At 72.4% G+C, this 47,596-nt stretch carries 43 protein-coding genes and 2 pseudogenes; 22 read left to right on the top strand and 23 right to left on the bottom strand.

Annotated elements, in window-relative coordinates:
* Nucleotides 1-210: 210 nt before the first annotated feature.
* Nucleotides 211-786: a hypothetical protein gene (locus J7F03_RS28190; protein ID WP_214954329.1), complete on the bottom strand. Its 576-nt coding sequence runs from the start codon at nt 784-786 to the stop codon at nt 211-213.
* A gap of 291 nt (nt 787-1,077) precedes the next feature.
* Between J7F03_RS28190 and J7F03_RS28185 the strand changes: the two genes are divergently transcribed.
* Entirely contained in the window at nt 1,078-1,638 is a 561-nt protein-coding gene (locus J7F03_RS28185; RefSeq protein ID WP_214954326.1) for a DUF4232 domain-containing protein, read from the top strand.
* A gap of 37 nt (nt 1,639-1,675) precedes the next feature.
* Here the strand turns inward: J7F03_RS28185 and J7F03_RS28180 are convergent, their stop codons facing one another.
* The 5 genes and pseudogenes from J7F03_RS28180 to J7F03_RS28160 all read right to left on the bottom strand — a co-directional run bounded on the left by J7F03_RS28180 (nt 1,676) and on the right by J7F03_RS28160 (nt 7,516).
* Complete coding sequence (locus tag J7F03_RS28180; RefSeq protein WP_214954324.1) at nt 1,676-2,029, bottom strand: UBP-type zinc finger domain-containing protein; 354 nt, start codon at nt 2,027-2,029, stop codon at nt 1,676-1,678.
* The gene (locus J7F03_RS28175) at nt 2,026-3,519 is read right to left on the bottom strand and encodes an ATP-binding protein (RefSeq protein ID WP_214954322.1); all 1,494 of its coding nucleotides are present in this window, start codon (nt 3,517-3,519) and stop codon (nt 2,026-2,028) included. Before J7F03_RS28175 ends, J7F03_RS28180 begins: the two co-directional genes overlap by 4 nt.
* A pseudogene (locus J7F03_RS28170) lies at nt 3,516-4,812 on the bottom strand (FAD-dependent oxidoreductase). Before J7F03_RS28170 ends, J7F03_RS28175 begins: the two are co-directional and overlap by 4 nt.
* Nucleotides 4,813-4,970: 158 nt before the next feature.
* The gene (locus tag J7F03_RS28165) at nt 4,971-6,191 is read right to left on the bottom strand and encodes an anhydro-N-acetylmuramic acid kinase (protein ID WP_214954358.1); all 1,221 of its coding nucleotides are present in this window, start codon (nt 6,189-6,191) and stop codon (nt 4,971-4,973) included.
* A gap of 5 nt (nt 6,192-6,196) precedes the next feature.
* Nucleotides 6,197-7,516 carry an MFS transporter gene (locus J7F03_RS28160; RefSeq protein ID WP_214954320.1) on the bottom strand — a complete coding sequence of 440 codons (1,320 nt, stop codon included), beginning with the start codon at nt 7,514-7,516 and terminating at the stop codon, nt 6,197-6,199.
* A gap of 205 nt (nt 7,517-7,721) precedes the next feature.
* Here J7F03_RS28160 and J7F03_RS28155 point away from each other — a divergent pair, with 205 nt between their 5' ends.
* The 5 genes from J7F03_RS28155 to J7F03_RS28135 all read left to right on the top strand — a co-directional run bounded on the left by J7F03_RS28155 (nt 7,722) and on the right by J7F03_RS28135 (nt 12,994).
* Nucleotides 7,722-8,339: a TOPRIM nucleotidyl transferase/hydrolase domain-containing protein gene (locus J7F03_RS28155; protein ID WP_214954317.1), complete on the top strand. Its 618-nt coding sequence runs from the start codon at nt 7,722-7,724 to the stop codon at nt 8,337-8,339.
* A gap of 170 nt (nt 8,340-8,509) precedes the next feature.
* On the top strand, nt 8,510-9,046 hold the full coding sequence (locus J7F03_RS28150) for an NUDIX hydrolase family protein (RefSeq protein WP_214954314.1): 537 nt from the start codon (nt 8,510-8,512) through the stop codon (nt 9,044-9,046).
* Between the two features lie 953 nt (nt 9,047-9,999).
* A complete protein-coding gene (locus J7F03_RS28145; RefSeq protein WP_214954312.1) occupies nt 10,000-11,067 on the top strand; it encodes an AraC family transcriptional regulator ligand-binding domain-containing protein in 1,068 nt (355 codons plus the stop codon).
* A gap of 321 nt (nt 11,068-11,388) precedes the next feature.
* A complete protein-coding gene (locus J7F03_RS28140) occupies nt 11,389-11,925 on the top strand; it encodes a hypothetical protein (RefSeq protein ID WP_214954310.1) in 537 nt (178 codons plus the stop codon).
* A 79-nt stretch (nt 11,926-12,004) separates the two neighbouring features.
* The gene (locus tag J7F03_RS28135; RefSeq protein WP_214954308.1) at nt 12,005-12,994 is read left to right on the top strand and encodes an LD-carboxypeptidase; all 990 of its coding nucleotides are present in this window, start codon (nt 12,005-12,007) and stop codon (nt 12,992-12,994) included.
* Between the two features lie 19 nt (nt 12,995-13,013).
* On the opposite strand, the gene J7F03_RS28130 is transcribed toward J7F03_RS28135, so the two are convergent.
* The 3 genes from J7F03_RS28130 to J7F03_RS28120 form a co-directional block, all read right to left on the bottom strand.
* Complete coding sequence (locus J7F03_RS28130; protein WP_214954306.1) at nt 13,014-14,918, bottom strand: DUF2264 domain-containing protein; 1,905 nt, start codon at nt 14,916-14,918, stop codon at nt 13,014-13,016.
* Nucleotides 14,919-14,989: 71 nt separating this feature from the next.
* Complete coding sequence (locus tag J7F03_RS41405; protein WP_308380000.1) at nt 14,990-15,256, bottom strand: hypothetical protein; 267 nt, start codon at nt 15,254-15,256, stop codon at nt 14,990-14,992.
* Nucleotides 15,257-15,298: 42 nt separating this feature from the next.
* On the bottom strand, nt 15,299-15,580 hold the full coding sequence (locus J7F03_RS28120; RefSeq protein WP_214954304.1) for a hypothetical protein: 282 nt from the start codon (nt 15,578-15,580) through the stop codon (nt 15,299-15,301).
* Nucleotides 15,581-15,717: 137 nt separating this feature from the next.
* Between J7F03_RS28120 and J7F03_RS28115 the strand changes: the two genes are divergently transcribed.
* From J7F03_RS28115 to J7F03_RS28090, 6 genes are all read left to right on the top strand, one after another.
* Nucleotides 15,718-16,509: an aminotransferase class IV gene (locus tag J7F03_RS28115; protein ID WP_214954302.1), complete on the top strand. Its 792-nt coding sequence runs from the start codon at nt 15,718-15,720 to the stop codon at nt 16,507-16,509.
* A gap of 319 nt (nt 16,510-16,828) precedes the next feature.
* Nucleotides 16,829-18,811: a calcium-binding protein gene (locus tag J7F03_RS28110; RefSeq protein WP_308379999.1), complete on the top strand. Its 1,983-nt coding sequence runs from the start codon at nt 16,829-16,831 to the stop codon at nt 18,809-18,811.
* Between the two features lie 455 nt (nt 18,812-19,266).
* Nucleotides 19,267-20,064, top strand: a complete 798-nt coding sequence (locus tag J7F03_RS28105) for a thymidylate synthase (RefSeq protein ID WP_214954297.1) — start codon at nt 19,267-19,269, stop codon at nt 20,062-20,064.
* Nucleotides 20,061-20,570 carry a dihydrofolate reductase gene (locus tag J7F03_RS28100; RefSeq protein ID WP_214954295.1) on the top strand — a complete coding sequence of 170 codons (510 nt, stop codon included), beginning with the start codon at nt 20,061-20,063 and terminating at the stop codon, nt 20,568-20,570. The genes J7F03_RS28105 and J7F03_RS28100 overlap by 4 nt, the downstream gene beginning before the upstream one ends.
* A gap of 412 nt (nt 20,571-20,982) precedes the next feature.
* On the top strand, nt 20,983-22,716 hold the full coding sequence (locus tag J7F03_RS28095; RefSeq protein ID WP_214954293.1) for a glycosyltransferase family 2 protein: 1,734 nt from the start codon (nt 20,983-20,985) through the stop codon (nt 22,714-22,716).
* A 14-nt stretch (nt 22,717-22,730) separates the two neighbouring features.
* Nucleotides 22,731-25,748, top strand: a complete 3,018-nt coding sequence (locus tag J7F03_RS28090; RefSeq protein WP_214954291.1) for an SGNH hydrolase domain-containing protein — start codon at nt 22,731-22,733, stop codon at nt 25,746-25,748.
* A 60-nt stretch (nt 25,749-25,808) separates the two neighbouring features.
* Here J7F03_RS28090 and J7F03_RS28085 read toward each other — a convergent pair whose 3' ends face one another.
* Nucleotides 25,809-26,783, bottom strand: coding sequence for a hypothetical protein (locus tag J7F03_RS28085; RefSeq protein ID WP_214954289.1), 975 nt, complete (start codon nt 26,781-26,783; stop codon nt 25,809-25,811).
* A 161-nt stretch (nt 26,784-26,944) separates the two neighbouring features.
* On the opposite strand from J7F03_RS28085, the gene J7F03_RS28080 reads away from it, so the two are divergent.
* Nucleotides 26,945-27,673 (top strand): SOS response-associated peptidase, encoded by a 729-nt coding sequence (locus J7F03_RS28080; RefSeq protein ID WP_214954287.1) that lies wholly within the window; start codon nt 26,945-26,947, stop codon nt 27,671-27,673.
* Nucleotides 27,674-28,045: 372 nt separating this feature from the next.
* Nucleotides 28,046-29,878: an IPT/TIG domain-containing protein gene (locus J7F03_RS42105; protein WP_214954285.1), complete on the top strand. Its 1,833-nt coding sequence runs from the start codon at nt 28,046-28,048 to the stop codon at nt 29,876-29,878.
* Nucleotides 29,879-29,972: 94 nt separating this feature from the next.
* Here the strand turns inward: J7F03_RS42105 and J7F03_RS28070 are convergent, their stop codons facing one another.
* Nucleotides 29,973-31,346 carry an MFS transporter gene (locus J7F03_RS28070; protein ID WP_214954283.1) on the bottom strand — a complete coding sequence of 458 codons (1,374 nt, stop codon included), beginning with the start codon at nt 31,344-31,346 and terminating at the stop codon, nt 29,973-29,975.
* Nucleotides 31,343-31,987, bottom strand: a complete 645-nt coding sequence (locus tag J7F03_RS28065; protein ID WP_214954281.1) for a helix-turn-helix transcriptional regulator — start codon at nt 31,985-31,987, stop codon at nt 31,343-31,345. Before J7F03_RS28065 ends, J7F03_RS28070 begins: the two co-directional genes overlap by 4 nt.
* A gap of 559 nt (nt 31,988-32,546) precedes the next feature.
* On the opposite strand from J7F03_RS28065, the gene J7F03_RS42100 reads away from it, so the two are divergent.
* From J7F03_RS42100 to J7F03_RS28045, 4 genes and pseudogenes are all read left to right on the top strand, one after another.
* Nucleotides 32,547-32,951 (top strand): STAS domain-containing protein, encoded by a 405-nt coding sequence (locus J7F03_RS42100; RefSeq protein WP_308379998.1) that lies wholly within the window; start codon nt 32,547-32,549, stop codon nt 32,949-32,951.
* A 635-nt stretch (nt 32,952-33,586) separates the two neighbouring features.
* Nucleotides 33,587-33,994: a DUF5133 domain-containing protein gene (locus J7F03_RS28055; protein WP_214954277.1), complete on the top strand. Its 408-nt coding sequence runs from the start codon at nt 33,587-33,589 to the stop codon at nt 33,992-33,994.
* 51 nt (nt 33,995-34,045) lie between these two features.
* A pseudogene (locus tag J7F03_RS42765) lies at nt 34,046-34,153 on the top strand (Hsp70 family protein); the annotation flags it as partial.
* 197 nt (nt 34,154-34,350) lie between these two features.
* Nucleotides 34,351-35,304: an NmrA/HSCARG family protein gene (locus J7F03_RS28045; protein ID WP_214954275.1), complete on the top strand. Its 954-nt coding sequence runs from the start codon at nt 34,351-34,353 to the stop codon at nt 35,302-35,304.
* 38 nt (nt 35,305-35,342) lie between these two features.
* On the opposite strand, the gene J7F03_RS28040 is transcribed toward J7F03_RS28045, so the two are convergent.
* From J7F03_RS28040 to J7F03_RS28030, 3 genes are all read right to left on the bottom strand, one after another.
* Nucleotides 35,343-35,591: a DUF6213 family protein gene (locus J7F03_RS28040; RefSeq protein WP_214954273.1), complete on the bottom strand. Its 249-nt coding sequence runs from the start codon at nt 35,589-35,591 to the stop codon at nt 35,343-35,345.
* Nucleotides 35,592-35,629: 38 nt separating this feature from the next.
* A complete protein-coding gene (locus J7F03_RS28035) occupies nt 35,630-36,052 on the bottom strand; it encodes a CBS domain-containing protein (protein ID WP_214954271.1) in 423 nt (140 codons plus the stop codon).
* An 82-nt stretch (nt 36,053-36,134) separates the two neighbouring features.
* Entirely contained in the window at nt 36,135-36,983 is an 849-nt protein-coding gene (locus J7F03_RS28030; RefSeq protein ID WP_214954269.1) for an HAD family phosphatase, read from the bottom strand.
* 251 nt (nt 36,984-37,234) lie between these two features.
* On the opposite strand from J7F03_RS28030, the gene J7F03_RS28025 reads away from it, so the two are divergent.
* Nucleotides 37,235-37,558, top strand: a complete 324-nt coding sequence (locus J7F03_RS28025; RefSeq protein ID WP_214954267.1) for a hypothetical protein — start codon at nt 37,235-37,237, stop codon at nt 37,556-37,558.
* Between the two features lie 64 nt (nt 37,559-37,622).
* Here the strand turns inward: J7F03_RS28025 and J7F03_RS28020 are convergent, their stop codons facing one another.
* The 4 genes from J7F03_RS28020 to J7F03_RS28005 form a co-directional block, all read right to left on the bottom strand.
* Complete coding sequence (locus J7F03_RS28020) at nt 37,623-38,264, bottom strand: endonuclease (RefSeq protein ID WP_214954265.1); 642 nt, start codon at nt 38,262-38,264, stop codon at nt 37,623-37,625.
* Nucleotides 38,265-38,318: 54 nt separating this feature from the next.
* Nucleotides 38,319-38,972, bottom strand: a complete 654-nt coding sequence (locus tag J7F03_RS28015; RefSeq protein WP_214954263.1) for a phosphoribosyltransferase — start codon at nt 38,970-38,972, stop codon at nt 38,319-38,321.
* A 369-nt stretch (nt 38,973-39,341) separates the two neighbouring features.
* Nucleotides 39,342-40,340: a type I glyceraldehyde-3-phosphate dehydrogenase gene (gap, locus tag J7F03_RS28010; protein ID WP_214954261.1), complete on the bottom strand. Its 999-nt coding sequence runs from the start codon at nt 40,338-40,340 to the stop codon at nt 39,342-39,344.
* 142 nt (nt 40,341-40,482) lie between these two features.
* Entirely contained in the window at nt 40,483-41,439 is a 957-nt protein-coding gene (locus tag J7F03_RS28005) for a GlxA family transcriptional regulator (protein WP_214954259.1), read from the bottom strand.
* Between the two features lie 89 nt (nt 41,440-41,528).
* Between J7F03_RS28005 and J7F03_RS28000 the strand changes: the two genes are divergently transcribed.
* The gene (locus J7F03_RS28000; RefSeq protein WP_251072578.1) at nt 41,529-41,858 is read left to right on the top strand and encodes a DHCW motif cupin fold protein; all 330 of its coding nucleotides are present in this window, start codon (nt 41,529-41,531) and stop codon (nt 41,856-41,858) included.
* Nucleotides 41,859-41,873: 15 nt separating this feature from the next.
* Here the strand turns inward: J7F03_RS28000 and J7F03_RS27995 are convergent, their stop codons facing one another.
* Nucleotides 41,874-42,797, bottom strand: a complete 924-nt coding sequence (locus J7F03_RS27995; protein ID WP_214954257.1) for an RNA polymerase sigma-70 factor — start codon at nt 42,795-42,797, stop codon at nt 41,874-41,876.
* A gap of 155 nt (nt 42,798-42,952) precedes the next feature.
* Nucleotides 42,953-43,426, bottom strand: coding sequence for a carboxymuconolactone decarboxylase family protein (locus J7F03_RS27990; RefSeq protein ID WP_214954255.1), 474 nt, complete (start codon nt 43,424-43,426; stop codon nt 42,953-42,955).
* A 311-nt stretch (nt 43,427-43,737) separates the two neighbouring features.
* On the opposite strand from J7F03_RS27990, the gene J7F03_RS27985 reads away from it, so the two are divergent.
* Both J7F03_RS27985 and J7F03_RS27980 read left to right on the top strand, forming a co-directional pair.
* Nucleotides 43,738-44,808: an aromatic acid exporter family protein gene (locus tag J7F03_RS27985; protein WP_214954253.1), complete on the top strand. Its 1,071-nt coding sequence runs from the start codon at nt 43,738-43,740 to the stop codon at nt 44,806-44,808.
* 236 nt (nt 44,809-45,044) lie between these two features.
* Entirely contained in the window at nt 45,045-45,746 is a 702-nt protein-coding gene (locus J7F03_RS27980; RefSeq protein ID WP_214954352.1) for an aspartate/glutamate racemase family protein, read from the top strand.
* Between the two features lie 66 nt (nt 45,747-45,812).
* Here the strand turns inward: J7F03_RS27980 and J7F03_RS27975 are convergent, their stop codons facing one another.
* Both J7F03_RS27975 and J7F03_RS27970 read right to left on the bottom strand, forming a co-directional pair.
* Nucleotides 45,813-46,706 carry a patatin-like phospholipase family protein gene (locus J7F03_RS27975; protein ID WP_308379997.1) on the bottom strand — a complete coding sequence of 298 codons (894 nt, stop codon included), beginning with the start codon at nt 46,704-46,706 and terminating at the stop codon, nt 45,813-45,815.
* Nucleotides 46,707-46,791: 85 nt separating this feature from the next.
* Nucleotides 46,792-47,538, bottom strand: coding sequence for a TioE family transcriptional regulator (locus tag J7F03_RS27970; RefSeq protein ID WP_214954252.1), 747 nt, complete (start codon nt 47,536-47,538; stop codon nt 46,792-46,794).
* Nucleotides 47,539-47,596: the final 58 nt, after the last annotated feature.

The following is a 47,596-nucleotide window of genomic DNA, read 5'->3' as shown; positions in this document are numbered from 1 at the left end:
AGGTGGGGTGCTCCGACGCTTGCGCGGCACACGCCGTACCGGTGACGAAGGCCAGGGAGACCGCCGCCAGGATGAGCGGACGCTGCCAGGAAGTCGTGAACATGGGATTTCTCCGTTGCCGTGATCAAGGGGGGTGGGGGGATGAGAAGGGGGTGGGAGGTGGGGGTGGAGGCCCTGAAGGCCTCCACCCCGTCGAGCCGGATCCGGCGCTTAGAAGGGGAACTTGAACCCGAGGCCGAGGCCTCCGGGCCCGCCGTCACCACCGGCGCCGCCGATCTTGCCGTTGCCGCCGTCACCGGCCGCGCCGCCGGCGCCACCGTCGTTCAGGCTGTCGCCGCCACGGCCGCCGTTGCCGCCGTTGCCGCCCTTGTCCCTGCCGTCACCGCCGCCACCGCCGGCTCCGGCGTCGCCGCCCTGCTCGAAGACGCCGATGCCGCCGTTGCCGCCGCCGCCGCCGTTGCCGCCGACCTTGCCCTCGCCGCCGCCACCGCCGCCGCCACCGCCGCCACCGGTCCTCCAACCGAAGCCGCCGTCGCCGCCGACGCCGCCGTCGCCGCCCTTGCCCTTGACGCTGGCCCCACCGGCACCGCCGGAGCCGCCGCCGCCGCCGACCTCGCCGGCGCCGCCCTTACCGCCTGCGCCGCCCTTGCCTCCGTCGGTCGGGAGGGCCGTGGCCACGTGGCCGGGCATCGGAGCCGCCGTCGCCACGGAGGCCGGAAGGACGATCCCTCCACCGATCACAGCAATGGAAGCGGCCAGCGTCGCGAAACGAATCTTGCGGTTCATGATGGTCTCCTAGGTGATGAACAATTGAGGTGCCCCGGGGATTCGGGACGGTGCGGTGATATCGGGGAGAGGAGGAAGCCTCCGGGAGGAGGTCTTCCGTCTCTGCCCTGTTGCCTCGTTCCGTTTCCGGTGAAGCCTTTCCGCTCCATAAGTAAGCCCCGGCGGGCACACCCCGGTCACGTTCCGGACATTCGGGACTTGACGCACCCCAAGGCGCCGGGTAAAAGGGCCCGCGCGTCGGGGATGCGCGGCCGGAGTGAGCGGGATTCCCGCGAACCGTGAGGAGACTCCATGACGGGCGCAACGCGAGGCGGCGCGGCCTGGGCCCCGGCTCTTCGGCTCGTGGTGGGTGCCGTGACCTTCGGCCTGCTGTCGGCCGTGGGTACGGCCGCGGCGGCGCAGGAGACGGCCGGGGAGCGGGCGGGCGCCGTGCCCTCCTGTACGAGCGAGCAGCTCATCGCGGACAGCGCTCAGCGGATCGGGACCGGCCAGGTCCGGATCTCCCTGATCAACGACGGTCCGAAGGCGTGCGTCCTGAAGGGATACCCCACCGTGGCCCTCGCCGGTCAGGGCTCGCCGGACCGCCACAAGCCCCTGAACGTGGTCCGTCAGGGCCAGGCGCGCGCCGTGCATCTGCCGGTCGGCGGCCGGGCCTGGACTCAGCTCACCTTCGCCCCGGTGCTGGGCGAGGCAGGCGGGTACTGCTCCTCCGGCGCCGAGCCGACCGTGGCGCCCTCGATGGTGCTGGGCGTGGGACGGGGCGGGCTCCAGCTGGCGCCCGACGACGGCGGGAACTTCGCACTGTGCGGCACCAGCGTGCGGGCCACGGCCTTCCGCGGCAGCACTTCCTGACCTGGTCGGCTCCGGGGCTGCCCTCGGCTGGGCCCGGTCAGCCGTGCAGCAGCCGCGCCCAGTCCTGCGGGACCCGGCCGGACGGTCCCGGCGCCGGCTGGTCGGCCGGGTGGCCGGCCGGCGGTGTCAGCTCGGGTCCGGACTCGTACAGCTCGTTGCCGGCGTAGTCCCAGAACCAGTCCTCGCCCGGTTCGGGGCTCTGCACCAGGGGATGGCCGGTGGAGTTCCAGTGGGCGGTGGCGTGCTGGGCGGGCGAGGAGTCGCAGCAGCCGATGTGGCCGCACTGGGCGCAGCGCCGCAGGTGGAACCACCAGCCGCCCGCCGCGTCGCACTCGACGCAGCCGGTGCCGGTGGGCGGGGCGCTCGGGTCGACTCCGTCGATGCCGGTCATACGGACTCCTCGGTGCTCTCGTTTCCGGGCTCGGTATCCGTATCGGTATCGGTATCGGTATCCGGGGCGGTCAGCGGCAGCAGTACCTGGAAACGGGTGTCGCCCGGTGCGGACTCGACCTGGAGGCTCCCGTGGTGCTTGCTGACGACGATCCTCCAGGAGATGTCCAGGCCGAGACCGGTGCCCTCGCCGACCGGCTTGGTGGTGAAGAAGGGATCGAAGATGCGGCTGCGGATGTCCGCCGGGATACCGGGCCCGGTGCCCCGGAACTCGACCAGCAGCCGGTCTCCCTCCCGTGCGGTGCGGACCGTCAGCGTGCCGTCGCGGCCCGTGCTCCCGATGGCGGAGACGGCGTTGTCGATGAGGTTGGTCCACACCTGGTTGAGTTCCGCCGGGTACGCGGGCACGTCCGGCACGGAGCGGTCGTACTCCTTGACCACCTGGATCCTGGGGCCGATCTTGCCCGAGAGCATGAGCAGGGTGCTGTCGAGGAGCTCGTGGACGTCGACGACCCGGTGCGGGGCCCGGTCGAGCTGCGAGTACTGCTTGGCGGCGTCCACGAGGTGGGAGATACGGGTGGTGGAGTCGTCGATCTCGTCCATCAGCAGTTCGGTCTCGACCGTGTAGTTGAGCCAGCCGATGGCCCCCGGCAGGAGGTCCTCGGCCACGGTCGCGGCGACGTGCTCCAGCCAGTCCGTGTCCAGGCCGGCCTGGACGAAGGTCGGTGCGATCCGCCAGCCTTCGGCGATGCCGTGGTCCTCGAGCCAGTCGGCGAGCTCGTCCTCCCGGTCGGACGCCTCCAGAGGGCTCAACACCGGTGCCTTGGCGACGCGTTCGGCGGTGCGTTCCTGGATCTCGATGAGGTCGGCGAGTGCCTCGCGCGAGTAGTTGCCCTGGGCGATGTGGGCCAGCTTGTGCCGCATCTTGCCCACGCGTTCGCGCAGCGCCGCGGTGGCCCGGACCGCCGCCGCGGCCGGGTTGTTGAGTTCGTGGGTGAGCCCGGCGGACAACGAGCCGAGGGCCAGCAGCCGCTCACGCTGTCCGATGGCCTGCTGGGTGCTCCTCGATCCGAAGAAGAGCCCCTCCAGCAGGTGCGCGGCCATCGGGAACCATTCCCGCATGACGTCCGCGAAGGACTGCGCGGGCAGCACGAAGAACCGTGTCGGCTCGGTGACCCGCATCGAGTTGTTGTACGTCTGCGGCACGCGGTCGCCCAGGTAGGCCTGCATGGCCCCCGCGTACACCCCGCGCTGCGAGGTCCGGCCCACCTCCACGTCGTCGCCGCCGACCCGGCGGGACAGTACGACGGTGCCCTCGATCATCACGTAGAAGCAGGTCGCCGGGTCTCCCTCGGTGTACACGGGACCGGCTTCGAAACGCTCCGTCCGCCCCTCGGCGCACAGCCGCCCGAGCTGCTCCGGGGAGAGCTTCTCGAACAGGAACAGCGAAGCGATCTCCTGCGGGCTGCAGGGCATGACCTGCCCGGTCACGACTGCTCCAGATACCGGTGGACGAGCATCACTGCCATGGCTCCCTCTCCGACGGCGGACGCGACGCGCTTCGCCGACCGGGCGCGCGCGTCGCCCGCCACGAACACGCCGGGAATGTTGGTCTCCAGGTGGTAGGGCGGGCGGTCCAGCTCCCATTCGGCGGGCGGCCGTCCGTCCGGGGTGAGGTCGGGCCCTGCCAGGATGAAGCCGTGCTCGTCGCGCAGCACCGTACCGTCCAGCCAGTCGGTCAGCGGGGCCGCGCCGATGAAGACGAACATCCACTGGGTGTCGACGAGTTCGGTCGCACCGCTCCGCACGTCCCGCAGCGTGAGCTGCTCCAGGTGCCCGTCGCCGTGCGCCGCCTCGACGACGGTCCGGGGCCGCACCGTGATGTTCGGCGCCGCCTCGATCTGCTGGATCAGGTAGTACGACATCGACGCGGTCAGGGACTCCCCGCGCACCAGCAGGGTCACCGACTTCGCGCCCCGCGCCAGATACATCGCCGCCTGTCCGGCGGAGTTGGCGCCGCCGACGATGTACACGTCCTGCTCCAGGCAGGCGGACGCCTCGGTGAGCGAGGAGCCGTAGTACACCCCGCAGCCGGTCAGGTCGTCGCAGCCCGGCGCCCGGAGCTGCCGGTAGGACACTCCGGTGGCCAGGATGACGCTGTGCGCGGCGATCGCCGAGCCGTCGGAGAAGCCGGTGTCCGTCGGCCCCGGCCGCCTCCAGCAGTCGCTGTCCCTCCGGCTCGTCGCAGGAGTACCAGCGGTACGGCACCTGGTTGCGGGCCAGGAACTCCCGCACGCTCGATGAACGCGCCGACCAGCGGTGCCCGACCACCTTGGTGGCGGGTACCGGCCGGTAGTCGCTGGAGCGCCAGGCCGCCAGCAGGTCGTCCAGGACCGGGTAGAGCTTCTCCTCCGGCGGGTCCCACGGCTTGAGCAGGTAGTGGTCGAGGTCGACGACGTTGATCGCGTCGATCGCCGCGTTGGTGTCGGCATACGCGGTCAGCAGCACGCGCCGCGCGCCCGGGTACACGTGCAGGGCCTGTTCGAGGAACTCGATGCCGTTCATCTGCGGCATGCGGTAGTCGGCGAGGATCACGGCCACCAGGTCGCCCCGCAGCTTCAGCTCGCGCAGCGCCTGAAGCGCGGACTCGCCGGACTCGGCGCGCACGATCCGGTACCCGGAGCCGTAGCGGCGCCGCAGGTCACGGGCGATGGCACGGGACACTCCCGGGTCGTCGTCCACGGTCAGGATGACGGTCCGCGCTGTGTCGGCGACCTCTGCCATACGCCTCCCCGCCCCGAGCGGCCTGGGCTGGCGGCGCGGGGAGCCGCCCGCACCCGGTTCCGCCCATCGTATGTTCGATCGTCCGGGTCCGCTTCGGGACACCCGTGGCCCGCGCACCGCGCGTACACGGCCGGACGCGGCCCGATCTCGCGCCCTCCTCACATCGGGGCGGGCGTGACGCGAACGGTCAGGCGCGTGGGCGCCGTCGGCAGCGGCTCCGGCAGGCGCAGGCCCGCTCCGCCGGGCGTGACCGAGCCGAGGACGCTCGCGCGCCCGGCACCGGTACAGGAAGGGACCGTGCCGGGCAGACCGTGCGCGGTGAGCCAGCCCAGGACGGCGAAGGCGTACGCCTCCTTCGTGCCCGACGGCAGTCCCAGCTCGTCCGACGTCCGCAGTGGTACGCCTCCGTCGGATCCGGCGAGCTCCTCCCGCAGCCACCGCATCAGTACCGGGTTGCGGGTCCCGCCGCCCGACGCGATCACTTCCGTCGCCCCGAAGGGCCGTACGGCGTCGGCGACGGTCCGCGCCGTGAGCCGGGTCAGGGTGGCGACGACGTCCTCGGCGGACAGCGGCCCGCACACGCCCAGCGCCGCACGCAGATAGGGCAGGTGGAACAGTTCCTTGCCCGTCGTCTTCGGCGCCGGCATGCCGTAGTACGGCTCGTCCAACAGCTGTCGCAGCAGCCGCGGATGCACGCTTCCCCGTGCGGCGAGCGCGCCGTCCACGTCCATGGAGTACGCCCCGCCCAAGGCGTCGCGCCCTGCCAGCTCCCGTACCGCCGCGTCGATCAGCGCATTGGCGGGCCCGGTATCGAAGGCGAGCGGTTCGCCACCACCCACCCCGTCCGGAACCACCGTCACGTTCCCGATTCCGCCCAGGTTGAGCGCCACGGGCACCCCCGGCCGCCCCCGCAGCCACATGACGTCGACGACGCTCACCAGGGGCGCGCCCTGACCCCCGGCGGCCACATCCCGCGTACGGAAGCCGGAGACGACGGGGCGGCCGGTCGCCTCGGCGATCCAGGCCGGCTCGCCGATCTGGAGCGTGCCGTGCACCCGGCCGGCCTCGGCCCAGTGGTAGACGGTCTGCCCGTGCGAGGCCATCAAGTCGGCGCGTCCGTCGCACAGTTCGAGGTCGGCCCGGACCGCCGCCTCGGCGAATGCCTGTCCGATGCGCGTGTCGAGCCGGCACACCGTGGCCAGATCCGTCCCGGCGGGCGGCAGTGCCCCGGCCAGCTCCGCCCGCAGATCGTCGCCGTACACCGTGCTGATCATGCCCAGCGGCGTGAGCACCAGCGTGTCCCCGTCCAGAGCCAGGTCGGCGGCAGCCGCGTCGATGGCGTCGTACGACGTGCCGGACATCAGCCCGACCACCCGCAGGGCGCTCACCGCAGCGCCCGCTCGTGGTCGTCGCCACGCAGCGTCAGCAGCGCGACGGCGCTGACCGCGCAGGCGGCCGCGGCGTAGTACGCGGGAACGTCGACGTCCCCGGTCCACTCGACGACCTCGGTGATGATCAGCCCCGCACAGCCGGAGAACACGGCGTTGGACAGCGCGTACGCCAGCCCGAGCCCCGTGTAGCGCACCGTGGTCGGGAACATCTCGGCCAGCATCGCGGGCCCGGGCCCCGCCATCAGCCCGACGGCGGCCCCCGCCGCGAAGAGCGCCGCCCCCTTCGCGTACACCGGCGCACCGGTGTCCTGCACCAGGTGCAGGAGCGGCAGCGCGAGCACGGCGACCAGCAGCGCTCCGGCCAGCATCACCGGCCGCCGCCCGATCCGGTCGCTCACCGTGCCGGCCGGCAGGATCGACGCCGCGAACCCGAGGTTCGCCAGGACGGTCGCGACCAGCGCCTGCTGGAACGTCGCGTTCAGCGTGCTCTGGAGGTACGAGGGCAGCACCACCAGGAAGGTGTAGCCGGCCGCCGACCACCCCATGAGCCGCCCGGCGCCCAGCGCGACCGCCCTGACCGTCTCTCCGGCGGGCGGCCGGCGCACGGGTTCGCCGCTCTCGCCGACGGCCGACGCGAAGGCGGGTGTTTCGTCCAGGCGCAACCGCAGCCACAGCGCGACGAATCCGAGCGGCAGCGTCAGCAGGAAGGGCACCCGCCAGCCCCACCCGTTCAGCTGCGAGGTGGTCAGTACGGTCGCCAGGAGCGCCGCCATGCCGGCGCCCGCGAGCAGGCCGAGCGACACCGTGAACGACTGCCACGCCCCGTACCGCCCGCGGCGGCCGGGGGGCGCGCACTCCGTCATGAGCGACACCGCTCCCCCGAACTCCCCGCCCGCCGACAGCCCTTGCAGGATCCGCAGCAGCGTCAGCAGCCACGGTGCGGCAGCACCGATGGACTCGTACGTCGGCAGCGCGCCGATGAGCGTCGTGGCGCCGGTCATCAGGCAGATGACCAGGACGAGCGTCGGCCGTCGGCCGATCCGGTCACCGAGGCGCCCGAACACGGCCGCCCCGACGGGCCGGAAGAAGAACGCGAGGGCGAACGACGCGTACGTCTTGACGAGCGCCTCCACGTCGCTGCCGCCCTCGGGGGTGAAGAAGTGCGCCGCGATGACGGTGGCGAAGTAGCCGTAGACGCCGAACTCGTACCACTCGATGAAGTTGCCGACGGACCCCGCCACCAGTGCCCGACGGGAGCCGGCCGGCCGGGCTGTCACAGGAGAGCGGATCGGATCGGGGGCGGCTGAGAGCATGGGGCAAGCGTGCTGACGGGGAGGCGGCTCCACAAGTTCCGTCCGCCATCTGCCGTACGTCCGACCTCTTGGAACGGCGGGGGCGGACTGCACCTTGCGGCAGCTTCCTCCTTGCTCCGGACCGCCGGGCCCGATGCCCACCGCCGATCGACGCGCCGGGGAATATTCCTTACCGTGGCAGCCGGAAAAGGCGGAGACTCCTCTCATGGCCGACATGGGGGCGTTCCGGGAGACGGTGACCGCCTGGGCCGCCGGTGGCCCCGGCGGGCCCGCGCACGAGCTGGCCGCACGGCTGCCCGTCCGGGCCGTCGTCCTGCTCGAAGGGCCGAGCGACGCCGCGGCGGTCGACGCGCTGGCCGCGAGCCGCGGCCGGAACCTGGCGGCCGAAGGAGTCTGCGTCCTGCCGATGGGCGGCGCGATGAGCGTCGGACGTTTCGCCGGCCTCCTCGGGCCACCCGGCCTGGGTCTGCGCCTCACGGGACTGTGCGATGAGGCGGAGCGCGGCTACTACGACCGCGGCTTGGAACGGGCCGGTGCGGCACAGCACGGGTTCTTCGTCTGCGCGGCCGATCTGGAAGAAGAGCTCATCCGCGCGCTGGGCGTGACACGGGTGGAGGAGCTCGTCCGGGCGGAGGGCGACATACGCGCCCTCCAGACCTTCATGCGCCAGCCCGCACAGCAGGGCCGCACCGCACAGCAGCAGCTGCGGCGCTTCCTCGGCACGAAGAAGGGGCGCAAGATCCGCTACGGCCGCGTCCTCGTCGAGGCCCTCGACCCCGACCGCGTACCGGCGCCACTCGACGACCTGCTCACGAGCCTCTGACCCTTGACCCGTGGGCGATGTCCGTCTCGGCCGCCGCGCCCGCATGCCCACCGCTCTGTGGTCCGGCCAGGCAGTTCGGCCACTCCGTGGGGCACCACTGGACGCATGCGCGTATCGGATTCGGCCCGTGGATCCTGGCGGCCGCCACACCCGGAAAGTATGATCAAGCAATGTCTGACACGACCGAGACCACGCCCGGCTGGCTGACCACGGATGAGCTGGAACTGGCCAGGGCACGGATGCCGATCCTGTACGTGGAGGCCGTGCCCGTGCGCGTGGACCACAGCGGCGAAGTCACCAGCATCGGGCTACTGCTGCGCATCGGTCCGGACGGAACGGTCAGCCGAACCCTGGTGTCCGGCCGCGTCCTGCACCACGAGCGGGTCCGTGACGCGCTGCTGCGCAACCTGGAGAAGGACCTCGGCCCGGTGGCCCTGCCCCGCGTCCCCGCCTCCCTGCAGCCCTTCACGGTCGCCGAGTACTTCCCCACGGCGGGCATCACCTCGTACCACGACCCGCGCCAGCACGCGGTGTCCCTCGCCTACATCGTGCCGGTGTCCGGCGACTGCCGGCCCCGGCAGGACGCGCTGGACCTGGTCTGGTTCAGCCCGGAGGAAGCAGCCTCCCAAGCCGTGCAGAGCGAGATGCCGGGCGGACAGGGCGTACTGCTGAAGCAGGCGCTCGCACATGCGGGACATGCCTACTGAGTCGTTCTCCCAGCGCCGCCGGGGCCTCACGACCGACCGCGGCGGCTCCGGTGCACCTGCGTCACCTCCGGGAGGGACCCGGCCTGCCCGGATCGTGTGCCGGGTCGTCTTCGGGCGCCAGGCCGAGTATGTCCAGCAGCAGCGCCAGATCTCCGGGGTCGGCGGCGCGTGAAGCGACAGCGCGGCGCGCCGCCGCCCGGTCCGTGGTCCCGGAGCACGCCAGGAGAGCCAGCTCGTCACAGCCAAAGGGATCCTTCACCTCGCCGATCCCACCATGGCGGCGCGCCATGTGCAGCCGGACTGCTCCACCTGCCCCGCGGGCCGCCCCGGGGCGGCCCGGCCGCCCGTACGCATTCGGGTGGCCGGTTCCCGTACAGGTGAATGCCGCCGCGGCTGAGCCTGCCGTCCCCGCGTCGACGTGCCCTCGCTCATGACGTGGCACGCCCAGCGGCAGATCGGCTCGTGCCAGGAGGCAGGGGCGCGACGGATGGCGGCGATGGTGGGGACCGGGTTCCGGGTGAGGAAGTCGAGGTGCCGAACCGGACTGGTCAGCTGAGAAGCGCAGGCCATGCCTTCGGCGCCCCAGCTCCACTCCGGCCGCAACCTCCCGCGCGGAGCACAGGAGGTGACCCCGTTTCACAGGATCCTGAGGCCCCCCACCCCCGTGGGGGGGCTGCGATCCGGTCGGGACCTCCCGTGCTCCGCGCCGGAGATGACCCCGTTCCACGGGGTCACGACTGACACGACCGACACGGCCTTCACCGCATCCCGCCGTCCGCACCGTGCGCGATGATCACCACGCTATGGCCGAGAAGATCGCCCGGCCCCTGACAGCACGCGCCAGCAAGGGGACCGACCACGCCACAGGCGGACCTTCCACGCCATGATGGGGACACCAGGCGCCAAACCCCGACGATGACCTGGTAATTCGTGCTGGTCTATGCTCTGCCCCTGTGGTCTCGCATGCACATCAGGGGACAACCTCCTCCGCCCTCACCCGTCTGAGCGTCAACGTCGCGCGGCTGCTCGGCATACCCCCGCACGGATACGCGCACCTGCTGGGGCTGGCTCCCGAGCACCTCAACGACGACCTGTGCCGCACCCCCGCGGCCACGAGCATCCGCATCGCGGAACTCACGACAGTCCACGCGCCCTGGACCGAGATGTCCGTGCTGCTGGCACAGCAGTCGAGCATCGGCAGCCTCGGGGTCTGGGACTACCTGATCACCTCCGCGCCCACACCGCTCGAAGGGATCCGGGACGCCTCGGCCTACTTCGCCACCGTCGCCGACATCGGTACGGACAACCTCCGGATCACCGAGGACGGCGAACACGTCACCATCAGCCATGTCAACGAGGCCGATCTGACCTACGAGGCCGCGTGCGCCATCCGCGCCTACGCGCTCGGCCTGTACCAGCGCCGGCTCAGCGAAGCCGCGCGACAGCGCCTCATTCCCCTCCGCGTCTCCCTGGCCGCCAAGGCGCCCCGCCGGCACCACGCCCTGACCGAGCTGTACGGCACCCGCGGCATCGAGTTCGAAGCGCCGGCCAGCTCGATCACCTTCCTCGCCTCCGACCTGAACACCCCGACACCACACGCCCAACCCGGCCTGTCGACCGTTCTCAGAAGACACGCCGACCAGACCCTCGCCACGGCGATCCCGCTGCACAACTGGCTGGACCTCTTCCGTACCGCCCTGGCCTCCGCCCACGACGAGACCACGCCCACGCTGTCCGCGGTGGCGGGGCGCATGACCGTCAGCCCGCGAACCCTCCAGCGCCGCCTGGACGAACACGGCACGACGTGGAGCCACGAGGTCGAAACCGTACGTCGAGACCACGTCACGCGGCTGCTGCACGGCACGGACCTCAGCGTCGAATCGGTAGCCACCCGGAGCGGTTACGCCGATGCCCGTGCCCTGCGCCGGGCGGTCCAGCGCTGGTACGGGACCACACCCGCCACCCTGCGCCGCACCGGCCGCCCGGACAGTGGCGCGACAGGCCTCCCGAACATCGGGTAGGGCGCTCGCGGCTCCACCGCCGGCGCTGTCAGCCGCGTCTCGCCGGCCCGCCAACGGGCCCTCGTTGGTCTCGCGTTGGTCGCCGGTTGGCCGTCTCCGACAGCCTCAAGGCGTACCGGAACACCGGTCCATGAGAGACGGAGACCAAGTCATGAACTTCAAGCGATCGCTCGTCGCCCTCGGCATGGCGGCAGGAGTGGCCCTCGGCGCGGCGGCCGTCGCGCCGGCCGCGAGCGCCGCCCCTTCCAGGGCGTCACCTACTACTCCGAGCCGCAGCGCGCGGCCCCGCACACGGCGGAGGAGGGCCTCGTCACCGCCTGCATGGAGCGACGGGGCTTCACCTACCACCCCCAGCCGCCGGCCACCGGAAACCGCGTCGCCGACATCAATCCGTACGGGCTGCTCACCGTCGCGCAGGCGGTCGACGACGGGTACGGGATCACCAGCACCGCGCTGGCCGTGAAACCGCCGGCGGACGCCAACGCCGGCGAGAGCGCGAACGACAGCTGGAAGGACGCTCTGCTGGGCACCCCGGCCCACCGCGTGGATCTGCGGATGCCGATGGAGCGGCAGTTCTACTACCACTCGGACTCCTGCGTCAGCGACGCCAAGTCCCGGCTCTTCGGGCCGGAGCACTACAAGCTCTACAACACCTTCCAGGTCCTGGGCGACGCCGTGGTCGACAAGGCCCGGGCCGACCCTCGTTACCTCGCGGCGCAGGACTCCTGGCGCACCTGCATGAAGGACGCGGGAACGGAGGCGGGCACGCTCGGCGAGCCACGGACCTCGGTGGACCAGCGGCTCGGGCGGGCCGGTCAGGACCCGGCCGAGATCCACGCCGTCGCCGGTGTCGAGTGACCCGTCGGTTGATCGAGGAGGCGGAATAGCGGCGATGCCGGCGCGGTTGTCCGCCGTTGTCGATCAACCAGGAGGTTTTATGTCTACGGTCCTTCGTCCGCGCGCGCTGCGTTTCGGCGACCTCGTCGTGGTCGCCGCCCCCTCGGGCCGGCTCGAGCCGGGTGAGGAGCCGCTCCTCGCCCGCGGTGTGGCGATATTGGAGCGGATGGGTTTCCGTGTGCGGGTCAGCCCGATGGTCGACCCGGCGCGGAGCCGCTGGTGGGCGTCGGGCGCTCCGGCGGAACAGGCTGCCGAGCTCAATGCCCTGCTCCGGGATCCGGAGGTGCGGGCCATCGTCGCTCACACCGGTGGTCAGACGACGATCGGCTATCTCGATCTGATCGACCTGGACGCGGTCCGGGCAGACCCGAAGCCGATCCTCGGCTACAGCGACATCTCGCTGCTGCACATGGCGTTGCACGCCAAGACCGGTCTCGTCGGCTTCCACGCCGACATCGCCACCCACGGATTCGGCAGCGACTGGTACACGCTGGGCGACGAGGCCCGTCGCAGCGAGCTCGTCGACCTCTACACCCGTGTGCTCACCAAGGACGAGGCGCCAGGCGTGCTGCCGGCGCGGGGTACTTGGGAGACCTGGCAGCCGGGCCGTGCGCAGGGACCCCTGGTCGGCGGCCTGTTGAACCGCCTGGTCCAACTGCAGGCGACGCCGTTCGCGCTGCCGGCCGAACGGTTCGACGGAGCCGTCCTGTTCTGGGAGGAGGTGGAGCGGCCGGTCACGCGGATCTGGACCGACCTGCACACCCTGCGGCTGTCCGGCGTGCTGGACCGGATCGCGGGCATGGTGGTCGGCCTCCCGCGTGACGTCACGCCCTACGAGGCGGGCGGAGAGCGGGTCGGTCTGCGCGAGGTCGTTCTCGACGTCCTGGCGCAGCGGGACATCCCTGTCCTCGCCCAAGTCGACTTCGGCCACACCTCGCCGAACCTGCCGATGCCCCTCGGTGTCCGCGCGGACGTGGACGCGGACAACCGGACCCTGTCCCTGCTCGAGTCGGCAGTCGCGGAAAGCTGAGTTCACCTCGTCGGGTCGGTCAGGCTGCTTCGGCGCGGGGCAGGTGCTCCACCGCGAAGGGCTCGAAGGCGATCCGGGTCAGCGATCCGTCGTCCGCCCACCGCACCTCGACCGTATCGGTGTCCGCCCTCACCACGGTGGCCGCCTCCGAGAGGGGAGCCGGCTCCGGCTCGCCGGTGAGCGTGGCCAACGCCGCGTAGAGGGACGTTCCCCGTGCCTCGGCGACAAGGCGCGGCATTCGGGCCCACGGTGTGAAGGCGGTCCCGGCAGGCGCCCTGACTTCGTCCAGGGCGCCCCATCCGTGCAGCGGGTGGAGCCCTGAACGCAGCGGCTCCCCGGGGCCCGTGGCCCAGCCGGTCTGTTCGACGCGGGCGCCGTGCGGAGCTCCGTGAACCCGGTGTACGCGCAGTTCGTGGCGGCCCCGGACGACGGTGACGCTCTCCACGCGCAGGCCCGGGACCGTGGGCGTGCCGCCCGGGAAGACCGGCCGGTGCCAGGACGCGGCCCAGCCCCAGCCATCGCCGCCCCCGGCACCGCGGGGGTGGATGCGGCGCCGGGCACTGCGATCACCTGCCACGACCACGGCGAGGTGGTTGTCGGGGGTGTTGCCGCGCGCGGTGGGGCCGGTGCGGGTGGAGTAGGCCTGGCGGGCGTAGAGCGGGTCCTGCGCCGCCGCCGACTCGGCCTCGTCGGGCACCACGTGGTCGCTGCCGTGGTTGTGCAGGCGTACGATCCCGTCGGCGCGGGTCGTCTGGATCAACAGGCCCGGCGCGGGCAGCCCGAGCGCTCGGTCCGACACCTCGCTGGGTGCGGGTTCCTCGGTGGCCGTCCACAGCGGATGCGTCGCCGGCGCCAGCAGGCAGACGAATGCCTTCGACGCCCAATAGGGCGACGCGGGACCGGAGTAGGGCTGAAGCGTCGCTTCGTGCGGTCCGTGCCAGCCGAGGCTGAGCAGCCCGTCGCCGCCGACGGCGCCGCGGTCGAGGAAGTAACGCAGCGATCCGCTGATCAGGCGGCGCGAAGTGCCGGGGCCGAGAGGGGTGTTGCCCGTGACCGAGCCCAGGCCGACGGCGGACGCGGCGGCGAACCGGTAGGTGAGGGAGCGTCCGAAGTGGATCGGCGCCCCGTCCGCCCCGAAGAGCAGGGAGTAGCCGTCCAGGTGTGCCCGCAGCCGGTCGCCGTGCGGGGCCGCCACCCGGTCCGAGGGGTCGGCGAGATGACCGTCGAGCACCGGGTACAGGTGCAGCGCCCAGCCGTTGTAGTGGTCGAAGGCGCGGCCGTCGCCGTCGGCGTACCAGCCCTGGCCCGCGTACCAGCCCTCCAGCAGGTCGCAGGCGCGGCGGCGGACCCGGGCCGTCTCCGCGTCCGCGCGGCCCACCGATTCCAGGAATCCGGCCACGGTGTACGGGAAGAGGTACCAGTTGTTGGGGGCCGGCACATGGCGCATCGCGCCTCGCAGCCACTCCTCCGCCCGGTCCCGCACCGCGCTGTCGAGGCGGTCCCACAACCACGGCCGGGTAAGCCGGAGCCCGAGGGCAACGGAGGCCGACTCGACCATCGGCTGGCCCTGGACGTGCAGATCGCGGATGACCGGCCAGGACTCCGCGTCGTCACGGCCCGGAGTCCTGGTCCCCGCCGCCAGCCCGTCCGCGTACCGCTCCAGCCAGCCGTGCGGGTCCTCGCCGCCGGCGCCCGCGACGCGGAACGCCGCGGCGAGGAACGTGCGCGCGTACCCTTCGAGCCCGTCCGAGCGCACTCCGGAGGCGGAAGGCCGTCCCGGCAGGTCGAGCAGGGCCCCGCGCGGCGTGGCCCACCGCCAGGCCGCGTGCAGCAGCCCGTCGGCGACCGCCTCCCAGTGCGCGCGGGTGTAGCCGGTGTACGGGCTCGACTCGCGGTCTTCGGGGGGCAGTCCGGGAAGGGTCATGCGGGGATATTGATCGAATGGCCGCCTCGGGTCAATAGAGTAGATCAAGACCGATCAAAACGATCGAACGATCAGGTTCCGCGGCGGTGATCCCGGTCGGCCAGGCACACCGTGGCCTGAAGGCTCAGCACGGCGACCGTCAGCGGGGCCCGGGCCGCCAGGTGCCCGGCAACGTGCACCGTCGCGGTCCCCGCGTCCAGCAGCCCCCGCGATCCGGGCTCCACCAGCGCGGCCGCGGCGGCGCCCAGGCGGTCCTTGGTCGCTGCCTGCCACGGCTCCCGCGCCAGGAACCCCGCGTCCTCTGCTGCGCCGGGTGCACGGCGGAGCCGTGGATCCACTACACCCAGGCCGTCTCTTTCGGATCTTGCCGGGGGCTTGTGTCAGTCGGGGATTCCCGGCATGCCCCACCGGGCGTTCCTGCCCTTGACGTCGGCTCTTGGACACGTCTCGCGCCACTCCGTGAGCTTGGGGGGACGGCCCGGACGCCCGGCGAGCCGTCTGCGGTCCAAGCGCAGGCGAAGCTTCGCCGAGTCGTCGTTGACGTTGTCGTGGATCACCAGGACCCGTGCCACCGCGTGGGGGTCGCGTTCGGTGATCCGGCCGCTGGCGTGCCGCAGGTGGATCCTGGCGGGACCGCCGGCGTCACCGACGACGGTTCGCACCTCGACCAGACGCCGGCGGTCCCACGCCCAGTACCGTGTCGGCGTAACTCATCGAAGGGACATCCGGTGCGAGGGCCGGCGCCGTCCCGCGCCCCCTGTCGATCTTGTTCGGGTCGCGCTGTGACAGCATGACCCGGGTGCTGAACATAGAGATCAACGGCCGGCCCCCAGAGGTCGCGGACCTGCACCGAGTCGCCACGTGGAACTACGGGCACTTCACTTCGATGCAGGTGCGCGAAGGGTCGGTCCGTGGCCTCGACCTGCACCTGCGGAGGCTGGAGGGAGGGTCGCTCGCGCTCTTCGGCGAGGGCGTCGAGAGCGACGACGGCAGGATTCGGGAGTTGATCCGGCACGCGCTCGGCGAGGTGCGGGACGCATCGGTGAGGGTGACCGTCGTACCTGACGTCGGCGCGCCCGAAGCGGAGACCGATGTCATGGTGTCCGTGTCCGACCCCGTTGGCGATGCGCCGCGACCGGCACTGCGGGTGCGCACGGCGACGTACGAACGCGAGCTGCCGCACCTCAAGCACGCCGCGACGATGGGGCTCACCTATCAGCGGCGCCAGGCCCAAGCGGCCGGATTCGACGACGTCCTGTTCATGGGGCGCGACGGGGGCCTTCTTGAGGGATCGGTGTGGAACGTCGCGTTCTGGGACGGGCAGCAGGTCGTATGGCCCCAGGCCGACGTCCTGCCGGGCATCACCATGCAGTTGCTGCAGGGTGGCTTGACGCGGATCGGGACGCCCTGGTCGACGAGGCGTCTGACCGCGGACGACCTTCCGGCGATGCGGGCTGCCGCGGCAACCAATTCCCACTGCCCCAGCCAACCGCTGGCCAGTATCGACAAGGTGACATTCACCGACGACGACGGCGCTTTGGGAAATGCTCTCGACACCGCCTGGGCCGACATCCCCTGGGACGTGATCTGACAGCCCGGCCCGGCCCGGCCCGTCCCTGATCCCGACGTCACGTCAGCTCGCCCGACAGCCTCGAGGTACTCCGCACCCACCGGCCCGCCGCGCGCGGACCGCCGCCCAGAGCGCGCTCGCCCCGCGCGCTCCCCCGCCGGGGTGGTTCCCCTGGGTCCAGTGGGCGCAGTACGGCACGGCTCTCCGGGCCGTGGGTGGCTCCGGTACGAAGCTGTGCGCTGCTCCCCGCACGCCGCGAAGACCGGAGGTCCGTACGCCTATGATCCACGCACATCCGAGACCAGCCGAAGGGCGCCGCAGGCCGGGCAGGAGGGCCGGGGTGTCGGCCGCCGCGCTCGGTCTGGCGCTCGTACTGGCGCTGCCCGGCACCGCGCTGGCCGCCCCCGGCGATCTGGATCCCGGCTTCGGGCCCGACGGCCGGGTGACCACTGCCATCGGCGGTTACGCGGAAGGTCACGACATCGCGCGGCAGGCCGACGGCAAGCTGGTCGTGGTGGGCCTGAGCGAGGCCGGCTTCGCCCTCGGCCGCTACGACACCGACGGCAGCCTGGACACCGCCTTCGGCGGTGACGGTACGGTGACCAGCGACTTCGGCGGCGGCGCCCACGCGGCCAACGCGGTGGCGATCCAGCCCTCGGACGGGAAGATCGTCGTGGCGGGCACCACCGAGGTGATCGCGGAGGAGGGCGGTGGCTGCTGCTTCTTCTCCGTGGCCCGCTACAACACGGACGGCAGTCTGGACACCGGTTTCGGCGACGGCGGCCTGCGACGGGTCGAGGAGTTCGGCGGGTCCGCGGACGGCGCCGACGTGGCGGTGCAGCCCGACGGCAAGATCATCGCCGCGGGCAAGGGCGGAGGTGGCGGCTTCGCGCTGGTACGCCTCGACACCAACGGGAACCTGGACCCCGGTCTCGGTGGCGACGGGGCGGTGGTCGCGGGCTTCACGCCCACCTCGCCGCAGGACAGCGGCGGCATCGCCCGCGGCATGGCACTCCAGCCGGACGGCAAGATCGTCTCGGTCGGTTACGTGGGCAACACCGCCTTCGACATCGGCGTGGCCCGCTACCTGCCCAACGGCAGCCTCGACACGACCTTCAGCGGTGACGGCATGGTGACCGCGGACTTCGGCGGCACCGAGTTCGGCAACGCCGTGGCGGTGCAGCCGGACGGCAAGATCCTCGCCGCGGGTTCCGGAGGCGCCGGCTTCGCCCTGCTGCGCTACAACGCCGACGGCAGCCCCGACAGCGGTTTCGGCACCGGCGGGCGCACCTCGGTCGGCTTCCCCGGCGACGGTGGGATCGCGTACGCCATGGCGCTCCAGCAGAACGGCAAGATCGTCCTCGCCGGCCGGGCTGACGACCCGAACAGCTCCGAGGCCAACGACTTCGGCCTGGCCCGCTTCAACACCAACGGCACCGTGGACACCGGTTTCGGCGGCGACGGCTTCGTGGTCACCGGCTTCGGGGACTTCGACGAGGCCCGCGGGGTGCTCGTACAGCCGGACGGCAAGATCGTCGCGGCCGGCTACGGGGCGGGCTTCGCCTTCGCCCTCGCCCGCTACCAGGGCGGCGACGAGACCCCGCCCCAGCCGCCGAGCGCGAACCTGTCGGTGACGAAGACCGGTACGACCGCCGTGAGCATCGGCGACCGCGCCTCGTACGTGGTGACGGTCTCCAACTCCGCGAGCTCCACCGCCACCGCGACCGGCGTCACGCTGTCGGACACCCTCTCCGGAGCCGGCGTGACCCTCGTCTCGGCCGCTCCCTCGCAAGGCACCTGTACGACCACCGCGACGGGGGCCAACTGCGCCCTCGGCTCCCTGGCGCCGGGTGCGAGCGCGACGGTCAGCGTGACGACCGAGCCCAGGGCCACCGGAACGGTCACGAACACGGTCAACGTCAGCGCCGCCCAGCCGGACCCGGCGACCTCCGACAACACGGCCACCGCGACCACCCCGGTGAACAACGCCCGCGGCTGCACGATCATCGGGACCAGCGGCGCGGACACCCTGAACGGCGGATACGGCAACGACGTGATCTGCGCCCTCGGCGGCAACGACACCGTGCGCGCGAGCTACGGCAACGACACCGTGCACGGCGGCTACGGCAACGACAACCTCGACGGCGGCTTCGGCGACGACACGATGAACGGCGGTCCGGGCAACGACACCCTGACCGGCTACTACGGCAACGACCGCCTCACCACCACCGACGGCGTCTCCGGCAACGACACTGCCAACGGAGGCAGCGGCACCGACACCTGCACCACCGACACGGGCGACATCCGCATCAGCTGCCCCTGACACCCGTTTCTCCTACGGGAGCCGTCGCCGCCCCGGCGGCGACGGCTCCCGCGTCGCGAGCGACAAGGCAGCGGCGATCGATCGCACGGCGCACCGGCGTCTTGCCCGTCAGGGCTGACGCGCCCCCGTGAGAGCGGCCTCGAGGCCTCGCGGGTCATCTCGATGACGATGGCGCGTCTCGCATGTCCGCCGGAGGGTGTGCGTGCTCTTGCGCCCGGCACACGACTCCGGCCCTGCCCGGCTCGATGACGATCGCGCCGAGCCGGGGGAGCAGCTCCGCGATGGTGCCGAACACGCCACCGGCCTGCGGGCGCGACGGCCCGTGGAAGGGGGACCGGCCCAGCGCGGTGCGCGGTCACGGAGCGCGGTCACGGAGCGCGGTCACGGAGCGCGGTCACGTACGCACGAAGGCGGGGTCACGGTGCCGTACCCGCAGCCCAGTAGACTCGACGGCTGTGGCGGATACTCAGTACGAAGACTTGTTGCGTTTGGTGCTCACTTCCGGGACGGCCAAAGCCGACCGGACGGGCACGGGCACCCGGAGTGTCTTCGGGCACCAACTGCGCTACGACCTCTCGCAGGGGTTCCCGCTGGTCACCACCAAGAAGGTGCACCTCAAGTCCATCGTGTACGAGCTGCTGTGGTTCCTGCGCGGCGACTCGAACGTCGGCTGGCTGCACGAGCACGGCGTCACCATCTGGGACGAGTGGGCGGACGCGGACGGCGAGCTCGGCCCGGTCTACGGTGTGCAGTGGCGCTCCTGGCCCACCCCGGACGGCAGCCACATCGACCAGATCAGCGAGGTCCTCGACACGCTGCGCCGCGACCCGGACTCCCGCCGGATGATCGTCTCGGCCTGGAACGTCGCCGAACTGCCCGCGATGGCGCTCGCGCCGTGTCACGCCTTCTTCCAGTTCTACGTCGCCGACGGCAAGCTCTCCTGCCAGCTGTACCAGCGCAGCGCGGACCTGTTCCTCGGTGTCCCGTTCAACATCGCCAGCTACGCCCTGCTCACCCACATGGTGGCGCAGCAGGTCGGCCTCGAGCCGGGCGACTTCATCTGGACCGGCGGCGACTGCCACATCTACGACAACCACACCGAGCAGGTGACCGAGCAGCTCTCGCGCACCCCGTTCGAGTTCCCCGGACTGCGTCTGCGTCAAGCCGACTCTCTCTTCGATTACGCCTACTCCGATGTGGAAATCCTCGGCTACCAGCACCACCCCGCCATCAAGGCTCCGGTCGCGGTATGAACATCGGGCTGATCTGGGCGCAGACCACCGACGGTGTGATCGGCGCGGACAACGCGATTCCGTGGCGACTGCCTGAGGACCTGGCGCATTTCAAGGCGACCACCCTCGGCCACCCCGTGGTGATGGGGCGCAAGACGTGGGATTCGCTGCCTCCACGATTCCGTCCGCTGTCCGGCAGGCGCAACATCGTGGTGACGCGCGACCCACAGTGGGCGGCCGAGGGCGCGGAGCGTGCCGGGTCCATCGCCCACGCGCTGGAGCTCGCGGCCGAGTCGCCGGAACCGGGCGCAGCCGTCCCTGCCGAGGCATGGGTGATCGGTGGCGGTGAAATCTACCGGGCGGCCCTGGCCCACGCCGCGATGCTGTCGGTGACCGAGGTCGACTCGCCCGTGAACGGCGATACCTACGCCCCGGTACCGGACGCCACGTGGAGTCTCACCGAAGACGGCGGCTGGCGGTCCTCGACGTCCGGGCTGCGCTACCGCATCCGCAGATACACCCGGTAGCGTCCTCCGCCTTCCCGGTCCGCTCTTGTCGCAGAGCGCGGCGAGGCCGTGATCCGGGGCGGCGCTGCCCGGGGCGCCGAAGCGAACCGTGGCCCGTGAAGACCCGGGCCATCGATAGCGGGTCAAGTGAGCGGTGACGAGCCCCGCTCCATGGCGTCGCCGCGACGTCTCGTGGTGGTTCGCGGCCCGGTCACGCAAGTCTTTCAGGTCCGTTCACCCCCACGTGACCTGCGTCTTCCCGGCGGGACGGGGCACGGCCGGTCGAATGGGCGCTCAAGAGGTCTGGACCACATGAGACGCGCCAATCCCGTGGCTCATTCGGCCTGTTGGCCGTCCCGCAACAAATGGTCTATACCTTTGGCGCTATGGTGGCCACCTGACACGGACGCATAAAACAGCCGTGGGGGACTTTATGACCTTTCATCATCTTCCGCAACCGCCTTCTGACGAAGAGCTCTACTGGTACTTCGGCCCGCAACGACGCTGGGTCCTCATCAGCACCTCGCTCGCCTTCGTCTTCACCGCGGCGACCATGTTCACCTTCGCGCTGCGGACCCCGGCCCTGTGGGCCTTCCTCGCCGTCCTCGGGCTCAACGTCGTCGCCCTCGCCCTCTCCTCGGTGAACAGCCTGCGCCAGCGCCGGCTGACCCGGCCCTCGCACGAAGTACTCGTACACGCCTGGCAGCCCGCCCGACTACCCGACGTGGACCTGTACTTGCCGACCTGCGGCGAACCGCTCCCCGTCCTGGCCAACGCCTACCGCGCCGTCGCGGCCGTCGACTGGCCCGGCGCACTGACCACTTGGGTCCTGGACGACGCCGACCGGCCCGAAGTCGCCGCGCTGGCCGCCTCGTACGGCTACGAGTACGTCGTACGCCCGGACCGGGGACACCTGAAGAAAGCCGGCAACCTCAACCACGCGCTGACCCTGAGCGGCGCCGAGTTCATCGCCATCCTCGACGCCGACTTCGCACCCCGGGCGGACTTCCTGCGCCATCTCGTCCCGTACTTGTCCGACCCCGCCGTCGGCATCGTGCAGAGCCCGCAGTGCTTCGACACCGACGAGACCATGGGCTGGATCCAGCGGGCCGCGGGCTCCGCCCAGGAGTGGTTCTTCCGCTGGATCCAGCCGTCCCGGGACGCGAGCGACGCCGCCATCTGCTGCGGCAGCAACGCCGTCTACCGGCGCAGCGCCATCGACCTGGCCGGCGGCTTCGCCCGCCTCGACCACAGCGAGGACCTGTACACCGGACTCGCCCTGCACGAACAGGGGTTCCGCACCCTGTACGTACCGGTGTTGGTCGCCAAGGGCACCTCCCCCGACGAAGTCACCTCCTTCGTCAACCAGCAGTACCGGTGGGCGATGGGCAACCTCCACCTGCTCGGCACCCCGGTACTGCGGCGGATGGGCGCGCCCTGGCGGATGCGACTGTGCTTCTACGAGGGCGTCGTCGGCTACCTGGCCGCCGCCGTGAACACCTTCGCGGCTCCGCTGCCGCCCCTGGTGATGATGTTCTGGTACCCGGACGACATCCGGCCCTGGCACGTCCTGCCGTTGCTCGCCCCGCTATGGCTCTGGCACGTGCTGCTGCCGCGGATCAGCCGGACCCGCTGGCGGGTGGAGGTGATCCGGGCGAACGTCCTGACGAGCGTCGCCGCCGCCACCGCGTTCCTGCACACACTGCGCGGCCGCAGCGCCGACTGGGTGCCCACCGGCACCCGGAGCTCAGCCTCCCGCGGCGGGATGGCCCGCCAGGTGGTGGGCGTCTCGCTGCTCTGGCTCGTCCTCTCCAACGGCGCGGCCGCCGCGGGTCTCGCGCTGGCCGTGGCACGCAACGGCTGGGAGCCCAACTGGGGCCTGCTCCTCTACTTCCTGGTGCAGTGCCACATCAATGGTCCGCTGATCCGCGACCTGATCACCGAGTTCCGCCCGGCGGCGTCCTCCGAGCGTACGGACACCACTGACGGGGTCGACCCGGCTCCGGCCGCCGTCCGCCGGCGCACCGGTGTACGGGCGTTCCCGCGCCCCCGCAGCGGCGTGCTGCCCCGCCGCTGGCCCGAAACCCTCGCGGCCTCGGCGATCCTCCTGCTCACCGGCCTGCTGGCATCCGGGTGGGTCAACCCCATGCTTCCCTGGCTGAGTTGAAAGGCTTCACAAACATGCCGTTCCCCATGGCGCCCGGCGCGCGCCGCAACCGAGGGCGCGACAGCACCCCGCCGCCCGGTCCCCCGACGTCCCCGTCGCGCTCCGGCGGCGAGTCCGGACCCAGCCCGCACCGGTCCGCCTTCCGGCCCGACATCGAGGGACTGCGCGCCGTCGCCGTCCTCGCGGTCCTCGCCTTCCACGCCGGGATTCCGGGGCTCGCGGGCGGCTTCGTCGGCGTGGACGTGTTCTTCGTCGTCTCCGGCTACCTCATCACCGGCCTCCTCGTCCGGGAGGCGGTCACCACGGGGCGGATCCGGCTCCTGGACTTCTTCTCCCGGCGGGCGCGAAGGCTCCTGCCGTCCGCCGCCGTCGTGCTCGGCGCGGTGGCCATGGCCGGAGCCTGGCTGACCGTACCGTTGCGCCGCGCCGGCCTGGAGCAGGACGTCGTCGCGGCGGCCCTCTCCGCCGCCAACTGGCGGTTCATCGCCCAGCAGACCGACTACCTCGCCGCCGGACACGACCAGAGCCCGCTGCTGCACTTCTGGTCCCTCGCCGTCGAGGAGCAGTTCTACCTCCTCTGGGCACCGATGCTCGCCTTGATCGTGCTCGGCGCGGCCCGGGCGGTGCGCCGTGGCCGTGCCGTACGCTCCGCCGTGGCACTGGCCGCCGTACCGCTGGTCCTCGGGTCGTTCGCACTGTCCCTGCGCTGGACGGACCACTCCGCCTCGCTCGCCTACCTCGCGACGCCTTCGCGCGTCTGGCAGTTCGGCGTCGGCGCGCTCCTCGCCCTGCTGCCCTGGCACCTCATGCGCGGTCCCAGGCCGCTGCGGCTGCTGTGCGGGTGGGCCGGGGGCGCGGCGATCGTCTGGTGCGCCGTGTCGTACGGCACCTCCACCCCCTACCCCGGCTACGCGGCCCTCGTGCCGACCCTGGCCACCGCTGCCGTCATCCTCGCCGCGATACCCGGCCGGGGCGAGCACAGCGCGATGGGTGCCTACGGAGTCGGCCGGCTGCTGGCGGGCCGGGCGCCCCGGGCGGTGGGGCGGCTCTCCTACAACCTCTACCTGTGGCACTGGCCGGTGCTCGTCCTCGCCGAGGCCCGTTTCGGCACCCAGGGCTGGCCGGCGAAGGCAGCGCTCACACTGGGCGCCGTACTGCCCGCCTACGCCACCATGCGCTGGGTCGAGCAGCCGCTGCGCCGCAGCCGCACCGTCTCCGAACTCCCGCGCCGTGGCCTGTCGGTGGGTGTCACGGCCGTCGTGCTGCCCGTCGTGCTCGCGCTCGTGGTGGGCACCACCACGCTGAACCTGCTGGGTCCGGCCACGCCGGTCGAGCTGAACGGCCTTCCCCCGGGCGCCGCCTCCGGCCCGCACCTGCTCGCCCGGACCGCGGGGGCGCCGCTGGGCGACGGCCCCGTCGTACCCGGCCCCGCCCAGGCACGCAAGGACTTCCCGCCGGACGGGGCCTGCGAGGTCGCCCCTGCCGTGACCCGCAGCCCGGACTGCCTGTTCGGCGCGGTGGACAGCCCGGACCGGATCGTGCTGCTCGGCGACTCGCACGCCGGCCAGTGGTTCTCCGCGATGCTGGCCATGGCCTCGCAACGTGGCTGGGCGCTCCAGGAGTTGGTGAAGCAGGGCTGCCCGCTGCCACAACTGGCCGTGGACAGCCCCCAACTCGGCCGCGCCTACCGGGAGTGCGACACGTGGCGGGCCGACACCCTGGACCGGCTGCGGCACCAGCCCACACCCCGCCTCATCGTGATCGCCTCGCTCAACCGCTACACCGCGGACCCCGAACTGCCGGCCGCCGGCTGGGAGAAGACCCTCGAGGCGCTGCGGGAGATCGGCGCACCGATCGTCTACATCGAGGACACTCCCGTGCCCGGCACGGACGTCCCCGCCTGTGTCTCCGGCAGCCCCGAATCGCCCGCCGCCTGCGCGTTCAGCCGTACGAACTCCCAGCAGCCCGATCCGCTGGCGCGGCGGATCGCCTCCGGCGCGCTGCCCGGCGTACTCGGCGTCAGCGTGAACCCGGTCCTGTGCCCGGGTGACGGCCCGACCTGCCCGGCGGTACTGGACCGCATCCTGCTCTACCGGGACGACGCCCACCTGACCAATGTCGCGGCCGTCGTCCTGACCCCCCGGCTCGAGCGGCTGCTCACCGAATCCGGGGCGCTGCCCGCTGTGACCGCCTCCGGGACGCCCGGGGCGGCGGGGTGGACCCGGATGCTGCGGGACGACTTCGACGGCCCCGCGGGCAGCCGTCCTTCCGCCGTCAACTGGATTCACGACATCGGCACTTGCTACCCGGGCTGCCCCGCACCCCAGTGGGGCACCGGCGAGGTCGAGACCATGACCGACGCGAGCGAGAACGTCCGTCTCGACGGCAAGGGAGTGCTGGAGATCGTCCCCACCCGCACGGACGGCCGGTGGAGTTCGGGACGCATCGAGACCAGGCGCTCCGACTTCGCACCGCCCCCCGGCGGGACGCTGCGCATCGAGGCCTCGATCGCGCTGCCCGGCGTGACGGGCGCGAAGGCGGCGGGCTACTGGCCGGCGTTCTGGACCCTCGGGGCGCCGCTGCGCGACGGGTACACGGGCTGGCCCGGCGTCGGGGAACTCGATGTCATGGAGTCCGTCAACGGCCGGGACAGCGTCTTCGCGACCATGCACTGCGGGATCCTCCAGGGCGGCCCCTGCCAGGAACCGGCGGGCCTGAGCTCGGGCCCGCAGCCGTGCGACGGCTGCCGCTCGGGATTCCACTCCTACGCCGTCGAGGTCGACCTCTCCCCCGGCGCCGAGGAGGTGCGCTGGTACCTGGACGGCCGCGTGCACCACCGGGTGGCCGCGTCCCGGATGGACCCCGAGACCTGGAAACGGGCGGTGGACCACGGACTGTTCCTGATCCTCAACGTCGCCATCGGCGGCAGCCTCCCCCTCGCCGACGGCGCCGCCCCGGGCCCGGACACCGAACCGGGCCACCCGATGCGGGTCGACGACGTCACCGTCTCCAGTCGGGCACGACCCGTCTAGCCTGTCGCAGCACTGGAAGGCCTCGGGGCCGAGCAGCACTCCGGCCGGGTTCCGCGCGCTTCAGTCCTCGCCCCGGTCCAGCTCCTCGAGCCGACGCGCAGCGCTCTCCACCGCCCGCAGGGCCTTGGCCCGCTCCTGGCCGGCCTGGCGGTGGAGGCGCTTCGCTTCCCGCGCCGCTCGCTGGGCTTCTTCCACCCGTTGCCGCAGGGTGGTGAGTTCGTCGCGCAGCGCGGCCGCGTCGCCCTCGGCCCGGTCCCGGGCTGCTGCCGCCTCGGCGAGGCGCTCCTCAGCGCGTCGCAGTTCCTCCGAGGCGTCGGCTTGTTCGCGGGCGGCTGCCAGCCGGGCCCGGCGCTTCTCGGCGGCCCGCCGGGCCACCTGGTCCTCGTGGTCGTCCGCCGCCTGCGCGGCAGCGGCATCCGTGCGGCGTGGTGCGGGAGCGTCAGGCGGGGGTGCGGCGGACGAGCGGTGGGATGCCGGAGCGGCAGGCGGGGGTGCGGCGCCCGGGGCCGGCTCCAGGCCGTCGAACCCGACCGCCCCGGTCGGCGCCTTCACCATGCGGCCGGCCGCCCACTGGAGGGCCGCGTCCTCATCGGCCAGCACCCAGCGGAAGAGCTGCTCGATCTCCCACATCACCGTCTCCCGGAGCGGCTCTCCCGCCCCGGCCGCGAGCTGTACCGTCTCCCGGCGCAGCGTACCGATCACCCGGTGCTGCTCGTGCGTCAGCGCTCGCAGCTGCGCGCCGTCCAGCTCCCGGTGGGCACGGCGCAGCTCCGTGCCGAGGCGCAGCAGCGCCTCGGCCTGGTCGGGATGGGTCCGGGCCAGCAGGTTCGCCGCCCACACGGCCAGCCTCGGTTTGCGCAGCCGTCCGATCGCCGCCGCCGCGTCGTTGTCCTTCTCCCGGCGGGCCCGGGCCACGTACGCGTCGCGGGCCGCGGTGAACTCCACCGGCTTCAGCCCGTACAACTCGAAGATCACCGCGTCCACGTCCATGGCCACCACCATGCCCCGCGCCGTGGCCGCGCGCCGCCCCGCCACGTCGCCTCCCGCCCATGTCCGTCCCCGATGTCCGTCCCCGATGTCCCTCTCCCTGTCCGTCTCCGTACTCCGCACCGCTCGCGGACCTGACGAGGCCGGCGGCGACCCGGACCGGCGCGCTCAGCCCGACCTGGCGCGGGAAGGGTGCGAGAGTGGAGAGCATGTGCGGCCGATACGCCTCCTCCCGGGCACCGAAAGACCTCGCGGGCATCTTCGACGCCCTGCTCGACCCAGAGCGCGTCCTCGGACCCTCGTGGAACGTCGCGCCCACCGACGAGGTGTGGGCGGTCCTGGAACGCGCCGCCCGGGACACCGGCGAGCTCCAGCGGCGGCTGCGCCCGATCCGGTGGGGGCTGGTGCCGTCCTGGGCCAAGGACCCGTCGGTGGGATCGCGGATGATCAACGCGAGGGTGGAGACCGTCCACGAGAAGCCGGCTTTCCGGCGAGCCCTGGCCAAACGCCGGTGCCTGCTGCCCGCGGACGGCTTCTACGAGTGGGTCGCCGTGCCGGCCACCGCATCGGCCAAGGCCTACAAGCAGCCGTACTTCATCCAGCCCGAAGGCGGCTCCGTGATGGCGATGGCCGGACTGTACGAGTTCTGGCGCGACCCGGCCGTCGCCGACCAGGACGACCCGGCGGCCTGGCTCACCACGGCCACGATCATCACCACCGAAGCCACCGACGCGGCCGGCCGCATCCACCCGCGGATGCCCCTCGCCCTCGACCCGGGCGACTACGAGGCCTGGCTCGACCCGTCCCACCAGGACACGACGGACCTCCGCGCCCTCCTCCACACCCCCGCCGACGGCCGCCTCACGGTGACCGCGGTATCCACGGCCGTCAACAGCGTCCGCAACAACGACCCCCACCTCCTCGACCCCGCGACCTGACGACGCGGCCGTTCGAGGGTCGCGGACCCGGCGGCGGGGAACTCGCGGTCGGGCCGACGACCATCGGGAACACGCCCGGCGGCTCGCCTCCGCTCGGACATTCGTACGACCGCGGTGGCCGGTTCGGCGTTTCCCGGCATGTTCGGCACGACGATCCGGCATTCGCCGCCCGCCACGCGCCGCTCGCTGCGATGCTTCCGCCGGTATGACCGGGCCGTTGCCCTTCCGACGAGTCCTGGGATACCGGCGAACGGACGGGCCGTCGTACGAAGCGGCGCGCTCCGGTTCGCCGTACTGGAGCGTCCGGCCGCGGCTTCCCAGGAGTTTTCGCCTCCGGCCACTGCCGGGCGGAGGCGAGAGGGGGAGACTTCGATGTCTTCGACTGCTGTGTTACACGGGCCGCGCACCCGGTGGCGCTACCGGCTGCTGGCGGTGGCCGCGTCGTCCACGCTGGCCGCGGGCGGCCTGACCGTACTGGCGACTTCGGCGTCGGCGGACGGGGTGTGCGCCGCCCCGGTCGTGGCGGGTGCCACCACCACGATCACCTGCTCGGCGGGCGGTACCGGCAGCGTCACCGTGCCCGACGGCGTCTCGAGCGGTGTGGTGACCCTCGACGGCGCCGGCGGCGGGAACTCCGGGGACGGCACTTCGGGCGGCAAGGGCGCGCACCTCGTCGCGACCGTCCCCGCCACGCCCGGGCAGACGTTCAACGTCACCGTCGGCAGACGTGGCGCCAACGCCGCCGCGAGCACGCAGTTCGGCGTGCCCGGGTTCGGCGGGGCCCTGGTAGCGGTGACCACCGCCACCAACGCGCCCCTGTTGACCGCCGGTTCGGGCGGCGGAGCGGGCGGTCCGGGCATCGGCTCCCCCGCCTACCGGGGGGCGGCCGGCGGTGACAGCGGCGGCGCGGGCGCCGACGGCAACGGCATGGTCCCCGACGCCCAGGGCGGTACGGGCGGAGGCCCGGGCACCGACATCGCCGGCGGGACCCCCGGAATCGGAGGGCCCGGCGCGGACAACGAGGGCCCGAACGGTTCCCCGGGCGCCTACCCGAACGGTCCCGGCGGCGCCGCCGCCCAGGGCGTTTTCAGTCCGACGGGCGCCGGCGGGCGCGGCGGAGCCGGGTACGGCGGCGGCGGCCGTGGCGGAGCCGGCGGCAGATACGGCGCCACCGGTGGTGGCGGCGGAGGCGGAGGCGGAGGATCCAGCCTGGTCTCCGGGACGGTACCCGGCTCCCCCGTCACCCTGACCGAAGGGGCCAACACCGGAGACGGCCGGATCGTGTTCGCCTTCACCCGGAACGCACCCACGGTCACCGGCATCGGCCCTGACACCGGAGTCGCGGCCGGCGGCACGGTGGTGACGGTCACGGGCACCGGTCTTGCGGGCGCCACCATCACCTTCGGCCCGGGCAACCCCGCCACCAACGTCACCTGCACCACGACCTCGTGCACGGCCACCTCACCGGCCGGAACCGGGACGGTCGACGTCCAGGCCACGACCCCCGGCGGCAGCAGCGCCCTCTCCCCCGCCGGCCGGTACTCCTACATTCCGGTGCCGGTGGTGACCTCGCTCAGCCCGTCCGCCGGCACGACGGACGGCGGCGCCGTCGTCACGGTCAACGGCACCGGCCTGAGCGGCGCCACCGCGCTCACCTTCGGCCCCGGCAACCCGGCGACCGGCCTCTCCTGCACCCCCACCACGTGCACCGCCACCGCACCCGCCCATGCCGCGGGCCCCGTCGACGTCCAGGTCACCACGCCCGGCGGCACCAGCGCCGCGGTCGGCGCGGGCCGGTACACGTACCAGGTCCCGCCCGCCGACATCGACGTCGACCTGACGGCCCAGCCGAATCTGAGCCTGCTGGTCCCCTACCTCACCTACACCCTGACCGCCCGCAACACCGGCCCCGGCACGGTCACCTCGGCCACGCTCACCGCCGGCCTGCCGCCGGGCTCGTCCGCCACCGGCCTGTCCCCGGGATGCACCAGCAGCGGGACCACCGTGACCTGCGTCTACGGCACCATCGCCACCGGCAGCAGTTCCGCCAAGACGTTCCGCGTACCGCTGCACCTGCTCTCCCTGGGCAAGATCTCGGTCACCGGCACCCGTACGGTGTCCGCGCCGGGCGACCCCAACCCGCTCAACGACAGCGCGACCGCCACCTGCACGGCCGTCTCCGTCCTCCTGGTCACCTGCCCCTGACCCACCCCGCCCGACACCGACCAGGCACCCCCCACGCGGTACGCGCCGGCCCGCCTCCCCCGGAAGGCGGGCCTTCGCTCGCCGCGAGCGAAGGCTATTGACCGGCGTGGTGACGAGGGGGATCGGAGGCAACGGTGATCGGGGAGGACGACGCGGTGTGTGGTGCGGGCGTGTCCGCGGGATCCGGGGGTATGGGTCCGCCGCGGTGCATCCACAGGAGGGCTCCCGCGAGCAGTACGGCGCCTCCCAGCAGCCAGGGCAGCGGGCCTGCCGGCAGGAGACTGACGATCAGGCCGGTGGCGGCTCCCGTCAGTTGCAGGGTGAGGGACTGCACCGACAGTGCGGTGGCCCGGCCCGCGCTGGGGACGCGGCGGTGCAGGATGTCGTTCTCACTCGGTCCCGCCGCGCCGAGGCCGAGGTAGACCAGGCCGTAGCCGATGACCGCGAGGATCATGGAGCCCGCTCCCGCGGCGGCCGCGGTGGCGCCGAGCAGCAGCAGGCCGCTCGCGCTGGTGCCGAGGCTCATCATGACGGCGCGCTCGCCGCTTCCCGCGAGCCGGGCGGTCAGTGGTGCGAGGTGGCCGCCGATGGCGGAGCAGACGAATCCGGCGCAGGCGAGTGCGGCGAAGAGCACCGCGCCCGACCCGGACGCACCGGTGAGCGCCGCGGCACGGCCCGGTGTGAGCAGTTCGATCGCGGCGAGGGCGCTGCCGGCGGCCCCCGCGCTGAGGAGGATCCGGCGGACCAGCGCGTCGCGTGCGCCCAGGCGCAGTCCGTCCGCGACGGTGCCCGGGATGCCTCGGAGTACGTCGCGCAGGGTGGCCGTCGGCCGGGGCGGCTCCCGTAGGGCGGTCAAGACGTAGAGCACGAAGGCGATCTCGACGGCCGCGCCCAGGAGCGGCGGGGCGGAAAGGGGCAGCACCAGTCCGGAAGTCGCTTCGCTCAGGCGGGCGCCGAGGTCGGGGCCGAGGCCGAGCAACCAGGGAAGGGCGCCGCCGAGCAGGGTACCCGCGGCGAGCGCGGCGGATGTCGCGGAGGAGCCGCGGGCCAGTCCGGTGCGCAGTTCGGTGTCCGGGCCGGAGTGCGCGTGGACGGTGTCGACGTACCAGGCTTCGGCCGGCCCGCTGGACAGGGCACGGCCTGCTCCCATGAGAGCCATGCCGAGTCCGAGCAGCCAGCCGGTCGTGCCCAGGCCGACGAGGGTCAGGGCGGTCAGGTTCAGGAGGCCGGCGGCGGCCAGGACGGCGCGGCGCCCCAGGACGTCGGACAGTCCTCCGGTGGGCAGTTCCAGAGCGGCGGCGGTGAGGGAGTGCGCGGCGAAGAAGCCCGCGATGGCCGTCATGGCCATGCCGCGCTCGGTGAACAGCAGGATCAGGGGTGCGATGGTCAGTCCCAGCGGCAGCCAGAACAGGGCGCAGACCGTGACGTAGCGGCGGCGTGCGGTGCGTATGTCCAGCGGCCCGGTCACGAGGCGTCCTCCGCTTCCGTCGCCGCGGGGGTGGAGGTTTCCGGTTCCGCGCCGGCGTCGCGTGGGGCCAGTGGCAGCCCGGCGGTGAGGAGCATGACGTGCGCGGCGCGCGGATCCTCCGCATCGCGGGTGGTCAGTTCCCGCAGTTTCCGGTCGATCACTTCCCAGAGTTCGGTGAGTGACTCGGGGGTCAGACGGGGCATCAGGTCGCTGATTCCGGAGGGCTCCACCCACTCCCGGCCGAGCCGCCCGTCGGCTAGGTCGGCCTCGTGCCGGACGAGGGAGGCCTCCAGGTGCTCGATCTGAGCCCTGCGCGACAGGCTGACCCAGGCGCGGCTGCCCGGTGTGGCCTCCATGGCCTTGTTGCTCCAGGAGGTCACGGAGTGCACCGCCTGCCAGCGGCGCTCCCGCCCGTCACGGTTCTCGGCCTCGACGACGAACGCGTACTTCGCCAGCACCCGCAGGTGATAGCTGGTGGAGGCGGACGACTCCCCGGTCCTGACCGCCAGTTCGCTCGCGGTGGCCGGTCCGTCCAGCCGCAGCATCCCGAGCAGCCGGATACGCAGAGGGTGCGTAAGGGCCTTCAGGGCTGGTGCGTCCCGCTCGGGATCGAGTACGCGTTGCTGCTCTTCGCTGACCATGACGGGAGGGTAGAACGCCTCATAGACTTTCCAAAAGTATTTTTGCAGAAATTCTTTGGGAAAGTTGGGCGGCGAGACCCGTGATGGCGCCTCCGGCCGTCGTCAGGGGCGCTCGGCAAGGTCGTGGCCAGTCGACCGGGGTACGTGTCGCGCCGGGCACCCGCCCGCGTCCGCCGCCGGGTCCGGGCCCGCGTCCGGTGCGGTATCGATCGGCTCCTGACGGCCGCGCATGACGGGCCGGCCGTGCGGCGTCGGGCACATTGGTGCAAGACGTCGGGTGCGTTCGGCAGTCCCCGAGAGGACGCACCCACGTCGTGCCCCGTCGGCACCCGACACCCTCCCCCGTTGCCCGGGCATGGCGTGCGGCTGCCTCACGGGCAGTCGCGGGGCCGGCCCGCGGCGGGCGGCCGACGCACGGACCCGCTCGCCAGTTCGATCTCCCGAGGTCACGGCCCGCGCCCGTTCCTGGCGTGCCGTACCGCGGCCTGGCCATGGCCCGAGCGAGGATAGGGAGCCTCAGACCCGGGACCCCGGCCGGGCCGTGACAGAGAGGGGCACCGTGACCGCTACGTTCACCACCGAGACCGAGCGCCGCGGAAATACCGTACTGATCAGTTTCATCGGAAACCTGGACGCCGCCGCCGCACCGGCGCTGCACCAGGCCTTGCGGGACATCACCGCCGACATCGCCGTCCTGATGGTCGACCTGCACCACGTGCCGTGCATGGATACCACCGGCCTGCTCCTCCTCCTGGACCTGCACCGGCGCGCCGAATGCCTCGGCCTGCGCGTCCTGGCCGTCGGCTGGCAGGCGCAACCCCAGCAGCTCATGGCCGCCGTCGCCGGTATCCCCGGGCCCGGCTCCTCGACCGGCGAGCGCTACGCCTTGGCCGGCTTCCGTCACCTGATCGAAGGCCGCGCCGAACGCGCACGCGCCCTTGACCTCGAGGCCGTCCGCACCTGACCGGCAGCCGCCGCCCCACGCGAGGTGCGGCCCAGCGGCGTCGGGCGTGTTTCCCCCGCCGGAGGAAGGGCAGCCGCCACAGAGACTCCCGAGAAGGACGAGGAGACGAGGAGGCGGCCATGGACGAGCAGGGCGGTGCCGGAGGCGTACCTCCGGCAGACGGACACGGCTCCCGGTCCAAAGCGCGGCGCGACCCGCGCCGCGACGAACGACGGACGGACGCCGCCGACACGGACGAGGCCAGTCGCCTCGACCGGCCGAGTCGCACGCCGGACCCGCGGACCGGGCGCAAGCACTGGACGAGTCCACAGGACGAAGGGGACGGGGGAGAAGCGCAACGGAAGCGGTGAGCGGGGCGCGCATCCTTACTACGGACAGGACGTCCGCGAAACACCTCGCCCGCCGCTGCGGCCGGCCCCCATGCGGGCACCCCACGCGGACCGCGGTCGGGGCTCCCCGGATGGGGTGTGCCGGGCGCCGGGACGGGGGCATACCTTCCGTACCCGCCCACGCCCGATCGCTCCCTGCGGCCTTGGATCGAAGGAATCTCCATGTCTCACACAGCCGATGTCCAGGGCTCTCCGGGCAGACCCCTTCTCGCGCGGCCGACGGCCGCGTTGGCCGTGGGGATGCTGATGGCCACGACACCGTGCTCCGTCCGCGACGCGGAACGGATCCTGGCAACGGCCGCCGACCTCGCCAACGTGAACGTGCTGGACATGGCGGCGGCGATGACCGCCGGACCTGGCGGTACGCCGGTGCCGGTGCGGCTGGAACGAGCCCTGCGCCACGCCATCAGGGCTGCGCGGACCCCGCTGCGGCCGAAGACGGCACGGACCGGAGTCCTGCCGAGCCGCACACGGGCCGAAGAGGTCCTCTCGCGCCTTCGTGGCTGCCAGGCACGCCTGGCAGCCACCCCCTCGGACCCTGGCGCCCTGCGAGCCATGGACGACGCGGCCTACACGCTGTGCGTCCTCATGGACCGCCCCACCGCGCACGAGGCCGTGCTGGCGGCGGAGGAGCTCCTGGCGACACCAGCCTGAACCGCGCCGCGGCTCACCCTGGCCTCGCGCCGCCGGGTCATCCGCCGTCCTGAGCTGAAGCGCGACGCCGAGGCGTACCTGGGCGAGGACGTCACGGACGCCGTCGTCACCGTTCCGGCCTATCTCTACGCCCAGGTACGCAGGATTCGGGCGGCGGAGCCGGACCGGGGGCGCGCCGGCCGCAGGACGAGGACCATGGTGAGGACGTCGTCGACGCCGAGAACGTCGACGAGGACAGCCGCGACGGGGAGCCGAGATGAACCACTCGCACGGTGCGACGGCCCCGGGCGCCGGGGCGAGCCCCGGTCCGCGGGAGGAGCTCCAGCTCGAATCGGGAACGTATGTGAGGTGAGGACATGGCTGCGAAGCGCGTCATAACGGTGTTCGGTGCGACCGACCGGCAGGGCGGCTCCCTGGTACGGGCGATCCTGGCCGACCGGGACGGTGAATTCACCGTCCGGGCCATCACCCGCCACCCGGACTCCGATCCTGCGCGGGAGCTGGAACGGCTCGGGGCGGAAGTGGTCCGGGCCGACATGGACGACGAGGGCTCCCTGGCGCCGGCATTCGAACATGCGTACGGCGCGTACCTGGTCACCAACTTCTGGGAGCACATGTCGGCGGAGCGGGAGAAGTCCCAGGCGCAGGCGCTGGCCCGGGCCGCCTCGCACGCCGGGGTGCAGCACGCGATCTGGTCCACGCTGGAGGACACCCGCGCGTGCATCCCCCTCGACGACGACCGGATGCCCACGCTCCAGGAGCACTACAAGGTCCCGCAGTTCGACGCCAAGGCCGAGGCCGATCACTTCTTCACCGAGGCGGCCGTACCGACGACCTTCCTGCGGGCCACGTTCCCCTGGGAGAACCTGAGCAGCTCCTTCGGCCCGCAGCGCGACGAGAACGGCGTCCTGCGGCTGTCCTTCCCCATGGGGGACAGCAAGCTCTCCGGCATCGCCGTGGACGATGTCGGCAAGACCGCGCTGGCGGTCTTCGAGCGCGGAACCGACCTCATCGCCGCCACCGTCAGCATCGCCGGCGAACACCTCAAGCTCGCCGACATGGCCGCCGCGCTCACCGAAGCGGTCGGTGAACCGGTGGAATACCACCCGATGTCCCCGGACGCGTTCCGCGCCCAGGGCTTCCCGGGCGCCGAGGAGGCGGGGAACATGTTCCAGTACTACGCGGACTGCGAGCACCAGTTCACCGTCGCTCGCGACCTGGCCGCCGTACGCGAACTCAACCCCGCCCTCCAGGACTTCGCCACGTGGCTCGCCGCGAACCAGGACGACCTGCGCCTCGCCTGGAAATGACCGCGGCGGCTACGGCGCACGCCGGCGGAGCCGGACCGTCACTCGACGCCCTCGACTCCCTCGCCGCGGACCGGCAGGAAGGCGATGCATTCCGCGTCGATCTGGTCGGCGAGCTCCAGCGTCACCTTGGCCAGGCCGAGGGTCGTCGCCGGATCGAGCTCCGCCCCACCCTCGTACACGGAGTGCAGCCAGCTGACGACGAGACGCCGCAGCAGGGACGTGACCTGCTCAGCGGGAACCAGCAGCCGGCCGCTCGTGGTGGAGATCAGTGGTACCGGCGTATTCATGGGGAACCACCTCCGCCGAGCGGCCGAGCGGCCGGGTGTCAGTTGTCGGGCTCCGCGGCCGAGATCGCCGCGAGGGCCGATCCCGGATCCTGTTCGACAGCGAGATCACCGAGGGTGACGATACCGACGAGCTCACCGTCCTCGGTTTGCACGGGCAGGCGCCGCAGCGCGTTGCGGCGCATGATGTCCACGGCATGGTCGACGCCGTCGTCCGGTCCGACGGTGACGGTCTCGGTGCTGCAGACGGCGTACACGGTGGTATCGGCGGGATCCTTGTTCTCGGCGATGGCGCGGATGACGAGGTCCCGGTCGGTGAGGACGCCGCACAGGCGGCCCTCGTCGACGACAAGGACGTCCCCGATGTCGGCATCACGCATCACCCTCGCCGCCTCGGCCAGGGACGTCAGCTTTTCGATGGCCACCGGATGCTCGGTCATCACCTCGTGGACTCGCCGGGTCATGGCTCCTCCTGCCGTTGTGAACCGCTCCTACGGTGCGGCTACCCGCGTCCGCACGGCATAAGCCATGCGGATCCGGTGGCGATCACGGCCCTTCCCACCGTCCGACCGCGGCCCGCAGCATTCCGGCCAGATCTCGGACCACGACATCGGCACCGTGCGTGTACAGGCGCGCCGCCAGCTCGTGCGAAGAGGACCGGTTGATTCCCGCCACCAGGGCGAAACCCCCGCGCATGCCGGCCTCGGCCCCGGCGGGCGAGTCTTCCGCCACCACGGCCTGGGCGGGCGGGACGTGCAGCCGCCTCGCACCCTCGAGGAACAGTGCCGGATCCGGTGTGCCCGCAAGACTCAGCCGATCCGCCTCGGTGCCGTCCACGACCGTGTCGAACAGGCCCCGGATCGCGGACGCGGTCAGCATGTCGCTCGCGTCCCTGCAGACCGAGACCGCGGCGCACGCCACTCCCCAGGCGTGCAGTGCGGACAGTGCGGGCTCCACGTCCGGGAAGGCTTCGACCCGGCGCTCACTCACCGTGGCGAGGAACGCCGCCTCCTTGGCCGCGGCGAGCGCCCACACCGTGGCGCAGCCCGGGCCGTCGCCCGGCCGGCCCTCCGGCAGGCGCAGGCCCCGGGAGCTCAGGAATGCGAGCGCCCCGTCGAATCCGGGCTTTCCGTCGACCAGGCTCAGGTAGTCCTTGAACTCGTCGAACGGGTGGCGCTGCCACGCGGCGAGCCTGGCAGCCGGCATGGCTTCGAGGCACGGATCGAGGGCGGCCTTCCACGCGGCCGCATGGATGCCCACCGAATCGGTCAGGACCCCGTCGACGTCGAACACCACGCCGCGCAGGCCCAGAGCCGACCGCGCCGGGTCACGCTTGTTCCCGAGTGCCGCCGTCACGCCCACCGCCACACGGAGAGTCGGACCTCTGGTGTCCATGACGGCATCCCTCCTCGGTCGGTCTCCTCTGCTCGCCGTGGCCGCGGGCCGGTGGACGAGGTGCTGTGCGCCTACCCGCATCGCGGGGCCGTAGTCCCGGGGACGGAAGGAAGAGGGGGCCTCCCGGCCGAGCCGCGGCCCCATGCTTGCGGGGCCGCAGCGCGGGTAGCCGTCCCTGAGACGGCGAAGGCAATCTCAGTAGGACAGGGGGCCTCGGAATGGACGGCCCTGAGCTCTCTCGGCAGGAGCGCATGATCCTCGATGGCATCGAGAAGGACCTGCGCGCCGACCAACTCCTCGACCGCCGGCTGCGCACCCTGCGCCGCGGCGTCAGACCTTGGACCTCTCCCCTGGGCTGGTCCCACCATCACGGGCTCGGGCTGTGCACGTGTCTGCTCGGAATCGTCTGCGCGGCCCTGTTCCTGCGCGCCGTCGCCACCACCTCCCCCACACTGATCTGGGCCTTCGCCGCCGTCTGGGTCCCGACCCTGGTCTGCCTGCTGCTGCTCGCCATCCGGTGGTGCCGCCGGGCCGCGGCAGCGGCCGCGAGGCGTAGAGGGAGCCGCGAGGCGTAAAGGGAGCTGAGCGTCCGACGTTCTGCCGGGCGTCCGGTGCCCCCGGCCCGCGCCATCCGTGGTCTCAGCCGGCGTGGCGCAGCTCGTCGACGGCCCCCCTGGTGAGTTCGACCCGGACCAGGGCTGCCGCCAGCCTCGGCAGGTCTTCGGCGGAGACCAGACGCGCCAGGCCCTCGGGGGTCTTCGGCAGCCCGAGTTCGGCGGCGCCGTGGCGGGCCCGGCCGTCGAACGCCGGGCGCAGCTCGGGCCACACGCCCTGGGCCTCCCGGCAGAAGATGTCCGCTCCCACCGGCCCGATCCGCGGGAGCTCCTGAAGCAGTTCGCGGATGCGGTCCGGGTCCCCGTCGGCCTCCTCACGCAGCCGCCGCAGGTCTCCGCGGTACCGGTCGACAAGGAGTTCGGCACCGGCTCCGAGCGCGGTGGCCGTGCTCTCGTCGTAGCGGCGGTAGTGCGCGCGGCCGAGCGCGTCCACCCGGTCCTGCCACGACGACGCGGCCATCGCCCGCGGTGTGCGCATCCCGGCCCCGAACAGCTCGCGGGCCGCGGCCACCGCGATGTCGGCCTTGATGGGCACCGAGAAGAGCACGCAGAGCGTCAGCAGCTGGTACAGCGGCGCAGGTGTGTTCCGCAGCCGGATGCCCGCTTCCTCCGCATGGGTCCGCCCGTACTCCTCCAGCAGCTGCTTCGCCTTCACCGGCCGGGACATGGTCCTACCCGCCTCCGTGCGTGGTCGTGTGGCCGTCGGGGAAGACCGACCGGGTCAGCCGACCGCGTGCTGGTGCTCCAGGATGTCGATCACCTCCTGGTCGGAGACTTGGCGGAAGTCGTCGTACCAGACACCGACGGCGTGCAGGTTCCGGTGGGGCTGGAGGCAGACGACCCGGTCGCTGTCCCGGCTCAGCTCCCCCGCGGCATCCTCGGCGCACACCGGTACCGCGAGGACGAGCACGGCCGGGTGCTCGGCGCGGACGCGGCGCAAGGCGGCTCGGGCGGTGACTCCCGTCGCCAGTCCGTCGTCGACCAGGATCACCGTGCGACCGCGCAGGTCAGGTGCGGGGCGGCCACGGCGGTAGAGGTCCTCGCGGCGGTGCAGTTCGGCCCGTTCCCGGGCCACGTCGGAGCGCAGGTCATCCGGGCTGAGGCCCAGCATCTGCAGCGCCCGCCCGTCGAACAGGGGCGGGTCCTCGCCCGCGATGGCGCCGATTCCCACTTCCGGCTCGCCGGGCATGCCGATCTTGCGGACGACGAGCACGTCCAGCGGGGCGTCGAGAGCCCGGGCGACCTCGGCGGCGACGGGGACGCCCCCGCGCGGAAGGCCCAGCACGATCGGATCGGGCCAGCTCTGGGCCGCGCACACCTCTTCCAGTCTGGCGGCGAGCTGCCGGCCGGCCTGTCGTCGGTCTAGGAATCGCATGGGAATCGCGCCTCACCTTCGCCTGCGGCTCGTCACATCCCGGTGTGCCGCCTTCGGGGGTGCCCGTCGGGCGGCTGCAGCCGCCCAGCGCGCTTCGGCCCCGATGGTGGTCACGTAGTGCGGCTGCCCCGGAGGGTCATGATCACCCCTCGGTGGGTCCGCGTACGGCCGGCCGTCGCCGAGTCCGGCCGAGCGTGCCCACCGGCCTCCTGCGAGGACGGCTTCCGGTTCGTGGAAACGCGAACTCCCGGTACCGGCGGACTGGCCGGTACCGGGAGACCCGTGCACGATCCGGAGCGCCGCGAGGTCAGCGCGCCACCGCGGAGAGTGCCGGAACGGGGACACCGTTCATGACGTCGCGCCCTGCGGTCAGCGGGCGGCGATGAGCTCGAGCGTGTCGATCACGCGGTTCGAGAAGCCCCACTCGTTGTCGTACCAGGCGACCACCTTGATGTGGCGGCCTTCGACGCGGGTGAGGGCCGAGTCGAAGATCGACGAGGCGGGGTTGCCCGTGATGTCGGACGACACGAGCGGGTCGTCCGAGTACTCGAGCACGCCGGCGAGCGGCCCCTGCGCCGCGACGCGGTACGCCTCCAGCACGTCCTCGCGCGTCACGTCGCGGGCGACGGTGGTGTTGAGCTCGACGATCGAACCGACCGGAACCGGGACGCGGATCGAGTCGCCCGAGAGCTTGCCCTCGAGGTTCGGCAGCACGAGGCCGATCGCCTTGGCGGCGCCCGTCGTGGTCGGCACGATGTTGACGGCGGCGGCGCGGGCGCGGCGGGCGTCGCGGTGCGGACCGTCCTGCAGGTTCTGCTCCTGCGTGTAGGCGTGCACCGTCGTCATGAAGCCGTGCTCGATGCCCGCGAGCTCGTCGAGCACCGCGGCCAGCGGAGCGAGCGCGTTGGTCGTGCAGGAGGCGTTCGAGACGATCGTGTGCAGGTCCGGGTCGTACGCGTCGCTGTTCACCCCGAACGCGAGCGTGATGTCGGCCCCGTCCGCCGGCGCGCTGACCAGCACCTTCTTGGCACCCGCGTCAATGTGGGCGCGGGCGGCCTTGGCCGAGGCGAAGCGGCCGGTCGCCTCGAGCACGACGTCGACGCCGAGCTCGGCCCAGGGAAGCTGCGCCGGTTCGCGCTCGGCGAGCACCTTGATGCGGCGGCCGTCGACGACGAGGACGTCCCCGTCGACGGTCACCGGACGGCCGAGCCGGCCGGACGTCGTGTCGTAGGCGAGCAGGCGCGCGAGGGTGGCCGGCTCGGTGAGGTCGTTGATCGCGACGATCTCGAGGTCGCTGTCGCGTTCGAGCAGCGCGCGCAGCACGTTGCGTCCGATGCGGCCGAATCCGTTGATGGCGATACGCGTCATGGTGTGGCTCCCTGTCCCTTGGGGTTCGCCACCAGGTTCGCGTGCGGCGGCCGCCGATGACAGCGGCGCGATCGCCACTGTCCGCAAGGATCGCGCCACGCGGCGGCGGGCTGGGGGCTATGCGGGCCGCGGGGCCATCGGGTCACTCGCCCTGGGCGAAAGTGCGCCGGTACTCGCTCGGCGTGGTGCGCAGGATGTGCTGGAAGTGCAGCCGCAGGTTCGCGCCGGTACCGAGGCCGACGTCCGCGGCGATCTGCTCGACGCTCCGCTCGGAACGCTCCAGCAGTTCGCGGGCCACGTCGATGCGGGCCCGCATCACCCACTGCATCGGCGTGTACCCGGTGTCCTCGGCGAAGCGCCGCGAGAACGTGCGCGGCGATACCGCCGCGTGCCGGGCGAGCACCTCCAGGGTGAGGGGCTCGCCGAGCCGGTGCAGCGCCCACTCGCGGGTGGCGGCGAACCGCTCGCCGAGCGGCTCGGGCACGCTGCGCGGCACGTACTGCGCTTGGCCGCCGCTGCGGTACGGGGCCGCGACCAGCCGCCGGGCCGTGTGGTTCGACGCGGCCACCCCGACGTCGGTGCGCAGGATGTGCAGGCACAGGTCGATGCCCGAGGCGGCGCCGGCCGACGTCAGCACGCTGCCCTCGTCGACGAACAGGACGTTCTCGTCGACACGGACCTGCGGCCACTTCGCGGCGAGCGCCCGCGCGTAGTGCCAGTGCGTCGTGGCGCGCTTGCCGTCGAGCAGGCCGGTGGCGGCGAGCGCGAAGGCCCCCGTGGAGATGGCCGCGAGCCGCGCACCCCGGTCGTGGGCGGCGACGAGTGCGTCGACGACGGCCCGCGGCGGGTCCTCGCGGTCCGGGTGGCGGTATCCGGGGACGAAGACGGTGTCGGCCCAGGCGAGCGCTTCGAGGCCGTGGGCGACGGAGTACGACAGACCGTCACCCCCGGTCACGAGCCCGGGCCCGGCGCCGCACACCCGTACCTCGTACGGCATGCTCGCGCGGGTCGTGAACACCTGCGCGGGGATGCCGACGTCGAGGGGCTTCGCCCCTTCGAGGACGAGGACGGCGACGTGATGAGGGCGCGAGGCTGGCACGGGGACGAGGGTACGCGGGGGTCCGGAGAACCATGGCCCCGGCCCGGGGCGCCCCACCACCGGACGGGGCCGGGCGGTAGGCTCCGTGAATGGACATGATCAACATACCTTTCGGGACCACCGACTGGTCTCAGGTCGAGGCCACCGAGCACCCGGGCGAGACGGGCACCGCCACGTGGCGCACCCGCGAGTTCGGGTCCCTGCGCGTGCGGATGGTCGACTACACCCCTGGCTACCTCGCCGACCACTGGTGCGACCGGGGTCATATCCTCCTGGTCCTCGAAGGAACGCTCACCACCGAACTGGCCGGCGGCGAGAGCGTCACGCTCACGGCCGGCAGCAGCTACCAGGTGGGCGACGACACTCGGTCGCACCGCTCCAGCACCCGGGACGGTGCCCGGCTGTTCATCGTCGACTGACGCTCCGCGCCGTGGTCAGTTCGACTGCCGACGCGCCCGCTGCAGCTCGTGCTTGACGGCCCAGGCGTCGCCGACCGGCCCGATGTGGCCGAGCTTGTCGGGGTTGAGCACTGCGCGGATGGTCTGGATCTGCCCGTCGAGCACGTCGAGGACCAGGGTGTGGAGCACCTTGCCGTCCCGGTCGCGGAAGATCGCGCCGGGCTGGCCGTTGACCTCGTGCGGCTCGAACGACACGTCGATCCGGATGAGCCAGGGGAAGACCGCGCCCAGCACCCGGGCCACGTTCTTCGCGCCCATGACGGCCTTGGCCAGCTGCGGGGCCTTGCCGCCGCTGTCCCCGACGAACTGCACATCGGCGGCCAGCAGATCCTGCAGCCCGCCCACGTCGCCGTCCTTCAGCGCGTCGAAGAACCGGGTCGCCAGTTCCTGACGCTCCTGACGGTCCGCCTCGAACCGCGGCCGTCCGGCCTCCATGTGCCGGCGCGCCCGCACCAGCAGCTGCCGGCACGCCGCCTCCGAACGCCCCACCGCCGCGGCGACGTCGTCGAACCCGAAGGCGAACACCTCCCGCAGCACGAACACCGACCGCTCCAGCGGGCTGAGCCGCTCCAGCAGCAGCAGCGCCGCCATCGACACCGAGTCGGCCAGCTCCACCGACCGCGCAGGATCCTGATAGGGATCGCTCAGCAGCGGCTCGGGCAACCACTGCCCGACGTACTCCTCGCGCCGCACCCGCGCGGAACGCAGTACGTCGATCGAGATCCGCGTCACCGTGGCCGACAGGAAGGCCTTGGCCGACGTGGGCCGGGTCGCCGAGCCGTCGAAGCGCAGCCATGTCTCCTGCACCGCGTCCTCGGCCTCGCCCACACTGCCCAGAATCCGATAGGCGATCGAGAACAGCAGCGGCCGCAGTTCCTCGAACTCCTCGACCTTGCTCACGCCGAATCCCTCCCACTGATGCCGTCCCGCCTGGCCGTACTCGTCAGCACAGGCGCAATCTGATGATCATCTGGACCGTCGGGGGGCCAGAGTAACGCTCCCGAGCCGGCGGCCCAGGGCCCGCAGCCGGGCCCCCCGGCCGTTGTCGGTGCCGTTCAGTGCAGCTGCCCGGCCTCGTAGTTGCCGGCCGGCTGCCGGGCGATGACGTTCAACCGGTTCGCCATGTTCATGAAGGAGACCAGGACCGCCAGGGCGGTGAGCTGCTCCTCGTCGTAGTGCTTGCCGGCCCGCGCCCACACCTCGTCACCGACCCCGCCGGCCGCGTCCGCTACGCGGGTCGCCTCCTGCGCGAACTCCAGCGCTGCGCGCTCGGCCTCGGTGAAGACCGTGGCCTCGCGCCACGCCGCCACCAAGTGCAGGCGTACCGGGCTCTCGCCGGCCGCGGCGGCCTCCTTGGTGTGCATGTCGATGCACATGGCGCAGCCGTTGATCTGGCTCACGCGCAGCGCCACCAGCTCTTGTGTCGCGGCCGGCAGGGTCGATTCCTTGATCGCCTTGCCCGCCGCCATGAGGTGCTTGAAGGCCTTGCCGATGGTCGGGCTGGCGAAGTAGTTCAGTCGCGCGTCCATGGTGTGCTCCTTCGTGGTCGTCAATGGCTACACCCCCTGAGACGAGGCAGCCCGGCCCCCTGTGACACGGACGGATGTGACCTGCGTCTCCCGTCGGACACGCCGGCCGGTGTGACATGCCGCATTCGGCGTAATGGACGCGCTGGATCGCTCGGGCGCTGCACGCTGTGCTGGTCGGTCACGGCCGTGTCAGGGCACTCGGGGCTCCTCGCGGATCCACCGGGACCGTCCGCCGGATCCGATGGGTCCGGCGGGCACGGGCTCGGCCGGCGTCCGACGGGCGAGCACGGACGCGACACCGAAGGGCTCGGATGACCGATCTCGCTGACTCCCGGGCACAACGAGCCCGCCGGGCTCGGGAACTCGCGCGAACCGAAGGCCCGGCAGCGGCCCGCATCGTGGTCACCGCCGCCGTCGCCTGGCAGGTCGCGCTGTGGCTGGGAGCCGACCAGCCACCGGTGTTCGCGGCGATCGTCCCGCTGGTGGCCCTGCGCGGCGATCCGATGACGGCCCTGGGCACATCGCTCCAGCGGGCCATGGGCGTGGTGGCGGGCGTGCTGATCGGGATCGCCGTCCTGAACGTCCTGCGCCCCTCGACCGCCACGCTGGCGCTGGTGGTGGCCCTGGGGCTGGGCGTCGGAATGATCGTGCGGGCCGGTGGTGGGCTGAACATCCAGGTGGCGGCGTCATCACTGCTGGTCTTCGCCAACACCTCGCCCGACGCCTACGCACTGGACCGCGTCTGGGAGACCGCGGAGGGGGCGGCGGTGACCATCCTGCTCGCCCCGCTGCTGTGGCCGCCCGACCCCCACCGGGCCCTGACAGGCATCGCCGACGACTGCGGTGCGCGCCTGACCCGTGCCCTCACCGGCACCGTAGTGGCCTTGGACGCCGGACCGTCCGCCGCCCTCGACAACCTCGACCGGGTCAACTCCCACGCCGAAGCGGTCCACACGAGTGCCGCCCGCGCCCGCGAGGCCGAACGCGCCATGCGGTTCAACCCCCTACTCCGCCATCAGCGCGACACCGTACGGCTCCAGGCCCGGAACATCGCCACCGCCGACAGGCTCAGCGCCCATCTGACCACCCTGGCAAGGGAAGTCGCCGCACTCTCCGGCCGGGAGGACCTCGCTCCCGACCTCGCCAGGGCCCGTCGCCGGCTCCCCGAACTGGCCTCGCTCACCGCGCGGGCCATCGAGGACACCCTGTCCGGAGAGGACCCCCGCCCCGCCGTGACCGCCGCCCGGAACAACCTGGCCGCCTACGCTCGCACGGACTCCCGGCCCCTCGCCGTGGCCCTCCGCCGGCCCTTCGACCAGGTCCTCGGCGAACTCGGCCAACAGCCGACCCCGCCCGCCGGCGGGGCACCGTCACCCGGCTGACGGTGGCCTCGTAGCCCCGCACGCCTGGAGTGGGTGAACTGCGCTTCGCTGCCCGCCGTTTCCTCCGCGGCGCTGAGCAAGTGGTCCGCGTCGGGCCGCGCCGACCGGGCAAGCGGTGATGGCCGGTCTCCAAGGCAGGACATCAAAGCATTACTTATACATTTGCGGCAATTCCACGTCTGCCCTTATGTTGATGTCGGCAGTGACGTACGTGGATCAGGAGTGTGGACACGAGCATGAAGACCATCGGGCTGATCGGCGGAATGAGCTGGGAGTCGACGGCCGAGTACTACCGGATCCTCAACGAGCGGACGCGCGAGCGGCTCGGCGGGCTCCACTCCGCTCGCTGCGTGCTCTACTCCGTGGACTTCGCGGAGATCGAGCAGTTGCAGGTCCAGGGCCGCTGGGAGGAGGCCGGCCAGGTCCTGGCCGGCGCCGCCCGGTCGCTGGAGGCGGCCGGAGCGGATCTACTGCTCATCTGCACCAACACCATGCACAAGGTCGCGGACCACGTCGAGGCGGCGACCTCGGTGCCGCTGCTCCACCTCGCTGACGCCACGGCAGCCGCCGTCCGCGCCGCGGGACTGCGCCGGGTGGGGCTGCTGGGCACCGCTTTCACCATGGAGCAGGACTTCTACCGGGGCCGCCTCGCGGCGGGCGGGCTCGACGTCCGGGTCCCGGATCCCGACGGACGGGCACTCGTGCACCGGGTGATCTACGAAGAGCTCTGCCTCGGCGTCGTCCGCGACCAGTCGCGTGCGGCTTACCGGCGGGTCGTCGAAGACCTCGTCGCCGAGGGCGCTGAGGGCGTCATCCTGGGGTGCACCGAGATCGAGCTCCTGATCGGCCCCGAGGACAGCCCCGTACCGGTCTTCCCCACCGCCCGCCTGCACGCCGAGGCGGCGGTCGACGCGGCCCTGGCCGAACACGCTGCTTGAGCGCACCGACGACCAGGGGCGGATCTCCCCGTCCGCACCTGATCGCGAGCGCTGCTCGGCCGGCGGTCAGGCCGTGCCGGACGCCGTCTTCCACACGGTACGGAGCCGTTCGGCGGTGGCGGTCGCCTGGTCAAGACCCGCCCGGTACGCCGGCTCCCAGTTCGCCCGGTCGTACAGGTCGGAGCCGAAGGCCCGCACCGCATCCGGGTCGGGGCCGACGGTCACGACGGTCTGCGCCCCGACGGCGGCCAGTTGCTGCTCGAGCGCCTCGCGCGGAAACAGGTGCGCCAGCGGCTCGATGACGACCAGCCTGCGGGCCCCGGCCGCGAGATCCGCGTTCGCCCCCGAGCGCAGAGCGCCGTCCATGTACCGCCGCCCCTGGATGGTGACAGGCGGCTCCGCTCCGGGGAAGGTGCTGCTCGCAGCCACCGCGCGCACCAGCGGAACGCCGCTCGTGCGGTCCCACACCACGGGCTCACCCGTGACCGCGTCCACCGCGGTGATCAGCAACTGCCGTTCCGGCGGCCAGGCGTTCGAGCCGATCAGGGCTCCCCGCCCGGCGAGCAGCGCCTGCTCGCCATCGGAGTCGGAATCGGGGTCGGAGTCGGCGTGGTCGAGGGCGATGCGGCCGACTCGGCGCCGGGCCTCCCCGGGTTCCAGCCCTGCTTCTCCCAGTACGGCGAAAACGGCACCCATCACGGCGGCGTCCACCTTGTGCCGGGCGGCCGCCGGACTCGGCTGGTGTGCCGGGGCGGCGAGCCGGTCGAGGTCCTGGCCGGTGGCCAACAGCGCGCCGACTATCGCACCTGCCGACGTTCCGACGGTCAGGTCGGCTCCGCCGAGATCCACCCCGCCGCGGCGCAGTCCGGCGGCCAACCCGGTCATCCATGCCGTGCCGACCAGGCCTCCCGGGCCCAGTACGAGTGCCCGGTCGAATGTGGCTCCGGTATCGCGGTTCACGAATCGTCCCCTGTCGTCAGGTGGTGATCAACGTGATCGACGGTAGGACCTCAACCGGACTTCAGGTCAAGCGGCGGCTCCTGCCTCAAGGGGAGACGCGGGACCCGCGTTCGCGGAGGTAGGCCTCCAGCCCGGCGGCCCCGGTCAGCATCGCGCGCCCGCGGGCGGACAGCCGGCCACGCCAGTCGCCGAGGGCGGCCTCCAGCGGCTCCCGCCCGCCGGCCGCCCGCACCTGGGCGATCAGGGGGGCGATCTGCTCCAGCAGGTAGCCGCCCCGCCGGAGCTGGTGGGCGAGCCGGGCGTCCCGTACGTCGGCCTCGTCGAAGACGCGGTATCCGGTCCGCGGATCGCGGCGCGGCCTCACCAGCCCGGCACGCTCCCACTTGCGCAGCGTCGCGGACCGGATCCCGAGCTGCCCTGCCAGCGGTCCGATGAACGTGCCGCCGGGCGAGGACTCCGCGTCGGGCCCGGACGCGGCGGCGGGTTCCAGGTCGCGGAGGGCGCTCTCCACGGCCTGGAGCGTCCGCCGGTCGTCGAGGAGCTGGGCGTGGCCCTCGTCGATGAGGCGCAAGGCCTCATCGATCTCGCCCTCGTTCACCGCCCGCATGATCGACGTCGACCTCTGGTGGCCGTGGCCGGGGAGCAGCGCGAGGAACGCGCCCAGAGCCAGCGCGTGGAGCGGCGTGTAGGTGCGGTAGCCGTGCGACGTGCGCCCGGCGGCCGGAAGGATGCCGGCCTCCTCGTAGTTCCTGATGGCCTGCGTGGACAGACCGTGGCCGCGTGCGAGGTCGATCGGCCTGAGCCGATCTCCGGTTTGAAGGTTCTTCCCCATTTTCCCGCCGATATCGCGCAAAAGTTTCAACCGAAGGTTCAACGATAGCGTTGAAGGC

Origin of the sequence: Streptomyces sp. ISL-43 (genome assembly GCF_018614195.1) — a bacterium.
Taxonomy (GTDB): domain Bacteria; phylum Actinomycetota; class Actinomycetes; order Streptomycetales; family Streptomycetaceae; genus Streptomyces.
The sequence above is the reverse complement of the archived record's forward strand: the minus strand, read 5'-3'. Positions and strand labels throughout refer to the sequence as shown.

What these genes read in the sequence shown, in the direction of transcription:
- J7F03_RS28190 (WP_214954329.1), bottom strand. Translation starts at nt 786, where the DNA reads ATGAACCGCAAGATTCGTTTCGCGACGCTGGCCGCTTCCATTGCTGTG.
- J7F03_RS28185 (WP_214954326.1), top strand. Translation starts at nt 1,078, where the DNA reads ATGACGGGCGCAACGCGAGGCGGCGCGGCCTGGGCCCCGGCTCTTCGG.
- J7F03_RS28180 (WP_214954324.1), bottom strand. Translation starts at nt 2,029, where the DNA reads ATGACCGGCATCGACGGAGTCGACCCGAGCGCCCCGCCCACCGGCACC.
- J7F03_RS28160 (WP_214954320.1), bottom strand. Translation starts at nt 7,516, where the DNA reads ATGCTCTCAGCCGCCCCCGATCCGATCCGCTCTCCTGTGACAGCCCGG.
- J7F03_RS28155 (WP_214954317.1), top strand. Translation starts at nt 7,722, where the DNA reads ATGGCCGACATGGGGGCGTTCCGGGAGACGGTGACCGCCTGGGCCGCC.
- J7F03_RS28150 (WP_214954314.1), top strand. Translation starts at nt 8,510, where the DNA reads ATGTCTGACACGACCGAGACCACGCCCGGCTGGCTGACCACGGATGAG.
- J7F03_RS28140 (WP_214954310.1), top strand. Translation starts at nt 11,389, where the DNA reads ATGGAGCGACGGGGCTTCACCTACCACCCCCAGCCGCCGGCCACCGGA.
- J7F03_RS28135 (WP_214954308.1), top strand. Translation starts at nt 12,005, where the DNA reads ATGTCTACGGTCCTTCGTCCGCGCGCGCTGCGTTTCGGCGACCTCGTC.
- J7F03_RS28130 (WP_214954306.1), bottom strand. Translation starts at nt 14,918, where the DNA reads ATGACCCTTCCCGGACTGCCCCCCGAAGACCGCGAGTCGAGCCCGTAC.
- J7F03_RS28100 (WP_214954295.1), top strand. Translation starts at nt 20,061, where the DNA reads ATGAACATCGGGCTGATCTGGGCGCAGACCACCGACGGTGTGATCGGC.
- J7F03_RS28095 (WP_214954293.1), top strand. Translation starts at nt 20,983, where the DNA reads ATGACCTTTCATCATCTTCCGCAACCGCCTTCTGACGAAGAGCTCTAC.
- J7F03_RS28090 (WP_214954291.1), top strand. Translation starts at nt 22,731, where the DNA reads ATGCCGTTCCCCATGGCGCCCGGCGCGCGCCGCAACCGAGGGCGCGAC.
- J7F03_RS28080 (WP_214954287.1), top strand. Translation starts at nt 26,945, where the DNA reads ATGTGCGGCCGATACGCCTCCTCCCGGGCACCGAAAGACCTCGCGGGC.
- J7F03_RS42105 (WP_214954285.1), top strand. Translation starts at nt 28,046, where the DNA reads ATGTCTTCGACTGCTGTGTTACACGGGCCGCGCACCCGGTGGCGCTAC.
- J7F03_RS28065 (WP_214954281.1), bottom strand. Translation starts at nt 31,987, where the DNA reads ATGGTCAGCGAAGAGCAGCAACGCGTACTCGATCCCGAGCGGGACGCA.
- J7F03_RS28055 (WP_214954277.1), top strand. Translation starts at nt 33,587, where the DNA reads ATGGCCACGACACCGTGCTCCGTCCGCGACGCGGAACGGATCCTGGCA.
- J7F03_RS28045 (WP_214954275.1), top strand. Translation starts at nt 34,351, where the DNA reads ATGGCTGCGAAGCGCGTCATAACGGTGTTCGGTGCGACCGACCGGCAG.
- J7F03_RS28040 (WP_214954273.1), bottom strand. Translation starts at nt 35,591, where the DNA reads ATGAATACGCCGGTACCACTGATCTCCACCACGAGCGGCCGGCTGCTG.
- J7F03_RS28035 (WP_214954271.1), bottom strand. Translation starts at nt 36,052, where the DNA reads ATGACCCGGCGAGTCCACGAGGTGATGACCGAGCATCCGGTGGCCATC.
- J7F03_RS28030 (WP_214954269.1), bottom strand. Translation starts at nt 36,983, where the DNA reads ATGGACACCAGAGGTCCGACTCTCCGTGTGGCGGTGGGCGTGACGGCG.
- J7F03_RS28025 (WP_214954267.1), top strand. Translation starts at nt 37,235, where the DNA reads ATGATCCTCGATGGCATCGAGAAGGACCTGCGCGCCGACCAACTCCTC.
- J7F03_RS28020 (WP_214954265.1), bottom strand. Translation starts at nt 38,264, where the DNA reads ATGTCCCGGCCGGTGAAGGCGAAGCAGCTGCTGGAGGAGTACGGGCGG.
- J7F03_RS28015 (WP_214954263.1), bottom strand. Translation starts at nt 38,972, where the DNA reads ATGCGATTCCTAGACCGACGACAGGCCGGCCGGCAGCTCGCCGCCAGA.
- gap (WP_214954261.1), bottom strand. Translation starts at nt 40,340, where the DNA reads ATGACGCGTATCGCCATCAACGGATTCGGCCGCATCGGACGCAACGTG.
- J7F03_RS28000 (WP_251072578.1), top strand. Translation starts at nt 41,529, where the DNA reads ATGGACATGATCAACATACCTTTCGGGACCACCGACTGGTCTCAGGTC.
- J7F03_RS27990 (WP_214954255.1), bottom strand. Translation starts at nt 43,426, where the DNA reads ATGGACGCGCGACTGAACTACTTCGCCAGCCCGACCATCGGCAAGGCC.
- J7F03_RS27985 (WP_214954253.1), top strand. Translation starts at nt 43,738, where the DNA reads ATGACCGATCTCGCTGACTCCCGGGCACAACGAGCCCGCCGGGCTCGG.
- J7F03_RS27980 (WP_214954352.1), top strand. Translation starts at nt 45,045, where the DNA reads ATGAAGACCATCGGGCTGATCGGCGGAATGAGCTGGGAGTCGACGGCC.
- J7F03_RS27970 (WP_214954252.1), bottom strand. Translation starts at nt 47,538, where the DNA reads ATGGGGAAGAACCTTCAAACCGGAGATCGGCTCAGGCCGATCGACCTC.